The 54,389-nt window shown below is 72.6% G+C and carries 56 protein-coding genes, 1 tRNA gene and 1 other RNA gene (1 of these 58 running past the window's edge); 33 read left to right on the top strand and 25 right to left on the bottom strand.

The genetic code is table 11. From position 1 onward, the window contains the following. On the bottom strand, positions 1-413 hold the 5' portion of the coding sequence (locus C4T42_RS26170; RefSeq protein WP_103986140.1) for an NUDIX domain-containing protein. It extends 319 nt beyond the left edge of the window; the window shows 413 of its 732 coding nt (coding positions 1-413); it begins with the start codon at positions 411-413; its stop codon lies off the left edge, out of view. Positions 414-663: 250 nt separating this feature from the next. Here C4T42_RS26170 and C4T42_RS26165 point away from each other — a divergent pair, with 250 nt between their 5' ends. The 3 genes from C4T42_RS26165 to C4T42_RS26155 all read left to right on the top strand — a co-directional run bounded on the left by C4T42_RS26165 (position 664) and on the right by C4T42_RS26155 (position 4,285). Then, the gene (locus C4T42_RS26165; RefSeq protein WP_043712017.1) at positions 664-2,853 is read left to right on the top strand and encodes a marine proteobacterial sortase target protein; all 2,190 of its coding nucleotides are present in this window, start codon (positions 664-666) and stop codon (positions 2,851-2,853) included. Continuing rightward, positions 2,850-3,440, top strand: a complete 591-nt coding sequence (locus tag C4T42_RS26160) for a class GN sortase (protein WP_020090733.1) — start codon at positions 2,850-2,852, stop codon at positions 3,438-3,440. The genes C4T42_RS26165 and C4T42_RS26160 overlap by 4 nt, the downstream gene beginning before the upstream one ends. 92 nt (positions 3,441-3,532) lie before the next feature. Further along, complete coding sequence (locus tag C4T42_RS26155) at positions 3,533-4,285, top strand: helix-turn-helix transcriptional regulator (protein ID WP_020090732.1); 753 nt, start codon at positions 3,533-3,535, stop codon at positions 4,283-4,285. Positions 4,286-4,329: 44 nt separating this feature from the next. Here the strand turns inward: C4T42_RS26155 and C4T42_RS26150 are convergent. The 3 genes from C4T42_RS26150 to C4T42_RS26140 form a co-directional block, all read right to left on the bottom strand. Beyond that, a tRNA-Gly gene (locus C4T42_RS26150) sits at positions 4,330-4,403 on the bottom strand. Positions 4,404-4,501: 98 nt separating this feature from the next. After that, entirely contained in the window at positions 4,502-5,023 is a 522-nt protein-coding gene (locus tag C4T42_RS26145; RefSeq protein WP_020090731.1) for a hypothetical protein, read from the bottom strand. A gap of 49 nt (positions 5,024-5,072) precedes the next feature. Then, complete coding sequence (locus C4T42_RS26140; RefSeq protein ID WP_026604553.1) at positions 5,073-5,915, bottom strand: 3-keto-5-aminohexanoate cleavage protein; 843 nt, start codon at positions 5,913-5,915, stop codon at positions 5,073-5,075. Between the two features lie 175 nt (positions 5,916-6,090). Between C4T42_RS26140 and aroQ the strand changes: the two genes are divergently transcribed. From aroQ to C4T42_RS26085, 11 genes are all read left to right on the top strand, one after another. Beyond that, on the top strand, positions 6,091-6,540 hold the full coding sequence (gene aroQ / locus C4T42_RS26135; RefSeq protein WP_020090729.1) for a type II 3-dehydroquinate dehydratase: 450 nt from the start codon (positions 6,091-6,093) through the stop codon (positions 6,538-6,540). 143 nt (positions 6,541-6,683) lie between these two features. Continuing rightward, the gene (locus tag C4T42_RS26130) at positions 6,684-7,385 is read left to right on the top strand and encodes an orotate phosphoribosyltransferase (protein ID WP_020090728.1); all 702 of its coding nucleotides are present in this window, start codon (positions 6,684-6,686) and stop codon (positions 7,383-7,385) included. 13 nt (positions 7,386-7,398) lie between these two features. Continuing rightward, positions 7,399-8,478, top strand: a complete 1,080-nt coding sequence (gene pyrC, locus C4T42_RS26125) for a dihydroorotase (protein ID WP_103986139.1) — start codon at positions 7,399-7,401, stop codon at positions 8,476-8,478. Between the two features lie 207 nt (positions 8,479-8,685). After that, a complete protein-coding gene (locus tag C4T42_RS26120; RefSeq protein WP_103986138.1) occupies positions 8,686-10,131 on the top strand; it encodes an amidase in 1,446 nt (481 codons plus the stop codon). A gap of 435 nt (positions 10,132-10,566) precedes the next feature. Beyond that, complete coding sequence (locus C4T42_RS26115) at positions 10,567-12,342, top strand: acetolactate synthase 3 large subunit (RefSeq protein ID WP_103986137.1); 1,776 nt, start codon at positions 10,567-10,569, stop codon at positions 12,340-12,342. Between the two features lie 82 nt (positions 12,343-12,424). Beyond that, positions 12,425-12,967, top strand: a complete 543-nt coding sequence (gene ilvN, locus C4T42_RS26110) for an acetolactate synthase small subunit (protein ID WP_020090724.1) — start codon at positions 12,425-12,427, stop codon at positions 12,965-12,967. 124 nt (positions 12,968-13,091) lie between these two features. Then, entirely contained in the window at positions 13,092-13,736 is a 645-nt protein-coding gene (locus C4T42_RS26105; RefSeq protein ID WP_103986136.1) for a glutathione S-transferase N-terminal domain-containing protein, read from the top strand. Between the two features lie 83 nt (positions 13,737-13,819). Further along, positions 13,820-14,476: a TetR/AcrR family transcriptional regulator C-terminal domain-containing protein gene (locus C4T42_RS26100; RefSeq protein WP_103986135.1), complete on the top strand. Its 657-nt coding sequence runs from the start codon at positions 13,820-13,822 to the stop codon at positions 14,474-14,476. A 12-nt stretch (positions 14,477-14,488) separates the two neighbouring features. Further along, on the top strand, positions 14,489-15,508 hold the full coding sequence (ilvC, locus tag C4T42_RS26095) for a ketol-acid reductoisomerase (RefSeq protein WP_012322218.1): 1,020 nt from the start codon (positions 14,489-14,491) through the stop codon (positions 15,506-15,508). A 166-nt stretch (positions 15,509-15,674) separates the two neighbouring features. Beyond that, positions 15,675-16,328, top strand: coding sequence for a pyridoxamine 5'-phosphate oxidase family protein (locus C4T42_RS26090; protein ID WP_020090721.1), 654 nt, complete (start codon positions 15,675-15,677; stop codon positions 16,326-16,328). Between the two features lie 222 nt (positions 16,329-16,550). Then, positions 16,551-18,626, top strand: coding sequence for a methyl-accepting chemotaxis protein (locus C4T42_RS26085; protein ID WP_103986134.1), 2,076 nt, complete (start codon positions 16,551-16,553; stop codon positions 18,624-18,626). Positions 18,627-18,647: 21 nt separating this feature from the next. On the opposite strand, the gene tam is transcribed toward C4T42_RS26085, so the two are convergent. From tam to C4T42_RS26060, 5 genes are all read right to left on the bottom strand, one after another. Next, positions 18,648-19,430, bottom strand: a complete 783-nt coding sequence (tam, locus tag C4T42_RS26080) for a trans-aconitate 2-methyltransferase (protein ID WP_103986133.1) — start codon at positions 19,428-19,430, stop codon at positions 18,648-18,650. Between the two features lie 22 nt (positions 19,431-19,452). Next, positions 19,453-20,154 carry a haloacid dehalogenase type II gene (locus C4T42_RS26075; RefSeq protein ID WP_103986132.1) on the bottom strand — a complete coding sequence of 234 codons (702 nt, stop codon included), beginning with the start codon at positions 20,152-20,154 and terminating at the stop codon, positions 19,453-19,455. Next, a complete protein-coding gene (gene trpS / locus C4T42_RS26070) occupies positions 20,151-21,215 on the bottom strand; it encodes a tryptophan--tRNA ligase (protein ID WP_103986131.1) in 1,065 nt (354 codons plus the stop codon). The genes C4T42_RS26075 and trpS overlap by 4 nt, the downstream gene beginning before the upstream one ends. 93 nt (positions 21,216-21,308) lie before the next feature. Next, positions 21,309-22,070 (bottom strand): Fe-S cluster assembly protein HesB, encoded by a 762-nt coding sequence (locus C4T42_RS26065; protein ID WP_103986130.1) that lies wholly within the window; start codon positions 22,068-22,070, stop codon positions 21,309-21,311. A gap of 161 nt (positions 22,071-22,231) precedes the next feature. Continuing rightward, the gene (locus C4T42_RS26060; protein WP_091679256.1) at positions 22,232-22,999 is read right to left on the bottom strand and encodes a GyrI-like domain-containing protein; all 768 of its coding nucleotides are present in this window, start codon (positions 22,997-22,999) and stop codon (positions 22,232-22,234) included. 195 nt (positions 23,000-23,194) lie between these two features. Here C4T42_RS26060 and dapF point away from each other — a divergent pair, with 195 nt between their 5' ends. Beyond that, a complete protein-coding gene (gene dapF, locus C4T42_RS26055; protein ID WP_103986129.1) occupies positions 23,195-24,082 on the top strand; it encodes a diaminopimelate epimerase in 888 nt (295 codons plus the stop codon). Further along, complete coding sequence (mtaB, locus tag C4T42_RS26050; protein ID WP_103986128.1) at positions 24,082-25,308, top strand: tRNA (N(6)-L-threonylcarbamoyladenosine(37)-C(2))-methylthiotransferase MtaB; 1,227 nt, start codon at positions 24,082-24,084, stop codon at positions 25,306-25,308. Before dapF ends, mtaB begins: the two co-directional genes overlap by 1 nt. A 182-nt stretch (positions 25,309-25,490) precedes the next feature. Here mtaB and C4T42_RS26045 read toward each other — a convergent pair whose 3' ends face one another. Next, positions 25,491-26,165: an RluA family pseudouridine synthase gene (locus tag C4T42_RS26045; protein ID WP_091679246.1), complete on the bottom strand. Its 675-nt coding sequence runs from the start codon at positions 26,163-26,165 to the stop codon at positions 25,491-25,493. 57 nt (positions 26,166-26,222) lie between these two features. On the opposite strand from C4T42_RS26045, the gene ftsY reads away from it, so the two are divergent. Continuing rightward, the gene (gene ftsY / locus C4T42_RS26040) at positions 26,223-27,623 is read left to right on the top strand and encodes a signal recognition particle-docking protein FtsY (protein WP_103986127.1); all 1,401 of its coding nucleotides are present in this window, start codon (positions 26,223-26,225) and stop codon (positions 27,621-27,623) included. Here ftsY and C4T42_RS26035 read toward each other — a convergent pair. Further along, complete coding sequence (locus C4T42_RS26035) at positions 27,620-28,006, bottom strand: type II toxin-antitoxin system VapC family toxin (protein ID WP_042674894.1); 387 nt, start codon at positions 28,004-28,006, stop codon at positions 27,620-27,622. The two genes, ftsY and C4T42_RS26035, sit on opposite strands and share 4 nt — an antisense overlap. Next, entirely contained in the window at positions 28,003-28,263 is a 261-nt protein-coding gene (locus tag C4T42_RS26030) for a type II toxin-antitoxin system VapB family antitoxin (protein WP_042674895.1), read from the bottom strand. Before C4T42_RS26030 ends, C4T42_RS26035 begins: the two co-directional genes overlap by 4 nt. Before the next feature lie 87 nt (positions 28,264-28,350). Between C4T42_RS26030 and C4T42_RS26025 the strand changes: the two genes are divergently transcribed. After that, positions 28,351-28,965, top strand: coding sequence for a septation protein A (locus C4T42_RS26025; RefSeq protein WP_042674897.1), 615 nt, complete (start codon positions 28,351-28,353; stop codon positions 28,963-28,965). A gap of 3 nt (positions 28,966-28,968) precedes the next feature. Here the strand turns inward: C4T42_RS26025 and C4T42_RS26020 are convergent, their stop codons facing one another. Genes C4T42_RS26020 through C4T42_RS26010 form a run of 3 tightly spaced genes read right to left on the bottom strand, consistent with a single transcriptional unit; the run spans position 28,969 to position 30,531 of the window. Continuing rightward, entirely contained in the window at positions 28,969-29,583 is a 615-nt protein-coding gene (locus C4T42_RS26020) for a DsbE family thiol:disulfide interchange protein (RefSeq protein ID WP_042674898.1), read from the bottom strand. Next, the gene (gene ccmD, locus C4T42_RS26015; protein WP_020090708.1) at positions 29,580-29,723 is read right to left on the bottom strand and encodes a heme exporter protein CcmD; all 144 of its coding nucleotides are present in this window, start codon (positions 29,721-29,723) and stop codon (positions 29,580-29,582) included. The genes C4T42_RS26020 and ccmD overlap by 4 nt, the downstream gene beginning before the upstream one ends. 10 nt (positions 29,724-29,733) lie before the next feature. After that, the gene (locus C4T42_RS26010) at positions 29,734-30,531 is read right to left on the bottom strand and encodes a heme ABC transporter permease (RefSeq protein WP_026604551.1); all 798 of its coding nucleotides are present in this window, start codon (positions 30,529-30,531) and stop codon (positions 29,734-29,736) included. Positions 30,532-30,936: 405 nt separating this feature from the next. Between C4T42_RS26010 and C4T42_RS26005 the strand changes: the two genes are divergently transcribed. Together C4T42_RS26005 and C4T42_RS26000 are read left to right on the top strand one after the other, a co-directional pair. Continuing rightward, the gene (locus C4T42_RS26005; protein WP_020090706.1) at positions 30,937-31,611 is read left to right on the top strand and encodes a hypothetical protein; all 675 of its coding nucleotides are present in this window, start codon (positions 30,937-30,939) and stop codon (positions 31,609-31,611) included. Positions 31,612-31,643: 32 nt separating this feature from the next. After that, positions 31,644-31,955 carry a hypothetical protein gene (locus C4T42_RS26000; protein ID WP_020090705.1) on the top strand — a complete coding sequence of 104 codons (312 nt, stop codon included), beginning with the start codon at positions 31,644-31,646 and terminating at the stop codon, positions 31,953-31,955. A gap of 9 nt (positions 31,956-31,964) precedes the next feature. Here the strand turns inward: C4T42_RS26000 and C4T42_RS25995 are convergent, their stop codons facing one another. Together C4T42_RS25995 and C4T42_RS25990 are read right to left on the bottom strand one after the other, a co-directional pair. Next, positions 31,965-32,723, bottom strand: coding sequence for a methyltransferase (locus C4T42_RS25995; RefSeq protein WP_103986126.1), 759 nt, complete (start codon positions 32,721-32,723; stop codon positions 31,965-31,967). After that, positions 32,720-32,944, bottom strand: coding sequence for a DUF2007 domain-containing protein (locus C4T42_RS25990; RefSeq protein WP_103986125.1), 225 nt, complete (start codon positions 32,942-32,944; stop codon positions 32,720-32,722). The genes C4T42_RS25995 and C4T42_RS25990 overlap by 4 nt, the downstream gene beginning before the upstream one ends. Positions 32,945-33,112: 168 nt before the next feature. Between C4T42_RS25990 and C4T42_RS25985 the strand changes: the two genes are divergently transcribed. Continuing rightward, positions 33,113-34,132, top strand: coding sequence for a polyprenyl synthetase family protein (locus tag C4T42_RS25985; RefSeq protein ID WP_091679233.1), 1,020 nt, complete (start codon positions 33,113-33,115; stop codon positions 34,130-34,132). Positions 34,133-34,200: 68 nt separating this feature from the next. On the opposite strand, the gene C4T42_RS25980 is transcribed toward C4T42_RS25985, so the two are convergent. Beyond that, entirely contained in the window at positions 34,201-34,629 is a 429-nt protein-coding gene (locus C4T42_RS25980; RefSeq protein WP_020090701.1) for a helix-turn-helix domain-containing protein, read from the bottom strand. A 136-nt stretch (positions 34,630-34,765) separates the two neighbouring features. Between C4T42_RS25980 and C4T42_RS25975 the strand changes: the two genes are divergently transcribed. Both C4T42_RS25975 and C4T42_RS25970 read left to right on the top strand, forming a co-directional pair. Further along, entirely contained in the window at positions 34,766-36,583 is a 1,818-nt protein-coding gene (locus C4T42_RS25975; RefSeq protein WP_103986124.1) for a chloride channel protein, read from the top strand. Beyond that, positions 36,580-37,059 carry a hypothetical protein gene (locus C4T42_RS25970; RefSeq protein WP_103986123.1) on the top strand — a complete coding sequence of 160 codons (480 nt, stop codon included), beginning with the start codon at positions 36,580-36,582 and terminating at the stop codon, positions 37,057-37,059. Before C4T42_RS25975 ends, C4T42_RS25970 begins: the two co-directional genes overlap by 4 nt. A gap of 19 nt (positions 37,060-37,078) precedes the next feature. Here C4T42_RS25970 and C4T42_RS25965 read toward each other — a convergent pair whose 3' ends face one another. Continuing rightward, on the bottom strand, positions 37,079-37,951 hold the full coding sequence (locus C4T42_RS25965) for a 4-(cytidine 5'-diphospho)-2-C-methyl-D-erythritol kinase (RefSeq protein WP_103986122.1): 873 nt from the start codon (positions 37,949-37,951) through the stop codon (positions 37,079-37,081). Between the two features lie 66 nt (positions 37,952-38,017). Beyond that, positions 38,018-38,299: a hypothetical protein gene (locus C4T42_RS25960; protein ID WP_103986121.1), complete on the bottom strand. Its 282-nt coding sequence runs from the start codon at positions 38,297-38,299 to the stop codon at positions 38,018-38,020. Between C4T42_RS25960 and C4T42_RS25955 the strand changes: the two genes are divergently transcribed. Together C4T42_RS25955 and C4T42_RS25950 are read left to right on the top strand one after the other, a co-directional pair. After that, complete coding sequence (locus C4T42_RS25955; RefSeq protein ID WP_103986120.1) at positions 38,298-39,440, top strand: aminotransferase class V-fold PLP-dependent enzyme; 1,143 nt, start codon at positions 38,298-38,300, stop codon at positions 39,438-39,440. The genes C4T42_RS25960 and C4T42_RS25955 overlap by 2 nt on opposite strands. 132 nt (positions 39,441-39,572) lie before the next feature. Next, positions 39,573-40,910 carry a hypothetical protein gene (locus C4T42_RS25950; RefSeq protein WP_244603281.1) on the top strand — a complete coding sequence of 446 codons (1,338 nt, stop codon included), beginning with the start codon at positions 39,573-39,575 and terminating at the stop codon, positions 40,908-40,910. Between the two features lie 12 nt (positions 40,911-40,922). Here C4T42_RS25950 and C4T42_RS25945 read toward each other — a convergent pair whose 3' ends face one another. Beyond that, positions 40,923-41,921 (bottom strand): GNAT family N-acetyltransferase, encoded by a 999-nt coding sequence (locus tag C4T42_RS25945; protein ID WP_020090695.1) that lies wholly within the window; start codon positions 41,919-41,921, stop codon positions 40,923-40,925. A gap of 359 nt (positions 41,922-42,280) precedes the next feature. Further along, the gene (locus tag C4T42_RS25940; RefSeq protein ID WP_103986119.1) at positions 42,281-43,540 is read right to left on the bottom strand and encodes a glycosyltransferase family 4 protein; all 1,260 of its coding nucleotides are present in this window, start codon (positions 43,538-43,540) and stop codon (positions 42,281-42,283) included. Between the two features lie 106 nt (positions 43,541-43,646). On the opposite strand from C4T42_RS25940, the gene C4T42_RS25935 reads away from it, so the two are divergent. Together C4T42_RS25935 and C4T42_RS25930 are read left to right on the top strand one after the other, a co-directional pair. Further along, positions 43,647-44,831: a DUF1972 domain-containing protein gene (locus C4T42_RS25935; RefSeq protein ID WP_103986118.1), complete on the top strand. Its 1,185-nt coding sequence runs from the start codon at positions 43,647-43,649 to the stop codon at positions 44,829-44,831. Next, positions 44,825-46,069: a cellulase family glycosylhydrolase gene (locus C4T42_RS25930; protein WP_103986117.1), complete on the top strand. Its 1,245-nt coding sequence runs from the start codon at positions 44,825-44,827 to the stop codon at positions 46,067-46,069. Before C4T42_RS25935 ends, C4T42_RS25930 begins: the two co-directional genes overlap by 7 nt. 34 nt (positions 46,070-46,103) lie before the next feature. On the opposite strand, the gene C4T42_RS25925 is transcribed toward C4T42_RS25930, so the two are convergent. Both C4T42_RS25925 and C4T42_RS25920 read right to left on the bottom strand, forming a co-directional pair. Next, complete coding sequence (locus C4T42_RS25925; protein ID WP_103986116.1) at positions 46,104-47,402, bottom strand: VpsF family polysaccharide biosynthesis protein; 1,299 nt, start codon at positions 47,400-47,402, stop codon at positions 46,104-46,106. Then, on the bottom strand, positions 47,399-49,504 hold the full coding sequence (locus C4T42_RS25920) for an exopolysaccharide transport family protein (RefSeq protein WP_103986115.1): 2,106 nt from the start codon (positions 49,502-49,504) through the stop codon (positions 47,399-47,401). Before C4T42_RS25920 ends, C4T42_RS25925 begins: the two co-directional genes overlap by 4 nt. Before the next feature lie 434 nt (positions 49,505-49,938). Here C4T42_RS25920 and C4T42_RS25915 point away from each other — a divergent pair, with 434 nt between their 5' ends. The 6 genes from C4T42_RS25915 to C4T42_RS25890 all read left to right on the top strand — a co-directional run bounded on the left by C4T42_RS25915 (position 49,939) and on the right by C4T42_RS25890 (position 54,058). After that, a complete protein-coding gene (locus C4T42_RS25915) occupies positions 49,939-50,193 on the top strand; it encodes a hypothetical protein (protein WP_020090689.1) in 255 nt (84 codons plus the stop codon). A 69-nt stretch (positions 50,194-50,262) separates the two neighbouring features. After that, a non-coding RNA gene (gene ssrS / locus C4T42_RS25910) (6S RNA) lies at positions 50,263-50,419 on the top strand. Then, positions 50,409-51,026, top strand: coding sequence for a 5-formyltetrahydrofolate cyclo-ligase (locus C4T42_RS25905; protein WP_103986114.1), 618 nt, complete (start codon positions 50,409-50,411; stop codon positions 51,024-51,026). The genes ssrS and C4T42_RS25905 overlap by 11 nt, the downstream gene beginning before the upstream one ends. A 3-nt stretch (positions 51,027-51,029) precedes the next feature. Further along, positions 51,030-51,848 carry a TIGR00282 family metallophosphoesterase gene (locus tag C4T42_RS25900; RefSeq protein ID WP_103986113.1) on the top strand — a complete coding sequence of 273 codons (819 nt, stop codon included), beginning with the start codon at positions 51,030-51,032 and terminating at the stop codon, positions 51,846-51,848. 207 nt (positions 51,849-52,055) lie between these two features. Further along, positions 52,056-53,045 carry a MotA/TolQ/ExbB proton channel family protein gene (locus C4T42_RS25895; protein WP_020090687.1) on the top strand — a complete coding sequence of 330 codons (990 nt, stop codon included), beginning with the start codon at positions 52,056-52,058 and terminating at the stop codon, positions 53,043-53,045. Next, entirely contained in the window at positions 53,045-54,058 is a 1,014-nt protein-coding gene (locus tag C4T42_RS25890; RefSeq protein ID WP_042674920.1) for a peptidoglycan -binding protein, read from the top strand. The genes C4T42_RS25895 and C4T42_RS25890 overlap by 1 nt, the downstream gene beginning before the upstream one ends. Before the next feature lie 12 nt (positions 54,059-54,070). Here the strand turns inward: C4T42_RS25890 and C4T42_RS25885 are convergent. Next, positions 54,071-54,389, bottom strand: a 319-nt coding sequence (locus C4T42_RS25885; RefSeq protein ID WP_146074034.1) for a transposase, incomplete at its 5' end; no start/stop codon positions are given.

Genomic DNA, 54,389 nt, shown 5'->3' with positions numbered 1-54,389 from the left:
CCGCCGGACTCGCCCGCCCAGGGCACGACCAGCACCGCCGCCGCGAGCCCGGCACCGCCCACCAGGGCCTCGACGAAGGCCGCCTCCGGCAGCAGCGCGAGGTAGGCCACCGAGACGATCCGCATCCGCGGATCCCGATCAACGGCGCCGAAGGTGTAGAGCTGCTCGAGCCGCGCCCGCCCGATACCGGCCTTGTCGCGCAGGACGCGCTCCGCGGCGGCGTCGAGGGTCTCGGCGATGCCCACGAACCCGCCCGGCAGGGCCCAGAGGCCCGCCTGCGGCTGCTGGCTCCGCCGCAGCAGGAGGGCGGCGAGCCGGCCCGCCCGGATCCCCAGCAGGACGAGATCGACCGCCAGGGCGGGCCGCTCGTAGGCCGCAGGATCGTAGCCTGCCAGGAACTCGGACTCGGTCATCGGTCTTTTCTGCTCAAGTTGAGCATAACTAAGACGCAAATTGCGCATATGTCAAGCCGAGAGCGGATTCGCCGGGAAGCGCCGCGGAACGCACAGCTCCGCACCGGCTCCGCACAGATCCGCCCGGGCACGGCCGGCCGGTGCGGTCTGAGCCTGGAAAAGGGCGAAGCTTCTCGTGGCGACCGAGGGGCTGGCGCGGGAGCTTCAGCGGCGAGCCGGCATCGATCCGCCGGTGCAGGAGGTTTCCCCGATGCCGTTCTTCGCTCCACGATCCGCGGTCGAGCCCCCCCGCAACGCCGCGCTGTCACCGCTCTTCCTCGCGCTGCTGGCGCTGCTCATCATGCTCGCCTCGGCCCACGCGGCGCCGGGCCGAGACCGGGGTGGCCTCACCCTGCGCGGGCCGGCCGGCACCGCGCCGGTCGAGGCCGTCCAACTGGCGACCGACATCAGCGTCGACGTCAGCGGCCCGACCGCCCGGGCCACCGTCACCCAGGCCTTCCGCAACGTCACGGCGGACTGGGTCGAGGGCACCTACCTGTACCCCCTGCCGGAGGACGCGGCCGTCGACGGGATGAAGCTCGTCGTCGGCTCCCGCGTGATCGTCGCCGACATCCGCGAGCGGGCGGCGGCCAAGCGCGCCTACGAGGCCGCGAAGGCGGCCGGGCAGTCGGCGGCGCTGACCGCGCAGGAGCGGCCCAACGTCTTCACCAACGCGGTCGCCAATATCGGCCCCGGCGAGACGGTGGTGGTCCAGATCACCTATCAGCAGACGATCCCCGTCTCGGGCGAGACGCGGACGCTGCGCCTGCCCCTGGTGGTCGCGCCCCGCTACAATCCCGCCCCCGCCCCGGTGGACGCGGTCTCCCTCGACGGCGTGGCCGGAGCGGCCCGCGACCCGGTTCCGGATCGCGCCCGGATCAGCCCGCCGGTGCTCGACCCGGCCCTGTCGTCGCCGACCAACCCGGTCGCCGTCACCGTGCGGCTGAAGGCGGGCTTCCCCGTCGGTGACGTCCGCAGCGCGACCCACGCGATCCGCGTGACCGAGACCGGCCCGGAGGCGCGGACCGTCACGCTCGCCGACGGCGTCGTCCCGGCCGACCGCGACCTCGAGCTGACCTGGGCGCCGGTCCCGAGCCGGGTGCCCGGCCTCGGCCTGTTCCGCGAGACCGTGGCGGGCCGGACCTACCTGCTGGCCGCCGTGAGCCCGCCGGCGATCGAGACCGACACGGCCGCCCGGCCGGCGCGCGACGTCACCTTCGTCATCGACAATTCCGGCTCGATGTCGGGCGCCTCGATGCGGCAGGCCAAGGCCGGGCTGCTCGCCGGTCTCGCCCGCCTGACCCCGTCGGACCGCTTCAACGTCATCCGCTTCGACGACACCTGGGACGCGCTTCATCCCGCGCCCGTCCCGGCGACGCCGGAGGCCCTGGCGCAGGCCCAGGCCTTCGTCGCCGCTCTGGAAGCCCGCGGCGGCACCGAGATGCTGGCGCCGCTCAAGGCGGCCCTCGCCGACCCGCACCCCGAGGACGGGCGCGTCCGGCAGGTCGTGTTCCTCACCGACGGCGCCGTCGGCGACGAGGAGCGGATCTTCGCGGCGATCCACGCCAATCTCGGGCGCACGCGCCTGTTCATGGTCGGCATCGGCTCGGCGCCCAACGGCCACCTGATGCGCCACGCCGCCGAGATCGGACGCGGCAGCTTCACCGAGATCCGCGACCTCGCGCAGGTCGGCGAGCGGACCCGCGCGCTCTACGAGAAGCTGGAATCCCCCGCCGTCACCGACCTGACCGCGACCTTCTCGGTCTCGGGCGTCGAGGTCACGCCGGGCGCGCTGCCCGACCTGTATCGCGGCGAGCCGCTGGTCTTCGCCGCGCTTCTGCCGGGAGCGGCCGAGGAAACGGCCCGCGGGACCGTGACCGTCACGGGCCGGGTGGGCGGCCGGACATGGACCCGGACGCTCCCCCTCGCCGAGGCGGGTGCGGGCGCCGGCATCTCCAAGGTCTGGGCGCGCTCCCGGATCGGCGAGACCGAGACGGCGCGCATCACGGGGCGCCTCGGCGCGGACGCGGCCGACGCCGCGATCCTGGCGCTGGCCCTGGAGCACGGCCTGACGACGCGGCTGACCAGCCTCGTGGCCGTCGACGCCACGCCGCGCCGCGCGCCCGGCACGCCCCTCGTCGCCGCCGACCTGCCGCTGAACCTGCCGGCGGGCTGGGACTTCGCCAAGGTGTTCGGCACGGACCGGCCGGGCGCCACGCCCGCCGACGACGGGGCAGCGCGGATCGTGCCGATCCGGGCCGAGGGCGCGGCGGTCGACCTGCCGCGGACCGGGGCCGGCATCGTGGCGCAGCTCGGCCTGGGCCTGCTCCTCGCCCTGCTGGGTCTCCTGCTCGGCACCGGCCTGACGATCGGCGGCCGGCGGACCGGGGACGCGCGATGAGCCGGCGCACGGTGACCGGACTGGGGAGGGCCCTCGCGGCCCTCCTCACCCTCGCGGGGCTCGGGCTCGCGGCGCAGGCCGCCTGGATCCCCGCCAAGGCCGTCCTGGCCCAGCTGCTGCTGGAGCGCGCCTTCGCCCGCACCCTGGCCGAGGGTCGGCCCGCCCGGCCCTGGCCCTGGGCCGACACCGAGCCGGTCGCCCGGCTCACCGTCGCGGGCCGCAGCTTCGTGGTGCTGCGGGGCGGGAGCGGCCAGGCCCTGGCCTTCGGCCCCGGCCACCTGGACGGCACCCCGGAGGCCGGCGCGCCCGGCACCGCGGTCATCGCCGCCCACCGCGACACGCAGTTCGCGGTGCTGGGACAGCTCGGGCCCGGCGATCCCGTCACGGTGACCGGCCGCGACGGCCGGATTCTGCGCTTCCGCGTCACCGGCACGCGGGTGGCCCGCTGGGACGCCTCGGGCATCGACCCGGAGGCCCCGGGGCGGCATCTCGACCTCGTCACCTGCTGGCCCCTGGAGGCGCTGCAGGCCGGTCCGCTCAGGCTTATCGTCGAGACCGAGCTGGCCCCGGAGCCGGAGCGTTCCTGACGGCTCGGCGTGGACGGTCAGCTTGGCCGCGCTTGCGCGAATGTGCGGTTTCGTGCGGATCTGTGCGGGTCAAGCCCGTGCGAGCCGTGCCTGTGAGCGAGATTGAACTGTCCGAGGCGCAGAGCCGCGCCATTGCCCAGACCGTGCGCGAGGCGCTGGCCCGCCGGCGCATCTCGCGGCAGACGCTGGCCGAGGAGGCCCGGATCAGCATCTCGACCCTGGAGAAGGCGCTCGCCGGCCGCAGGCCCTTCACCCTGGCGACGACGATCCGGCTGGAGGAAGCCTTGGGCCAGTCCCTGCGCCAGGAGACGGCGCGCCCGGCCCCGGAGGCGGCCCGTCACGCGCCCGACGAGCTCGGCTCCTACTCGCGGGAGAGCGTCGCCTGGATCGAGGGGCGCTACCTCACCCTGCGGCCCTCGTTCGGGTCGGCGGACGCGATCTTCGCCTACCGCACCGAGATCGCCTGGGACGCGGACGCGGCCCGCCTCGTGTTCCGCGAGGCCGAGCGGCTCGACGCGCCCTTCGCGCAGTCCGGCAGCGTCGCCGTGCCGAGCCAGTCGGGCATGATCTACCTCGTGACCAACTGGCACGGACAGCACCGCCTCGCGGTGCTGTGCCGCCCCAACATCCAGGGCGAGATGTACGGGGTCCTGACGACGCTCCACGCCGGGCGCGGCACGCAGCTGACCCCGGCCGCGGCGCCCCTGGCGCTGTTGCCCGAGCAGGCGGGCGCGCACGGATACGGGCGGATCGGGCCGGAGGAGCCGGGCTACGGTCCGTACCGGGCCTATCTCGCCCGGGTGAACGACGACGGCTACGCCACCTTCTTCACGGGCGTCGCCTGACGGGATCTGACGGATGAGCCCGAAGGCGCGGCGCGCGGCGGGCTTGGAGCGGGTACCGGGAATCGAACCCGGGTATTCAGCTTGGAAGGCTGCTGCTCTACCATTGAGCTACACCCGCGCGGGCGGATCGTTAGCACGCCGGGTCGGCCGTGAGAAGGTGGGTCGGGATCGCCGCCGCGCGGGCGACGTCCCGAAACCGCGACGTCGCTGGCCGGCTCACAGACACGGATTCATGACCGGCTCGCGCGGGGTCGAGAGCAGGTCGTCGACCTGGGCGCGCAGGCCCGCGGCGCCGCCGGTCCGCAGGGCCTCGTACAGGGCCTCCGCGTCGCGGCCGCAGACCGCGCCGGGCCGCTGCTCCGGTTCCGTCGTCCCGTCGCGCGGCGGGCCGGCCCCGTCCGGGGCGTTGTCGGCGATGAAGCGATCGATGCGCGCGAGCGCGGCGCGCAATTCCTGCTGGAAGTCCGGGTCGGCGCCGGCGTGGCACGCCTGTCCGACGGCGCGCATCGCCTGCAGGATGCCGCGCATGCACAGCACCGCACCCTTGCCGGTCCGGTCGACCTTCGTGACGGTGTCGCCGCGCCGAATGGTCTGGATCCCGTTCACGAGCGCCTCCGCCGATCCCGGTCCGGCCTGACCGGGAGCCTCCGAGGACACGACCAGGAACGCGCAGGCCGCGGCGGCGCAGCCGACGATCAGGGATCGCGGTCGGGACGGCGTGCGTGTCGTGAGGCGCATGGATCCGGTGCCGTCTCCACCGCGCGACCGCGGCAACATCTGCGCCCGCTCAACCCAGGCCCAGGGCGGCGCGGGCCTCCGCGGGCGTGGCGACGCGGCGGCCGTGGCAGGCCACAGCCTCGGCGGCGAGGCCGACGAGCTCGGCGTTGCTCGCCGCCAAGCGGTCCTTCGTCACCCGGATGTTGTCCTCCAGGCCGGTGCGGACCGCGTCCGCCCCGCGGGCGAGTGCCCAGTCCATCACGATCGCCTGGTTGCGCCCGATCCCGGCCGCCGTCCAGGTCGCCTCCGGCAGGATCCGCCGGGTCTCGGCGAGCAGGATGTCGAGGAGGTGCTCCTCGGCCGGCATCGCGTTCTGGACGCCCATGACGAACTGCACGTGCGGGCGCGCGTCGATCAGGCCCGCCTCCACCAGCCGCTTGGCGCCGTGCAGGTGCGAGAGGTCGAAGATCTCGATCTCGGGCCGGACGCCGTACTGCTTCATCTGGCCGGCGAGGTCGGTCACGAGGCTCGCGGAATTCTCGTAGACGATCGTCGGGAAGTTCACCGAGCCGGTGGACAGGGAGGCCATGTCGGGCCGGTGCTTGAGCGAGAGGCCGCGGGCGGCCGGGTCGCGCCCGCGCCCGCCCGTCGAGAACTGCACGATCATCCCCGGGCAGTGCCGGCGCAGCCCCTCCTGCACGGCGGCGAACCTGTCCGGATCGGAGGAGGGCGACTCGTCGTCGTTGCGCACGTGGATGTGGCAGAGCGTGGCGCCGGCCTCGAAGGCCTGCTGCGTCGACTCGATCTGCTCGGGCACGGTGACCGGAACGGCCGGGTTGTCGGTCTTGCGCGGCACCGAGCCGGTGATCGCCACCGCGATCACCACGGGCGCGTCGCTCCGGGATCCTGCCATTCGCCTGTCCTCCCTGCCGCATCGGGCTTCCGCGACCGGGATAGCGCCGCGGGATCCGGATCTGAACCGCCCGGCGCGGGCGGCAGCTCCGTGTGCGGGACATCTCCGGCCGGATGACAGCCCGGACTTGAGTCTTGCGGGCGCTTGCCGCACCTCTCGACCCGCGAGGCACACGATGAACGACACCGTCCTGGTCCTGAACGGGCCGAACCTGAACCTGCTCGGCAAGCGCCAGCCGGAGATCTACGGCCGCGAGACGCTGGCCGACGTCGAGGCCCTGTGCCGCGAGACGGCCGCCGGCCTCGGCCTCGCGGTCGATTTCCGCCAGAGCAACGCCGAACATGTGCTGATCGACGCGATCCACGAGTACCGCGTCGGCTCGACCGGCATCGTCATCAATGCGGGCGCCTACACCCACACCTCGGTCGCCATCCTCGACGCGCTGAACACCTGCGAGGTGCCGGTGATCGAGTGCCACATCTCGAATGTCCACCGCCGCGAGGCGTTCCGCCACCATTCCTACCTCTCGCTCGCGGCCACGGCCGTGCTGGCGGGATTCGGCACGCACGGCTACGCGCTGGCGATCCGGCACCTCGCGCATCTGCGGGCCGGCAGACCTGCGTGAGGCGCGGATAGCGCCGCGATCAGGGTTGACGCTGGCGGAGACAGGGCGGAGGAGGGCGGTCAGGCCCTATTCCCACGCGATCTCTCTGGCCGGACCGGTTCTCAAGGCCCCGGAGAGCGCCCCAAGCGGAGCGCGCACGCCGCATGACCAGCCCCTTCCTGCCCCTCGACCGGAAAGTGATCGCCCGCGAGGCGGCCAAGATGTTCCTCGAGATCGAGGCGGTGCTCTTCTACAAGGACGAGCCGTTCAAGTTCACCTCGGGCTGGGCGAGCCCGGTCTACACCGACAGCCGGAAGATCATCTCGTTCCCGCGCCTGCGCTCGACGCTGATGGATTTCGCCACCGCCACCATCGTGCGCGAGATCGGCTACGAGAAGCTGACCCACATCGCCGGCGGCGAGACCGCCGGCATCCCCTTCGCGGCCTGGATCGCCGACCGGATGATGCTGCCGATGCAGTACATCCGGAAGAAGCCTAAGGGGTTCGGCCGCAACGCCCAGATCGAGGGTGAGATCGTCGAGGGCGCCCGGACGCTGCTCGTCGAGGACCTCGCCACCGACGGGCGCAGCAAGGTCAATTTCTGCAAGGCCCTCCGCGATTCGGGCGCCCAGGTCGAGCACTGCTTCGTGCTGTTCTACTACGACATCTTCCCTGACAGCGCCGCGCTGATGGAGGAGATCGGTATCAAGCTCCACTACCTCACCACGTGGTGGGACGTGCTGGCGGTGGCCAAGGAGATGGGCACCTTCGACCCGAAGACGCTGGCCGAGGTCGAGCGCTTCCTCAACGCGCCGGCGGAGTGGTCGGCGGCCCACGGCGGCATCTCCGCCTTCGGCCAGGCCTGAGGGGCATCCCGCGATGAGCGTCGCCGACCTGTTCCCCGCTGAGCGCCAGGACGCGAAGACCGTCGACCGGATCACGATCCGGCGGCCTGACGACTGGCACATCCACCTGCGCGACGGCGCGATGCTGAAGGCGGTGCTGCCCTACACGGCGGCGCAGTTCGCCCGGGGCATCATCATGCCGAACCTCGTGCCGCCGGTGACCACGGGGGCGGCCGCCAGCGCCTATCGCGAGCGTATCCTTGCCGCGCTGCCGGAAGGCCAGGACTTCACGCCGCTGATGACCTGCTACCTGCGGGACGACACCGACCCGGACGAGATCGAGCGCGGATTTCGGGAGAAGGTCTGGGTCGCTGCGAAGCTCTACCCGGCCGGCGCGACCACGAATTCGCACGCGGGCGTCACGGACCTCGTCGGCATTACCCCCGTCCTGGAGCGCATGGAGCGGATCGGCATGCCGCTCCTGATCCACGGCGAGGCGACCGACCCGGAGATCGACATCTTCGACCGGGAGGCCGCCTTCATGGAGGGCAGCCTGATCCCGCTGCTCGGCCGCCATCAAGGGCTGAAGGTCACCGTGGAGCACGCCACCACGGCGGAGATCCTCGACGTGGTCCGGGAACACCGGAGCCGGTGCGCGGCGACGATCACGCCGCACCACCTCGTGATCAACCGGACGCACATCTTCCAGGGGGGGCTGCGCCCGCACCTGTACTGCCTGCCGGTGGCCAAGCGCGAGCGGCACCGTTTGGCCCTGCGCGAGGCCGCGACCTCCGGCGAGGCCTGCTTCTATCTCGGCACCGACACCGCGCCGCATGTCCGCGGGGCCAAGGAGGCGTCCTGCGGCTGCGCCGGCGTGTTCTGCGGGCCTTCCGCGCTCCAGACCTACGTGCAGGTCTTCGACGAGGAGGGGGCGCTCGACAAGTTCGAGGCCTTCGCGTCGCTCAACGGAGCCCGCTTCCACGGGCTGGAGCCGAATGCCGGGACCGTGACCCTGGAGCGGCGGGAGAGCCGCATCGCCGAGGCCGTCGCGGTCGACGACACGGCAGTCGTCGTGTTCCGCGGCGAGGAGACGCTGCCCTGGTCGGTGGTATAGCGAATCAGGGCGATGGGTGCGCTCCGTCATCGCGAGCGCAGCGAAGCGACCCAGGGATGCGCGACATCGGTGATCGTCGCGCGACACTGGATTGCTTCGCTGCGCTCGCAACGACGATGATCGGCACTCCATCCAATCAGCCAGAGCCATCTTTGCCTGGATCCAACCTCCGGTTACCGATCTTCCGTCGATCCGGGGGAGGGCAAGATGCAGGACGCGCGACAGGATGGCATCACGGCGCTCGGCGCCGTGGACCTCGCCGCCGCCATCCATGGCCGAGTGATCTCCTGCGTGGAGGTGATGCGCGCCTATCTGGAGCGGATCCATCGGATCAACCCGCAGGTGAACGCCCTCGTGGGCCTCGCCGACGATGCCGCGCTCCTGCGGGAGGCCGAGGCCGCCGACGCCGCGCTGGCGCGGGGGGACGCCGTCGGGCCGCTGCACGGCTTCCCGCTGGCCGTGAAGGATCTCGACCCAGTCCGCGGCCTGCGGTTCACGCAGGGCTCCCCGATCTTCGCCGACCGGGTCGCCGACACCGACTCGATCATGGTGACGCGCCTGCGCGCCGCCGGGGCGATCTTCATCGGCAAGACCAACATCCCCGAGTTCGGCCTGGGCTCGCACAGCTTCAACCCGGTCTACGGCGCCACCGGCAACGCCTACGATCCGGCCAAGACCGGGGGCGGCTCGAGCGGCGGCGCCGCGGTCGCAGTCGCCTTGCGGATGCAGCCGGTCGCCGACGGCAGCGACCATGCCGGCTCCCTGCGCAACCCGCCGGCCTTCAACAACTGCTACGGCCTGCGCCCGAGCTGGGGCCGGATCCCCGCCGAGGCCAAGGACGTGTTCAGCCCGAACCTCGGCGTGCTCGGGGCGATCGGGCGCACGCCCGGCGATATCGGCCTGATGCTCTCGGTGCTGGCGGGCTACGACCCGCGCTGCCCGAACGCCATTCGGCAGGACCCGTCCGCCTTCGCGAGCCCGCTCGCCCGCGATTTCCGCGGGACCCGGATCGCGTGGCTCGGGGATTGCGGCGGCCAGATCCCGTTCGATCCCGGCGTGCTCGACGTCGGGCGTTCGGCGCTCGCCACCCTCGCGGAGATCGGCTGCACCGTCGAGGAGGCGATGCCGCGCTACGACATGGAGACCCTCTGGCAGGACTGGCTGGTGCTGCGGGCCTTCACCGTCGCGGCGAACCTCCGCCCGTTCTACGACGAGCTCCGCCACCGGGTCCTGCTGAAGCCGGAGGCGGCCTGGGAGGTCGAGCGGGGGCTGGCGCTCGGCGCCGACCGGATCATCGCGGCGCTGGAGGGCCGCACCCGCTGGTACGAGACCCTGCGCCGCTTCATGAAGACCTACGACTACGTGGTCATGCCCAGCGCCCAGGTCTTCCCGTTCGACAAGGGCCTGCGCTGGCCCGAGACGGTGGGCGGACGGGCGATGGACACCTACCACCGCTGGATGCAGATCACGATCCCCGCGACGATGTCGGGCCTCCCGTCGCTCGCCGTGCCGGCGGGCTTCGGCGAGGCCGGTCTGCCCACTGGCATCCAGATCGTCGGTCCGAACCACGGCGAGCTCGCCTGCCTGCAGCTCGGCGCCGCCTACGACGCGGCGAGCGGCTGGGTGCGCCGCTACCCGCCGCCGCTGCAGTGAGCCGCGGCTCCGGCACTCAACCGGCGCGGAACCAACGCGATTGCACGCACGGACGCGTTGACCGGCTCCGCGCTCTCCGCTAAGAGGCCCGACACTTCGCGCGCCGACTATGAGCCAGTTCCGGATCATGGGGCCGCCGCGGGGCAGTTTCGGGTTTCCGATGACGACGGTCCTTATTGTAGCGGTAGCGTCACCGACGGGGCGGCCCTGAAGGAGGGTCGCGATCCGAGCGGTGGCGCATGCAGGGTCCCTCGGGGCCCTTTTTTGTTGCCCGCTCCAGGGCGGCATGGGATCGGCGCAGACGGGTGACCGAGGCGAGAGGCACCTTCGGGCGAGGCGGAGACCGCCCCGCGTGACGGGGGTGCCGGGAGAGAGGACGGGGCAGGGCGGCGATCATGGGATCGCGGTGGCCTCGGAGAGCGCGAGGAGACGAGCATGGGCGGCGAGGTCATGACCGGGGCCGAGATGGTCATCCGGGCCTTCCAGGATCAGGGTGTCGACACGCTGTTCGGGTACCCGGGCGGCGCCGTACTTCCGATCTACGACGCGCTCTTCCACCAGAACGCCGTCAAGCACATCCTCGTCCGCCACGAGCAGGGCGCCGTCCACGCCGCGGAGGGCTACGCCCGCTCGTCCGGCAAGGTCGGCTGCGTCCTCGTCACCTCGGGCCCCGGCGCGACCAACATCGTCACCGGGCTCACCGACGCGATGCTGGATTCGATCCCGCTGGTCTGCATCACCGGCCAGGTTCCGACGCACCTGATCGGCACCGACGCGTTCCAGGAATGCGACACGGTCGGCATCACGCGCCACTGCACGAAGCACAATTACCTGGTCAAATCGATCGACGACCTGCCGCGCATCCTGCACGAGGCGTTCTACGTCGCGGCGAACGGCCGGCCGGGCCCGGTCGTCGTCGATCTGCCCAAGGACATCCAGTTCGCCTCCGGCCTCTACGAGCGTCCGGAGATCGCGAGCCACAAGACCTACCGCCCGGCAGTGAAGGGCGACGCCGACCGGATCCGCGCGGCCGTCGAGCTGATGGCGACCGCACGGCGGCCGGTCTTCTACACCGGCGGCGGCGTGATCAACTCGGGCCCGGAGGCCTCGCGGCTGCTGCGCGAGCTCGTCCGCGAGACCGGCTTCCCGATCACCTCGACCCTGATGGGGCTCGGCGCCTATCCGGGCACGGACGAGAAGTTCCTGGGCATGCTCGGCATGCACGGGACCTACGAGGCCAACCTCGCGATGCACGAGTGCGACGTGATGATCTGCGTCGGCGCGCGGTTCGATGACCGGATCACCGGCCGCCTCGACGCGTTCTCGCCCTTCTCCAAGAAGATCCACATCGACGTCGACGCCTCCTCGATCAACAAGGTCGTGAAGGTCGATGTCGGGATCGTCGGCGACTGCGCCTCGGTGCTCGCCGACATGCTGGAGGCGTGGCGCGCCCTGCCGTCGCGGCCCGACACGTCGAACCTCGATCCGTGGTTCCAGAAGATCAGCGCCTGGAAGGCGCGGGACTGCCTCGCCTACTGGCCGTCGGGCACGATCATCAAGCCGCAATACGCCGTGCAGCGCCTCTACGAGGCCTGCAAGGACCGCGAGACCTACATCACCACCGAGGTCGGTCAGCACCAGATGTGGGCCGCCCAGTACTTCAAGTACGACGAGCCGAACCGCTGGATGACGTCGGGCGGCCTCGGCACGATGGGCTACGGCCTGCCGGCGGCGATCGGCACCCAGCTCGCGCACCCGGACGGGCTCGTGATCGACATCGCGGGCGAGGCCTCGATCCTGATGAACATGCAGGAGATGTCGACGGCGGTGCAGTACCGCCTGCCGATCAAGGTGTTCATCCTGAACAACGAGTACATGGGCATGGTCCGCCAGTGGCAGGAGCTGCTGCACGGCTCGCGCTACTCGCAGAGCTACTCGGAGAGCCTGCCGGACTTCGTGAAGCTCGCGGAGGCCTACGGTGCCAAGGGCATGCGCTGCGAGAAGCCTGGCGACCTCGACGGCGCCATCGCGGAGATGCTCGCCCATGACGGCCCGGTGATCTTCGACTGCATCGTCGACAAGACCGAGAACTGCTTCCCGATGATCCCGTCGGGCAAGGCGCACAACGAGATGCTCCTGTCCGATTACCTCGGCGAGACCGGCGTCGAGCTCGGCGACGTGATCTCCGAGGAAGGCAAGATGCTGGTGTGAGGGCGGGCGGCCCGGCGTCACCGCCGGGCCGCGATCCGCCGCTGCGGCGGCGATGGGTCGAACGACGAGGACGAGGCCGGCGATGAACGCGATGAACACCCACTACCCCGATGCCGTCCGCGTCGAGCCGGTGAACCGGCACACGCTGGCGGTGATCGTCGACAACGAGCCCGGCGTGCTCGCCCGCATCTCGGGCCTGTTCTCCGGCCGCGGCTACAACATCGAGAGTCTGACCGTCTCCGAGACCGAGGAGGCGCGCCACATCTCGCGCATCACCATCGTGACCACCGGGACGAACGCCGTGATCGAGCAGATCAAGGCGCAACTCGACCGCCTCGTGCCGGTGCACCGGGTCGTGGACCTCACGCTCCAGGGCAACGCCATCGAGCGCGAGATCTGCCTCGTGAAGGTGAAGGGCGAGGGCGAGCACCGCAGCGAGGCCCTGCGGCTGGCCGCCGCCTTCGGCGCCAAGACGCTGGACGCCACGCTCAACTCCTTCGTGTTCGAGCTGACCGGCGCCACCGAGGATGTCGACCGGTTCGTGCGCCTGATGAGCGTGATCGGGCTGGTGGAGATCTGCCGGACGGGCATCTCCGCCATGGGGCGCGGGGCGGAGCCGCTCTGAGCTTCTGGCGCGCGGCCAGTCGGTGCTCGGGGAGCCGGAAGACGTTACCGGCTCTGAAGGCGACAGCCGGCTGGCCGTTGTCGCTGAAAACGCCGCGCCCGTGTTCGTCGATCAAGGACCCCCCATGACCGCCCGCACCCTCTACTACGCCCCCGGCGCCTGCTCGCTCGCCGCGCATATCATCCTGGAGGAATCCGGGCTGCCCTACGAGGGCTTCAAGCTCGATCTCGCCGCGGGCGACCAGCGCCGGCCGGAATACCTCGCGATCAACGATCGCGGCCGCGTGCCGGCGCTGACCGAGGACGGCTGGGTGCTCACCGAGTGCGCGGCCATCATGCGCCACGTCGCCCGTCAGGTGCCGGAGAAGGGGCTCTGGCCCACGGATCTCCGCGAGCAGGCCGCCGCCGACGAGTGGCTCGGCTGGCTCGCCTGCAACCACCACGTGACCTACGCCCATGTCCGCCGGCCCGAGCGCTACACCGAGGACGAGAGCGCCTTCGAGGGCATCAAGGCGAAGGCGGCCAACACCTACGCGGACCTCGCCACCATGACCGAGGTGCGCCTGTCGCACGGCGGCTGGGCGGTGGGCGACCGGTTCAGCGTCGTCGACGCCTACCTGACGGTCTTCTGGTTCTGGGCCAACGGCCCGGTGCTCCGGTTCGACATGGCCGGGCGCTTCCCGGCCTGGACCGCCCATGCGCGCCGGGTCGCCGAGCGCCCGGCTGTCCAGGCCGTCTTCGCCCGCGAAGGGCTGCCGCTCCCCCGCTAGCGAGGTGCGGGCACGGCACCCCCTTGCCGCGCCCTACGAATCGGCCTAAAGCGCGTACCGTACGGTACGGTACGCCATTCGAGATGATGCAGGCCAGCGCGACAGCAGAGCGGGAAGAGCCGTCGGCACGCCAGCAGGCGGTGCTGGACGCCGTGCTCGGCCTCATGGTGGAGGACGGCGAGCAGCTCACCATGGACGCCGTCGCGCGCCGGGCGAGCTGCTCGAAGGAGACGCTCTACAAGTGGTTCGGCGACCGGGACGGGTTGCTGACCGCGACGGTGCGCTGGCAGGCCTCCCGGGTCCATGCCGGGCACGACAGCGCTCAGGTGCTCGACGGCGCGACCCTGCGGGAGCGCCTGCAGGACTTCGCCGTGACGTGGCTTGAGGTCATCACCGGCCCGACCTCGGTGGCGCTGAACCGCATCGCCATCGCGCATGCGGGCTCGCGCAAGAGTAATCTCGGCGGCATCGTCCTGGCGAACGGGCGCTTCGCGATCGGCGAGCGGGTGAAGCCCGTGCTAGAGGCGGGGCGCGTCGCCGGCCTGCTGACCTTCGCCGACAGCGAGGCCGCCTTCCGCACCTTCTTCGGCCTCGTCGGCCGGGATATCCAGATCCGACTTCTGCTCGGCGAGACCCTCGACCTCGACGGGGCCGAGATCCGGCGCGATGCGGGCCGCGCCGTCGAGCAGTTCCTGGCCCTCTACGGCCGGGCCAGAACCGACCCGAAACACCAAGCTTAAGAGGAGACAGACATGCGGGTGTATTACGATCGCGACGCCGACCTGAACCTGATCAAGGGCAAGAAGGTCGCCATCGTCGGCTACGGCAGCCAGGGCCACGCCCACGCGCTCAACCTGCGCGATTCCGGCGTGAAGGACATCGTCATCGCGCTGCGCGAGGGCTCTGCCACCGCCAAGAAGGCCGAGCACGAGGGCTTCAAGGTTCTGTCGGTCGCCGAGGCCGCCAAGTGGGCCGACGTGGTGATGATGCTCACCCCCGACGAGCTGCAGGGCGACATCTACCGCGAGTCCCTCGAGGGCAACATGAAGCAGGGCGCCGCGCTCCTGTTCGCCCACGGCCTCAACGTCCACTTCAACCTGATCGAGCCGCGCAAGGATCTCGACGTTCTGATGGTCGCCCCGAAGGGCCCGGGCCACACCGTGCGCTCCGAGTACCTCCGCGGCGGCGGCGTGCCGACCCTGATCGCCATCGCGCAGGACGCCTCGGGCAATGCCCATGACCTCGGCCTGTCCTACGCCTCGGCCAACGGCGGCGGCCGCGCCGGCATCATCGAGACGACCTTCAAGGAGGAGTGCGAGACCGACTTGTTCGGCGAGCAGGCCGTGCTCTGCGGCGGCCTCGTCGAGCTGATCAAGGCCGGCTTCGAGACCCTGGTCGAGGCGGGCTACGCCCCCGAGATGGCCTATTTCGAGTGCCTCCACGAGGTGAAGCTGATCGTCGACCTCATCTACGAGGGCGGCATCGCCAACATGAACTACTCGATCTCCAACACGGCCGAGTACGGCGAGTACGTCACCGGCCCGCGCATCGTCACGCCCGAGACCAAGGCCGAGATGAAGCGCGTGCTGAACGATATCCAGTCGGGCACCTTCACCCGCAACTGGATGCTGGAGAACAAGGTCAACCAGACCTCGTTCAAGGCGACCCGCGCCAAGCTCGCCGCCCACCCGATCGAGGAGGTCGGCGCCAAGCTCCGCGGCATGATGCCGTGGATCTCCGAGAAGGCGCTGGTCGACAAGACCCGCAACTGATCCGCATCCGCGCGGTCGGGCCCGGCCCGGCCGCGCACGCGCGGGGCCGGTCACGCGGAGGCGTGGCCGGCCCTTGGCGTTCCGGGTTGCCCGACACAGGGTGTCCCGGCCATAAGCCCGCCAGCGGTCCCGCGCGTACGAGGACCGGCAAGCGGAGAGGACACGCATGGCATCGCTCTATTCCGACGCGCACCGGGCGCTGCAGGAGGAGTTCGGCACCACCAAGCTCGCCGTGCGTCTCGACGAGGACTGGGTCCACGAGACCGTCCAGCCGGACGAGGCCGCCTTCATCGGCTCCCGCGACATGTTCTTCCTCTCGACCGTCGACCCGGACGGGATGCCGACGGTCTCCTACAAGGGCGGTCCCACGGGCTTCGTGAAGGTGCTCGACGACAAGACGCTCGTCTTCCCGGGCTTCGACGGCAACGGCATGTTCTACTCGATGGGCAACATCGAGGGGCAGGCCAAGGTCGGCCTGCTGTTCATCGACTTCGAGACGCCCCACCGGATCCGCGTCCAGGGCCACGCGACGCTGCTGCGCGACGACGCTCTCTTGGCCGCGTACACCGAGGCCAAGTACCTGGTGAAGGTCGCGGTGACGAAGATCTGGATCAACTGCCCGCGCTACATCCACAAGTATCAGAAGCTCGAGCAGAACAAGTACGTGCCGCGTCCCGGCCGCGAGACCCCGCTCGCCGCCTGGAAGCGCCTCGACCTCGCGGGCGACGTGATCAGCGATGCCGACAAGGCCCGCGTCGCCCAGGAGGGCCGGCTGGAAGTCGCGGAGTACGAGGCGCTGATGGCCCGCGGCGAGGCCTGATCGTCCATTCCGGCCGCCCCGCAGTCCCGGGCGGCCGGTGCGGAACTCAATTTACGTCAAATTAGATTTTTCCGAGTATAAATCTGCCGTATCAAATATTAATTCAGCAAGAATTCTGTGCTATATAGTTTAGTGGTCAAAAAATTCTTGACGATGTGAGGGCCGAGCCATAAATTTCGTGCAGATTTTGCCGATCGCATCTATGCTTGGACCGTTAAGACCATGGTTTCGCTCCCGCTGCGCGTCGCATTGATCTGCAGCATCCTGATCGCTGCGGTGTTCGCGGGTGGGACGACTTTTCTCGCCCGCCGAATCGACGCTTCCTTCGATGATCAGGCCGCAGAGATACAGTCGGAGACGCTGTCGAACGAGGCGCGCGAGGTCCGCTTCCGCCTCGCGGTAGCGGCCAAGACTGCCGAGAGCATCGCGGCCTCCGCGTCGGCCCTGCGCGCCGGCCGCATCCAGGACCGGGACATCTACGACGCGCTGCTGCGCGAGCTTCTGCGCGCCAACCCCGAGCTGATCGCGACCTGGACGGGCTGGGAGCCGGACGCCCTGGACGGGCGCGACCGCGCGTTCGCCGGCACGGCCTCCTCGGACGCGAGCGGCCGCTTCATGCCTTACTGGAACCGCGGGAGCGGCACGATCAAGCGCGAGGTCCTCACGGGCTACGAGGCCGAGCCGGACGGCACCTATTACCTCCGGCCGAAGCAGCTGAACCGCTTGGTCGCCATCGAACCCTACATCTACCCGGTGGCCGGGAAGGACGTCGTCATGATGTCGTTCGGCGCACCGATCACCGTGGACGGCACGTATCGCGGCACCGCCGGCGTCGACATCGATCTCGGGTCCCTGAACGCCGCCCTCGGGGCGGTGAGTCCGTTCGGGACCGGCTACCTCGCCGTGGTCTCGGCGAACGGAACGACCGTCGCGCATCCGACCGGCGCGGCGGCCGGGAAGCCGATGCACGGCTTCGACGCGTCGGCGGCGGACGCGGCCCGGCAGGCGATCGCGGCGGGAGCCGTGGTGGTGACCGACGCGCCGGGCCCGGACGGGGCGCCGTGGCGCTACATGGCGCAGCATATCCAGGCGGGCGAGACGCCCGACCGCTGGGCGATCGTCGTCGCGGTGCCGGTGGCGACGCTCACGGCCGCCGCCGATCGGGCGCGCGCGACGCTGATCGGCATCTCGGTCCTCTGCGTGCTGATCGGGTGCGCGGCCGTCTTCGGCGCGCTGCACCATCTCGTCGGGGCGCCGATCCGCGGCCTCGGCCGGACCATCGGCGACATGGCCGCGGGCGATTACGGGGCGGATGTGCGCGAGGCGCGGCGCCGCGACGAGGTCGGACTGGTCGGGCGTGCCGTGCTGAAGCTGCGCGACGGCCTGCGGGCGCAGGCGGAGGCCGACGCGCGAACGCGGGCAGAGGCTCAGGCGGCGGCCGACCGGGACCGCAAGCGGGTGACCGCGGACTTGGCGAACAGCTTCGAGCAGGCCATCGGCGGCATCGTCGCGACGGTCACGGACGCGGCCACCGCGCTGCAGGCCACGGCCGGGGCGCTGGCCGCCACGGCGTCGGAGACCGCCGGCCAGTCGACCACCGTCGCGGCCGGGGCCGAGGAGGCCGCCTCCAACGTCCGGGCCGCAGCCTCGGCGGCCGAGGAGCTCGGCAGCTCGGTGCAGGAGATCGGGCGTCAGGTCCAGGGATCCGCGCAACTCGCGCGGGCCGCGGCCGACGAGGCCGGGCGCACGGTGCGGCTGGTGGAGGATCTGAGCGCGGCGGTGATGAAGATCGGTGATGTTGTGGCGCTGATCAGCGGCATCGCCGGCCAGACCAACCTGCTGGCCCTGAACGCCACCATCGAGGCGGCCCGCGCCGGCGAGGCCGGCCGGGGCTTCGCGGTCGTGGCCGCCGAGGTGAAGGCGCTGGCCGAGCAGACCGCACGGGCCACCGAGGAGATCGCGGGCCAGATCGCCCGCGTCCAGGCCTCGACCGAGCAGGCGGCCTCGGCGATCGGCAGCATCACGACGCGCGTCGACGAGATCAGCGGGGCGGCCACGACGATCGCGGCCGCGGTCGAGCAGCAGGGCACGGCAACCCAGGAAATCGTCCGCAACGTGACCCAGGCCGCCGCCGGCACGGGCGAGGTGACGACGAACATCGCCCGCGTGGCCGAAGCCGCCGACATGACCGGCTCTGCCGCCGGTCAGGTGCTGGAATCGTCCGCGGACCTGTCGCGGCAATCCGCGCATCTCCGGGCGGAGGTCGGCCGCTTCCTCGGAACGGTGCGCGCGGCCTGATGGTCGCCGTGCCGGCCCGCGCTACGGCGCCTTGCGGGCGACGATGAACACGCGCGGGAAGGCGAGCAGGCGCCGCCCGTCGCTGCGCGGCGGGTAGGCGGCGTCGATCGCGCGGGTGTAGGCCGCCAGGAAGCCGGCCCGCTCCTCCGGATCCAGCGGGTCGAGGAACGGCCGGAGCCCGGTCGCGCTGACCCAGTCCACGATGGCGGCCGCGTCCGCCATGCGGTGGTGGTAGGCGGTGCGCCAGACATCGACCTCGGCGGCGCGCGGCGCCAGCAGGTCGTAGTAGGCGGCGGGTTCCAGCATCCGTCCGAGGCGGCCGGCCACGGCCGGATCGCCGATCGCGGCTGCCCAGGGACCGTCCGCCGCGACCGCGCGCATCAGGCGATGGGTCGGCTCGGCGAGGTTGTCGGGCATCTGCACGGCGAGCACGCCGCCCGGGGCGAGCAGACCGAACAGCCGCGGCAGCAGGCTCGCGTGGTCCGGCAGCCATTGCAGGACGGCGTTGGTGTAGATCAGGTCCGGCGCCCGGTCCGGTATCCAGGTCGCGGCGTCGGCCAGCGCGAAGGCAAGGTCCGGGAGCCGGGCGCGGGCGCTCTCCAGCATGGCCGGCGAGGTGTCGAGGCCGATCACCTCCGCGTCGGGGAAGCGCGCCGCGATCAGCGCGGTCGAGTTGCCGGGCCCGCAGCCGAGATCGACGGCGAGCCGCGGTGCGTCGATGGGCACGCGGGCGAGAAGTTCGGCGGCGGGGCGGGTCCGCTCGTCCTCGAAGCGGGTGTAGAGGGCGGGGTTCCAGTCGGCCATCACACCCTCCCGTATCGATCCGTCAACAGCCGAGCCGGTCGGCGAGATCCGCGAGATCCCGCGCCGCGTGGGTGACCGGCACCGTCGGCGCGGTCTCGCCGCCGGCCGGGCCGTGCTCGTGCGGGCGGGCGATGTGGGCGGTGGCGAGACCGTGGCTGGCGGCCGCCGCGAGATCGTTCGAGTGGGCGGCGACCATCATGGTCTCGCCGGCCGCGAAGCCGAAGGCCGCGACCGCGTCGCGGTAGAGCGCCGGCTTCGGCTTGTAGTCGTGGGAATAGCCGGCGCCGAGCACCGCGTCGAAGATCAGGCCGTTGCGGCGGGCGAGGTCGGCCATCAGCCGGACATGCCCGTTGGAGTTCGGTGCCAGGAGGTGCTTCTCGCGCAGGCGTCGCAGCGCGTCCGGCACCTCGGGCCACGCGTCGAGCCGGTGCCATGCCTGGACAAGCTCGCCCCGCACGGCCTCGGAGACGCCCGCGATGCCGAACTGCGCCAGCACGCCGGGCAGCGACTCGGCCTGGAGCGTGTCGAGGTCGACGTAGGGTCGGGCGCCGGAGCGCACCGTCTCCATCGATGGGTTGTAGCGGGCCCGCCACGCGTCCGCGAAGGCGCCGGCATCGAGGTCCGGCGCGACGGGCGCGAGCAGCCGCGCCGCCTCGCGGGCGACGCCGGAGCGCCAGTCGACCAGCGTCCCGAAGACGTCGAAGACCAGCGCCCGGACGGTCACCGCACCGCCTGCAGGCTGGGACCGCGCCGGACGAAGCCGACGATGTCCTTGACCGCGTCGAGGGTCTGCGCCGCGATGGTCTCGGCCCGGGCGCCGCCGTCGGCCAGCACGGCGTCGATATGGCCCGGATCGGCGGTGAGGCGGCGCATCTCCTCGGCGATCGGCGCGAGGCTCGTCACCGCGAGGTCGGCCAGAGCCGGCTTGAAGGTCGAGAACTGCGCCCCGCCGAAATCGCGCAGCACGTCCTCGCGGGTGATCCCGGCGAGCGCCGCGTAGATCCCCACGAGGTTGTCGGCCTCGGGCCGCTCCTTCAGGCCCGCCACCTCGGAGGGCAGGGGCTCGGGGTCGGTCTTCGCTCTCCGGATCTTCTGCGCGATGGCGTCCGCGTCGTCCGTGAGGTTGATGCGGGCGTTGTCCGACGGATCCGACTTCGACATCTTCTTGGTGCCGTCGCGCAGCGACATGACCCGGGCGGCCGGGCCGCCGATCAGCGGCTCCGTGATCGGGAAGAACGCGTCGCCGTGGCCGTGCGCCGTGATCGACCCCGAGAAATCGGTGTTGAACTTCTGTGCGATGTCCCGAGTCAGCTCCAGGTGCTGCTTCTGGTCCTCGCCGACCGGCACGTGCGTGGCCCGGTAGGCCAGGATGTCGGCCGCCATCAGCACGGGATAGTCGTAGAGGCCGATCGAGGCGTTCTCCCGATCCTTGCCGGCCTTCTCCTTGAACTGGGTCATGCGGTTCAGCCAGCCGAGGCGGGCGACGCAGTTGAACACCCAGGCGAGCTCGGCGTGCTGCGGCACCTGGCTCTGGTTGAACACGATCGAGCGCTTGGGATCGATGCCGGCGGCGAGGAACGCGGCCGTGACCTCGCGGATCTGGCCGCGCAGGGCCTCCGGGTCCTGCCAGACGGTGATCGCGTGCAGGTCGACCACGCAGTACAGGCACTGCGCGTCGCGGTCCTGCATCTCCACGAAGCGCTTCACCGCCCCGAGATAGTTGCCGAGGTGCAGGTTGCCGGTGGGCTGGACGCCCGAGAAGACCAATTCGGTGAACGCGGCCATCGGCGCCGATCCTGAGCAAGATAAGACCGGGGCTCCGCGCCGTCCGGGCGCGCGGTTACTCGCACCCGTAGGCCGGAACGGTCAAGGACGCGCTCACGGCTCCCGCGTCGGCAGCTTCGCGCTCGGGCAGAGGTCGACCAGGACGCAGCGCCCGCAGGCCGGACGGTGATGGTGGCAGACCTTCTGACCGTGCAGCATCAGGATCTCGTGATTGTCGTAGAGATCCTGCGCGCTCCAGTCGGCGGGGAGCTGCGCTCGCAGGATCGGGTGCGACGGGCCGACATCGACCCGCCTGCCGATCAGCCCGAGGCGTTGGGCGACCCGGTGATGGTGGCTGTCGACCGGCAGGGCCGGCATCCGCAGGGTGGAGAAGGACAGGACCGCCGCGCTGGTCTTCGGCCCGATGCCCGGGATCGCCTGCAGCCATTCCCGCGCCGCCTCGACCTCCATGTCGGCCAGGAAGGCGAGGTCGAGGCTGCCGTGCCGGTCGCGCAGGGCGCGGAGCACGTCGCGGATACGCGGCGCCTTCAGCTCCGGCCAAGTCACGCCCGCGATGGCGGCCTCGATCTCCGGCACGTCCGCGTCGAGCATCGCGTCCCAGTCGGGGAAGCGCGCCCGCAGCGCCTTGAAGGCCCGGCCGGATTCGGCATTGCGGGTCCGGTGCGACAGGAGCGACGAGACGAGCTCGCTGACCGGATCGAGGCTGTGGAAGTACGGGATCGGGCAGCCGTAGACCGGGCAGAGCCGCGCGTGGACGGCGAGCGCCTTCTCGGCCAGCGCCGGATCCGCGACGGCGGGGACCGCCTTGCGGCGTGAACGCGGGACGGTCGCGGATCTGAGGTCGGCGGCGGGCATGTCGGGCGAATCCGCCAGCCGCCGCCCCTGTTCCTGCCGGTACGGGGCAGCGGCGATCTGTCCGCATCGTCGGGTCCGCGCGCTTCCAGCGGAGAGCAGGGCGCGCTCGATTCCGAGGCGGTCGTCGCGACCGAAGGGCGCCGCCGCCGGCCCGCGCTCGCCTACTTCACCAGCGCGTAGATGTTCACGTCGAGACTGTCGTCGGTGCTGTCCTTGAGGTCGGTGGCGTACTCCTCCACGAACCGGTCCTGCACGACGATGTCCTTGGCATCGAGGTAGGCGGTCAGCGTCTCGTAGGTGCTGTCGATCGACTCGTAGGAGCCCTTGTGGGCGAAGCGCAGCGCCTTGCCGGAGGGCGTCGTGCCGAAGCGCAGGCCGTCGGTCTCGGCCGGTGCCGGGCTCGGCGCGGCCGCCACCGGGACCATCGCCTCGAACTCGAAGCCGTCGTCGTCCGTGCGGGTGAAGACCGCGAGCGGCCGGCCGGCCGGCGCGACGCCGAGCTTGGCGAGGTCGGCCTCGATCCGCGCGAAGGCCTGCTTCAGGTTCGGCACGGCCTCCTCCCACTTGGTCTTGCCGGACAGGATCGCGGCGGGCTTGGCCGGGAGGGTGACCTCGTCGACGTCGCCGGGCTCGCCGGCCTTCTCGATGAGCGTGGGCCGGCCGGGTGTCCCCGTGCTCGTGGCCGGGGGCGTTCCCGCCGCAGACTGGCCCGCGGGCGGGGGCGCCACCGATTGCTGCGGGGCCGGGGCCGCGCTCTTGTCCGGGTCGGCGACCGGGTTCGGCGCGGTCGTGGTCGGCAGCGGGTTCGTCTGGGCCGGCGCGGGCGCCGTGGAGGGCGGTGGCGCGGGCTGCTGCTGGGCGGCGATCGGGCCGGCCGACGCGAGCACGAGGGCGGCCGAGAGGGCGACGAGCGGACGAAGGCGGATCACGTAGGGCGCTCCGGTCGAGGCCCGCGGATGATCGCGCGGGCTCCCGCGGCGTAACCTAGTGGCGAACGGGACGGCCCGCGAGGGCGCCGCGGACGAGAGCCGCGGGTGCGGCGCATCTGCCACGCCGTGGCACCCCTCGCGCCGGGCGGCGGCTTTTGCGATATAGCCCGCGCCTTCCTCCAACCGCGGGACCGCATGAGCGCACTCGCCCACAGACGCTTCCTGAAGATGCACGGCGCCGGCAACGCGATCGTGGTGCTGGACCTGCGCGGCTCCGCGGCGAAAGTCCGGCCCGAGGAGGCGCGGGCGATCGCCCAGGATCCCGGCTCGACCTTCGATCAGCTGATGGTCCTGCACGATCCCGTGAGCCCGGGCACCGACGCGTTCATGCGCATCTACAACACCGACGGTTCGGAATCGGGCGCCTGCGGCAACGGCACGCGCTGCGTCGCCTACGCGATGCTCGACGACCCGGCCATGGCGCGGCCGGCCGAGGGCGGCCGGCTCACCCTGGAGACCAAGGCCGGCCTGCTCGGAGTGCGCCGCGTCTCGGAACGCGCCTTCACGGTCGATATGGGCCGGCCGCGGCTCGCCTGGGACGAGATCCCCCTGTCCGAGCCGTTCCCCGACACCCGCCGGATCGAGCTGCAGATCGGCCCGATCGACGACCCGATCCTGCACTCGCCGGGCGCCGTGAACATGGGCAACCCGCACGCGGTGTTCTTCGTGGAGCAGGATCCGGACAGCTTCGACCTCGCCCGGATCGGCCCGATGCTGGAGAACCACCCGGTGTTCCCGGAGCGCGCCAACATCTCGGTGGCGCAGGTGACGGGCCGCGAGACGATCAAGCTCCGCGTCTGGGAGCGGGGGGCCGGGCTGACGCTCGCCTGCGGCACCGCCGCCTGCGCCACCGTGGTGGCCGCCTCGCGCCTGCGGATGATCGGCCGGCAGGCCAGCGTCGCGCTGCCGGGCGGCGAGCTGTTCGTCGAGTGGCGCGCCGACGACCATGTCCTGATGACCGGTCCGGTCGCGCTCGTCGCCGAGGGGACCCTGGCGCCGGAGCTGTTCGACAGCGCGGCCTGATGGCGGTCGAGACCCTCACCTTCGGCTGCCGCCTCAACACCGTCGAGTCCGAGGCCCTGCGGGCCCACGCGGCTGCGGACGGGCGCGACCGGGTGGTGGTGAACACCTGCGCGGTGACCGCCGAGGCCGGGCGGCAGGCCCGCAAGGCGATCCGGCGCATCGCCCGGGAGCGGCCCGGCGCCGAGATCGTCGTCACCGGCTGCGGCGCCGAGGTCGAGACGGAGGCCTACGCGGCCATGCCGGAGGTGGCGCGCCTCGTCGGCAACGCCGAGAAGCTGCGGCCGGAGGGCTGGTCTGCGGCCGCGACCGGTCCGGGCGCCGTCATGGCGGCGCGGGTGGCCGAGCCGACGCGGGTCGAGGCGGTCGCCGGGCACACCCGCGCCTTCGTGCCCGTGCAGAACGGCTGCGACCATCGCTGCACCTTCTGCGTGATCCCGTTCGGGCGGGGCGTCTCCCGCTCGGTGCCGGAGGCGGACGTGATCGCGCAGGTCGAGACCCTCGTGGCCCGGGGCGGGCGCGAGGTGGTGCTGACCGGCGTCGACCTCACCGCCTACGGCCGCGACCTCGCCGGCCCGGCCCCGACCCTCGGCGGTCTCGTGCGGGCGATCCTCCGGGCGGTGCCCGACCTCGCGCGCCTGCGCCTCTCCTCGATCGATTCCGTCGAGGCCGACGACGCCCTGCTGGCGGCGATCGCCGAGGAGGAGCGGCTCATGCCGCACCTCCACCTGTCGCTGCAGGCCGGCGACGACCTGATCCTCAAGCGCATGAAGCGCCGGCACCTGCGCGCCGACGCGATCCGATTCTGCGAGACCGTGCGGCGGCTGCGGCCCGACATCGTACTCGGCGCCGACCTGATCGCGGGCTTCCCGACCGAGACGGAGGCGCAGTTCGCCCGCTCCCTCGACCTCGTGGCGGAATGCGGCCTGACGCACCTGCACGTCTTCCCCTATTCCCCACGTCCCGGCACGCCGGCCGCGCGCATGCCGCCGGTTGCGCCGGACGTGATCCGTGCGCGGGCGACGCGGCTGCGCGAGGCGGGTGCGGGTGCCCTGCGGCGGCACCTCGACGCGCAGGTCGGGCGCCGCCTGACGGTCCTGGCCGAGCGAGGCGGCGTCGGGCGGAGTGTGGATTTCACGGCCGTGCGGCTGGCGGCCGATGAGGCGCCCGGGACGTTCCTCAGCATCGCCATCGCGGGGCACGACGGGGCGCGGCTGATCGGCGCCTAGCGCCCGGTCTTCCTGGCCTGTGACGCTCCGTGCCGGCCCCGAAAGGACGGATGCGGTCCAGGCGCATGTTCAATCGTGCCCGCCGCCGTCTTTGCGAGCGGAGCGAAGCAATCCAGCGGCGCCAGGTCTCCCGATGTCGCGCTGCCCTGGGTCGCTTCGCTGCGCTCGCGATGATGCGAGGCTCACGCGCCCATCGTCGCCACGGCTTCGGCGATGTGCGGTGGGGGCGGCGCCGTCACAGTGATGGCCTCCCGTTTAGGATAAAGCGGGATCGATAGCGCCCGCGCGTGGAGGTGCAGCGCGCTCCCGCGGGGCGCGCCGCCGTAGACCGCGTCGCCCAGGATCGGCCAGCCGGAGGCGGCGCAGTGGACCCGGAGCTGGTGTGTCCGGCCGGTGACCGGCTTCAGCTCCAGCCAGGTCCGCCCGCCGGCGCGGCCGAGCACCCGCCAGTGCGTCAGCGACGGGTCCCCCGCGGGGTCGGCCTTCATCCACCACGAGCGCGGATCGTCCGAGCGGCGGGCCAGCGCCAGGTCGATGCTGCCTTCCTCCTCGGCGGGACCGCCGGCCACGATCGCCCAGTAGGTCTTGTCGACGGCGCTGCCGGAGAAGAGCTTCCCGAGCCGCGCCAGAGCCTTGGCGTGGCGGCCCAGCGCGAGGCAGCCGGAGGTGTCGCGGTCGAGCCGGTGCGCGGCCTCCGGCCGGCGGGGCAGGCCGAACCGGAGCGCGTCGAGGTGGTCGGTGAGCGTCTCGCCGCCGCGGGGGCCCGGATGGACCGGCAAACCCGCCGGCTTGTCGATGACGAGCAGCAGGGCATCGCGGTAGAGGAGGCGCGCGCCTATGTCGAAGGCGTTGGACATCCGGATCGGCTAGAGGGTCGGTGTCGGCGGGGCAAGGTGGGGCGAGGACGCGATTTCATGGCGAGCGAGGAGAAGCCCGGCTGGTTCGGACGCCTGTTCGGGCGCAAAGGCCAGCCCGCGCCCGAGGACAGAGCCGAGGATCAGGCCGAGGACAAGCCCGAGGCCGAGCTTCCGGCCGGGGCGGCCTCGCCCTCCGAGGGGGAGCCGGACTTCGCCACCGCCGCGGAAGATGTCACCCACGTCCCGCTGCCGCCCGAGGAGACCGGGGAGCCGGTCCCGGACGCGGTCGAGGGTGCGGATCTGCTGCCTGTGGAGGGCGAGCCGGAGCGTCCGCCGGCCGGCACCGCCGGTGACGATCCCGCGCACGGCGCCGACCCGGTCGATACGGGTGATATGAACCGCGAGCCGGTGGTGGAGCCGGCTGCCGACGTGCAGCCCGAGATTAAACCCGATTCCCAGCCCGACATCCAGCCGGTCGACAGCGCCGCGGCCCTCGCGCACGACGCCGGCGCCGGGCCGGACCGCGAGCCGGAGGCCAAGGGCTGGTGGAGCCGCCTCACCTCCGGGATGAAGCGGACCTCGTCGGCGCTGTCCGACCGGGTCACGGGCCTGTTCACCAAGCGCAAGCTCGACGCCACGACCCTTGAGGACCTGGAGGACGCCCTGATTCAGGCCGATTTCGGCCTGGAGACCGCGATGCGGGTCTCGGAGGCCGTCGGCAAGGGCCGCTACGAGAAGGGCATCTCGCCCGACGAGGTCCGGGCGATCCTGGCCGCGGAGGTCGAGCGCGCGCTGGAGCCCGTGGCGGTGCCGCTGACGATCGACGACGCCCGGAAGCCCTTCGTGATCCTGACGGTCGGCGTGAACGGCGCCGGCAAGACCACGACGCTCGGAAAGCTCGCCTCGAAGCTGCGGGCGGAGGGGCGCACCGTGATGCTCGCGGCCGGCGACACCTTCCGCGCGGCGGCGATCGACCAGCTCAAGGTCTGGGGTGCGCGCACCGGCACGCCGGTGGTGAGCGGCGCGCAGGGGGCGGATGCGGCGGGCCTCGCCTTCGACGCCCTGAAGCAGGCGGGCGCCGCCGGCACCGACGTGCTGCTGATCGACACCGCCGGCCGGCTCCAGAACAAGGCCGGCTTGATGGCCGAGCTGGAGAAGATCGTCCGCGTCCTGCGCAAGCAGGACCCGGAGGCGCCGCACGCCACGCTCCTCGTCCTCGACGCCACGGTCGGCCAGAACGCGCTCAGCCAGGTGGAGCTGTTCTCGCAGGCCGCGCCGGTCTCGGGCCTGGTGATGACCAAGCTCGACGGCACCGCCCGGGGCGGCATCCTGGTGGCACTGGCGGCGAAGTTCGGCCTGCCGGTGCACTTCATCGGCGTCGGCGAGGGCGTGGAGGATCTGGAGCCCTTCGCAGCCCGCGACTTCGCCCGGGCGATTGCCGGGCTGGAGAAGGATTAGGCGGCGCGCAGCACGTCGGTGCGGGCGAAGTCTTCGCCCTTGAACAGGAGCGGCGCGTTAAGCGACCGGGCGAGCGCGTAGGCGAAGCAGTCGCCGAAGTTCAGCCCGGCCGGGTGCCGACCCTTGCCGCAGCGGGCGAAAGCGTCGGCGGCCATCTGCGCGAGCGCGTAATTGACCGGCACGACCGATATGCGTCGCGCCCCGATCCACGCGTCGAGCGCCGCACGACCGTCCGCCGCGCGCATCGCCACGATCGCACACTCGAGGTAGGTCGCTGCCGCCATCGCGATCCCGTCTGCGCGGGCAATGGCACGGGAGAAATCGTCGGCTTCCGGCTCATCGAAACGTATCGCCAAGAAGGCCGAAGAATCGACGACGATCACACTGGCAGACCGTGTTCGTCGTAGGCGAGGATCTCGTCGATCGGACGCGCGTCCACGAGCGGGCTCGCGTTGAGGCGACGGCGCATCGCCTCATCGGCGGCCAGCCCTTCGGCGATGCGCCGCGCCGCCTCGTCGTTGATCCGCTCCCGCTCCCGCCGCAGCAGGTCCAGCAGCAGATCCGGCGCCGGCCGCCGGGTGGTTTCCGCGAGGTCGGCCAGGAGCGCCTCGATCTCGGCATTCTCGATCGTGATGGACATCGCCCGCTCCGCGTTACACACACCCCGGCGAATCCCGTCCGACGCTCTCAGCCGACCGTGAGCGCCGCAGCCGAGCCAACCGAGCGTATGCAGATCGAATCCGTCCCCCCGCACCGCCACCTGCCGCCGCTCGTGAAGCTGGCCCTGGAACTCGGGCCGCTGGTGCTGTTCTTCCTCGGCAACGCCTATTCCGAGAAGTTCGGCATCGCCCCGGACCAGAAGCTGTTCGTGGCCACGGGCGTGTTCATCGCGGCGACCGTGGTGGCTCTGGCGATCCACTACGTGATGGTGCGCCGCCTGCCGATCATGCCGCTCGTGTCCGGCGTGGTGGTGGTGGTGTTCGGCGGCCTGACCCTGGCGCTGCAGGACAAGACCTTCATCATGGTCAAGCCGACCATCGTGAACGCCCTGTTCGGCACCGTGCTGCTCGGCGGCCTCGTGTTCGGGCGCTCGCTGCTGTCGGTGGTGCTCGACTCGATGTTCAGCCTCACCGACGAGGGCTGGCGGAAGCTCACCTTCCGCTGGGGCGTGTTCTTCTTCGTGCTGGCGGCGCTCAACGAGCTGGTCTGGCGGACCCAGACGGAGGATTTCTGGGTCAACTTCAAGGTGTTCGGCATCATGCCGATCACCGTGCTGTTCGCCCTCGCGCAGACGCCGCTGCTCACCCGCTACGAGCGCAAGAAGGCGCAGCCGGAGGCGTGATGCCTACTGCGCCGCCGCCACCTTCCCGGCGGCGCGGATGCGGGCGAGCACGCTGGAAAAATTCTCCGGCGTGAGGATGCCGACCAGCTTGTCGCGGATCACGCCGTCGGGCCCGATGATGAAGGTCTCGGGCACGCCGTAGACGCCGAAATCGATCGCCGCGCGGCCGCCGGCATCGGCCCCGACCGCGCTGAACGGCACGCCGTGCCGGGTCAGGAAGCGCTGGCCGGCCTCGGGGTTCGGCTCCTTGTAGTCGATCCCCACGAGCCGGATGCCGGGCTCCTTCGCCAGCCGCATCAGCATCGGATGCTCCACCTGGCAGGGCGCGCACCACGAGGCGAAGACGTTGAGCACCGTGATCTGGCCCTTGAGGTCCGCGCTCGACAGGCCGGGCACGGGTGCGCCGTTGGCGGTCAGCCCCGGCACGGCGGGCAGGTCGAAGCGCGGGACCGGCTTGCCGATCATCGCGGAGGGGAGGGCGGCCGGGTCGGCGCCGGAGCGCAGGCGCAGGAACAGCACGGCGGCGAGCGCCGCGAAGACGAGCGCCGGCAGGATCAGCAGCAGCGAGCGGCGGACCGGCGGTGTCCGGCCGGCGGTGTCGTCGAGGGGCACGCTCATCGCCGGTCCTCGCCGAAGCCCCTGAGGGCGCGCCGCTGCGCCCGTCGGTCGCGCAGGGCGTTGCCCACGAGGGCGACCATCACCACCGCCGTGAACGCGTAGGCGGCCAGGATGAAGCCGCCGTGAGACCCGAGATCCATCGCGGTCCTCCTAGACCGGCTGCCCGACCGGCATCGCGGCCGGTGTCGGGGTGAGGCGCGGCTGGGCGCGGTCGAGGCGCTCGGCCTCGCGGATCGTCAGCGTCCGCACCCGGCGGCGCATGATCTCGGTGCGCATCGCGTAGAGGTGCAGGGTCGTCCCGCCGAGGGTCGCGGCGGCGATCATGACCAGCAGCGGGTGGAGCATCGAGGGATCGATGGTGGAGCCGCCCATGCGCAGGATCGAGGCCGGCTGGTGAAGGGTCGACCACCAGTTCACCGAGAACTTGATGATCGGCAGGTTCACGGCACCGACCAGCGTCAGGATCGCGACCGCGCGGGCGGCGCGGTTCGGATCCTCCAGGGTCCGCCACAGGGCGATGATGCCGCAGTAGATCAGCAGCAGGATCAGCATGGAGGTCAGGCGCGCGTCCCAGACCCAGTAGGTACCCCACATGGGCTTGCCCCACAGCGAGCCGGTCACGAGGCAGATCAGCGTGAAGGCGGCCCCGATCGGCGCGGCCGCCCGCTGGGCGACGTCGGCCAGCGGGTGGCGCCAGACCAGGGTTCCGATCGCCGACACGCTCATCGCGCCGTAGAAGAACACGCCGAGCCACGCCGCCGGGACGTGGATGTACATGATCCGCACCGTCTCGCCCTGCTGGTAGTCGGGCGGCACCACGAAGAAGGTCTGGTACAGGCCCAGGGCCAGCACGCCGAGGGACAGGGCCGTCAGCCACGGCACGAGCGCCCCCGACCACCGCATGAAGTGGCTGGGGTTCGACAGGCGGGTCCAGAGGGAAGGCGTCATCGCGGCAGCTGTCTCGGACATCGTGGAAGCGGTCTAGCCTAGGGTGCGGTGCAGCAACAATGCGGGTCGGCGGCGCAGGCGGCGGGGGTGCCGCAATGGCATCGTGCGCCGGGCCGGAACCTGTTGGGCCTTCGGATCCGAAAAGCTGCTGTACGACTGCGCCGACAACGAGCCGTCTTCCTGAGACATCCGCGACGCACGCGCTCTCCCGCACGGGAGCGGGGACCCGCGCCACGCCCGCACGTGTCCGACGATGACGCACGTCCGCGGCCGCAGATTTTCGCGTCCGAGCCTTGCGCATCGCGGGCGGATTGCGCATATAGATGTGAACAAAAAGAGAACGGAAGAGCGTCCCCGATAAAAGCTGTGGACGACGCGACCTCACCCTGACGGACCGAGCGCCCCATGCGAACCGCCGACAAGCAGATCGCCGACATCCTCGTCCGCTACGGCGAGCCCTTCGGGGGCAACGTCTGGCGCGTCCAGGGAACCGCCGTCATCTATCACAAGACCCTGGAGCGCATCGCCGCCCAGGCCGGCATCGTGTTCGGGCCGCCGACCGTCATCCGGGCCGAGCGCGACGAGGCCGTGATCCTGGTGACCGGCCGGCTGCCCGGCGCGAAGCCCGGGACCGAGCGGGTCGAGTGGTCCATGGGCGAGGCGCTGGTCAACGTGAACTACCGCGTCTCGGGCAAGCAGGCGGCCTACGTCTACGCCATGGCCGAGAAGCGCGGGAAGGACCGCGTCATCCTCAAGCTCATCGAGCTGCACGGCCTCGTCTACTCCGAGGAGGAGGCCGACGAGTTCCGGGCCCATCAGGTCCCGGTCCGGGCCGTCGACGAGGATTTCGAGGAGGCGCCCGCCTTCGACGAGGTGACCGAGGCCGAGGGCGACCTCAAGCGCCGCATCGACGAGGCCGAGACCATCAACGCCGTCACCGACCTGATGCTGGACGGCGCCACCCAGGCCGTCCTGGCGACGATGCCGCTCGGCACCCGCGACGAGGTGCGCGACTACGCCAAGGCCCGCCTCGTGGCGCTGGGCTGGCCGAAGCGCGCCGGACGCCGCAGCGCCGCCTGATCCCGCTTCCACCCCCACCGAAGGAGACCGCCATGCATCGCGCGACGAGCCGCCGCACCATGAAGGCCCGCCGGGATTCCCACCACGGCTGGAGCATCGAGACGCTGTCGTACAGCCCGACGCGGATCGTCCGCCTCGGCGCCGAGAAGGTCGCGATCCTGTTCCCCCCGGTCGAGCCCGGCGCGGCCTGGCAGCTCTACCCGCATCCCGACACGTTCCCGGGCCTGAACTTCGAGGGCCTGCCCGAGCCGCTGCGCCCGGAATTTCTCGCCTTCCCGGACCTTCCGGAGGTCGAGCGGTTCCTCGGCATCCGCGACGCCGAGCCCGCCGCCCTCGCGGCGTGACGCGGGCGATCAGGGCGCCGGCCGCGGTGCGCCGCGATGGAGCGCCTCGGCCTCGTCGGTGAAGGTGCCGTCGGGGCTGTGCAGGACGAGGGGCGGCAGCAGGCTAAGCAAGGCGCGGCTGCCGCGGGTCGCCGCGATCAGCACGCGGATCGCGGGCACGTCGCCGCGGGGATGGACCGGGCGGATCGCCAGCCCGCCGTAGCGGCCCCGGAGCGCGTCGAGGCAGGCCGGGAGGGCGTCCGCCCGGTGGATGAGGCCCAGGCGCCCGCCGGGCCGCAGGATCGCCGTGCAGGCGCGGATCCAGGCGTCGAGATCGCCGCCCGCGAAGGTGTGGGCGGCGGCGCGGCCCGGATGCGGCGAGGCGCGGTGATCGCCGGCCGCGAAGAACGGCGGGTTGGTGAGCACGACGTCGAAACTGTCCGGCAGCAGACCGGCGGCGCGGCGTTCCGCCGCGGGGGCCAGCACGTCGGCGACCACGATCCGCGCGTCGATGCCGTTGAGGGCCGCGTTGGCGCGGGACAGATCGGCGAGTGCCGGGTCGCGCTCGACCAGGGTCGGCCGGAGCCCCGGCGCCAGGGCCGCGCAGGCGAGGCCGACGGCGCCGGTCCCGGCGCCGACGTCGCAGAGCCGGTCCCCGGCCCGCGGCGCGAGCAGCCGGGCGAGCAGCACCGCGTCGGTCCCGGCGCGGTGCGCGCCCCGCAGCGGCTGGTGCAGGCGCAGGCGGCCGCCGAGGAAGGGATCGGCGCCGCTGTCGGCCTCGGCGGTCACGGCTGGCGCAGCTCGTGGGCGATGCCGGCATCGGTCAGCAGGCGGCGGGCCCGGGCCTCGTGGTCGCGCGGCACGGGGAGGCGCTGACCGAAGACGCCGATCGACCCCTCCATCAGGCTCATGTGACTGTCGGCCACGAGGACCGGGATCTCGGCCGCCTCGAGGACCGAGCGGGCGAACCCGATCAGCACGACGTCGTTGGCCCGGATCAGCTCGATCATCGCGGCGCGGCTCCGGAACGGGCGGGGATCGGCGGTTTCGTCGCGTGAGATCCGCGCTGGTGACACCCCATATCCGGCCGGCGACGATGTTGCGGCGCCGCGGGGCGCGTGCGAAGGGATCGCCCGCCCCCTGCGGGGCGACCGGTCTGGAGGTCACGGATCTTGGGTATGGCCCTCTCCATCGAGAATCCGAAGCCCGAGGCGGAGGCGGGGCTCAACGACCTCGTCGCGCTGGTGGCCGACGGCATGGCGCGGGTCAACACCACGATCCTGTCGCGGACGGGATCGGACGTGGCGATGATCCCCGAGGTCGCCAACCACCTGATCGCCTCCGGCGGCAAGCGCCTGCGCCCGATCCTGACGCTGGCCTGCGCCCGGCTCTGCGGCTACGCGGGCGCCGCCGACGGCGACGTGAAGCTCGCCGCCAGCGTCGAGTTCATGCACACCGCCACGCTCCTCCACGACGACGTGGTCGACGAGAGCGACATGCGGCGCGGCCGCGTCGCCGCCCGGATCAAGTGGGGCAACGAGGCCTCCGTGCTGGTCGGCGACTTCCTGCTCGGCCAGGCCTTCCGGATGATGGTGGAGGTCGGCTCGCTCAAGGCGCTCGACATCCTCTCGGCCGCCGCCACGGTGATCGCCGAGGGCGAGGTGATGCAGCTCACCAACGCCAAGAACCTGGAGACCGACGAGGCCGCCTACCTCGCGGTGATCCGCGGCAAGACCGCCGAGCTGTTCGCCGCCGCCTGCGAGGTCGGGCCGGTGCTCGCCGGCCGGCCCGAGGCCGAGCAGGCGGCCGCCCGGTCCTACGGGATGAATCTCGGCATCGCCTTCCAGCTGATCGACGACGTGCTCGACTACGGCGGCACCTCCGCGGAGCTCGGCAAGAACGTCGGCGACGATTTCCGCGAGGGCAAGATCACCCTGCCGATCGTGCTGGCCTATCGCCGGGCCAGCGAGGGCGAGCGCGGCTTCTGGCGGCGCACCCTGCAGCAGGGCGAGATCGGCGAGACCGACCTGGAGACCGCCCTCGACCTCCTGCAGCGCCACGGCGCCCTGGAGGAGACCGTGGCCCGCGCCCACCATTACGGCGCCGAGGCCCGGGCCGCCCTCGACATCTTCCCGGACGGGCCCGTCAAGGCGGCGCTCCTCGGGGCCGTCGAGTTCTGCGTGGCGCGGGCGCGCTGAGGGCGGGCGCCCTCGGCTCCCGCGTCGACGGCCATCGACCTCCGCCAGCTTGACGGCGCGCGTCGGCCTCACCGCGTCACGGGCCCGAGGGCCTCGGTGAGGGCGGGGGCGAGGTCGCGCAGCTCCGCGAGATGCGCGTCCGTGAGGGTCCGCAGCAGGGCCTCGGCGCGCGGCGTCAGCGACAGCTCGCTGCGACGCCTGTCCTCGACGGCGCGGGTCTTGGTCAGCAGGCCGGCCTCGACCATGCGGGACACCAGCTCGGCCGCGCTGTGGGGGGCGATGAGCAGCTGCTCGGCCAGCAGGCCGACCGTGGCGGGCGCGCGCCCGACGTGGCCCGCGAGCGTCAGCAGCGCCTGATGCTGCTGCGGCGGCAGCCCCGCCCGGGCCGCGGCGGCCTCGCTGAACGCCAGGAAGCGGCGGAGACGGAATCGGAAATCCGCCAGCGCCGCGTACTGCTCCCGCGACAGTGCCGCCGTTCCGGGGGCATCGGCCTCCATGATCGCCTCCGTGGTGAATCGTCCGAGCCGCCGATGCTGCGTCGTATCGGCAGTCCTGTCCCGGCTGCAACGGTCGAGTCATTGTCGAATATATCGGATCACGACATAAGTGCCGCCGCGACGAAAGGAGGCCCTGATGATCGGCGGGACTGGGAGCGGGAGCGGGGACGGCAGGCCGTCGCGGCGGGCGCTGGGAGATTTCAGCGCGGACCGGCGGGTCCTGACGCTGGCCGGCATGGCGGTCGTCACCGGGACCGCCGCCAGCGGCACCGCCTGGATCCTGCTCACGCTGATCGGCCTCGTGACCAACCTCGCTTGGTACGGCCGGCTCGACGCCGACCTGACCTCCCTGGCAGGCGCGGCGCCAGGGCCCTGGATGGTGGCGATCCCGGTGATCGGGGCGCTGATCGTCGGCGCCATGGCGCGCTACGGCTCGGAGAAGATCCGCGGCCACGGGATCCCGGAGGCGATGGAGGCGATCCTGATCGGCAGCAGCCGGATGTCGCCCAAGGTCGCCGTGCTCAAGCCGCTCTCCTCGGCGGTGGCGATCGGCACCGGCGGCCCGTTCGGCGCCGAGGGGCCGATCATCGTGACGGGCGGCGCGGTCGGCTCGCTCTTCGCCCAGTTTTTCCATCTCAGCGCCGCCGAGCGGAAGACCCTGCTGGTGGCGGGCGCGGCGGCCGGCATGACCGCCATCTTCGGGACGCCCGTGGCGGCCGTGCTGCTCGCCGTGGAGGTCCTGCTGTTCGAGTGGCGGCCGCGCAGCCTCGTCCCGGTGACCGTCGGGGCGGTCACCGCGGCCTGCTGGCGGCCGGCCCTGTTCGGCGCCGGCCCGCTCTTCCCCTTCGCCGACAATCCGGCCCTGCCCTGGTGGGGGCTGCCCGCCTGCGCGCTGCTCGGGGTCGCCTGCGGCCTGATGTCGGGGGCGCTGACCCGGGCGCTCTACGCGCTGGAGGACGGTTTCGGGCGGCTTCCCCTCCACTGGATGTGGTGGCCCGCCCTCGGCGCCGTCGTGGTCGGGCTGGGCGGCCTCGTGGAGCCCCGGGCGCTCGGCGTCGGCTACGACGTCATCCACGACCTGCTATCCGGCCACATGCTGGCGAGCGCCGTCGTGCTGATCCTCGTGGTGAAGGCGGTGATCTGGCTCGCCGCCCTGTCGTCGGGCACGTCCGGAGGCGTGCTCGCGCCGCTGCTGATCCTCGGCGGCGCCGTCGGCTGGCTGATCGGCCTCCTCTTGCCGGGCGCCCACGGCTTCTGGGCGCTCATCGGCATGGCGGCGATGCTTGGCGGCACCCTGCCGGCGCCGCTGACCGGCGTCGTCTTCGCCGTCGAGGTGACCGGCGACGTCGCCGCCCTGGCGCCGCTGCTCGCCGCCACCATGGCGGCCTACGCGGTGACCGTGCTCCTCCTCAAGCGCTCGATCCTGACCGAGAAGATCGCCCGGCGCGGGCAGCACGTGACCCGGGAATACGGGATCGATCCCTACGAACTCGCCCGGGTCGAGGCGGTGATGACCCGCACGGTCGAGACCCTCGACGCGGACCTGCCCCTGGCCGACGCCCTCGCGGCGATCGAGACCGGTGCCCACCACGCCTATCCGGTGGTCGACGGCGCGGGCCGGCCCGTGGGCCTCGTCTCGCGCAGCGACGCCCTGCGCTGGACCCTGGAGGAGCGCGACGGCGGGGACGAGGCGGGCACCCTCGGCGAGCGCGTCTCGGACGCCGATCTCGCCGTCGTCCATCCGGGCGACGTGGTCTCGCACGCCCTCGACGTGATGCTGTCGGCCGGGCAGGGGCGCCTGCCGGTCACCGATCCGCGCACCGGCGGCCTCGTCGGGCTCCTGACCCGAAAGGACCTGCTCCAGGTGCGCGCCACCGTAGTTCGGGCCGAAGCCGAGCGTCGCGCGTTCTACCGGAAGGGGCGGGGTGAGCGGCGCGCGCGGATGGAAGCATGACCCTGGACCTGCACCGTCCCGGCCGGACCACCCGCCTCGATCGGCTCGCGCCGGGCAGCGTCTACCTGATCGCCGGCCGGGACGGGCCGGATCTCGCCCTCGTCGTGCAGCGTGAGGGACGTCGGGAGGCCCTGCTGCTGAACCGCCGTCACGCGGTCGATGGCCACCTGCGGGTCGCGTCCGAGATCGCTCCCGAGGCCGACGTGCTGGCGCTGCCGGGGGCCGTCCTGGCGCCGAGCGGCGCCCTCGCGGACGTCGCCTACGGCGTCACCGCCGCTCCGGCCGCGCTCCACCTCGGCGACGGCCGGGCGTATCTGCGCGGACGCATCTCGGACGGCCGACTCGCGACCTTCGATGTCGGGACCGGTCGGGCCAGCGCGATCGATCCCGGCGACCTGCCGCGGGCACGCGGCTGGCGCGTGATGGTGCCCGAGGGCCGCGGCGTCGTGACGGTGTACGAGGCGGAGCCCGGCTGAACGCCGCCCGCGGGCCGGGTCAGCGCAGGAAGGTCGGCGCCACCCACCATCCCGGATGGGCGGCGCGCAGGGCGGCGGCGGCCCGGACGGCCGCGCGCCGGTCGGCGAACAGCGCGAAAACGGTCGCGCCGGAGCCCGACATCCGCGCGAGGCGGCAGCCCTGGGCGCGGAGGGCCGCCAGCGCGTCGCCGATCACCGGCGCCACGGTCAGGGCCGGCGCCTCCAGATCGTTGCGGGCCCCGGCCAGGGCCCGGAGCAGCGGGTCGCTCGCCATGGCCCGCGGGATCGTCGGGTGCGGCGCGCCCGCGAGATCCTGGCCGACGCTCAGGTCCAGCGCCTTGAAGACCGGGGCGGTGGGCACCGGAACGCCGGGATTGATCAGCACCGCGGGCAGCGGTGCGAGGCCGAGGACCGGCCCGATCGCCTCGCCCGCGCCGCGCATCATCCGGGCCCGCGGGTCGAGGCAGACCGGCACGTCGGCGCCGGTCTCCCGCGCCACCGCGCCGACGGCCTCGTGGTCGAGGGGCAGCCCGTTGAGGCGCGCCAGCAGGCGCAGGGCCGCGGCGGCGTCGGAGGAGCCGCCGCCGATCCCCGCCGCGACCGGCAGGCGCTTCACCAAGTGGAAGGCGCCCACGCGCAGGTTCGGCACCCGCGCGGCGAGCCCCCGGGCGGCCCGGAGGACGAGGTTGTCGTCCGTCGGGCCGGCGGGGTCGGCGGTGGGGCCGCTGACGGTCAGGCTGAGCGGTGCCGCGGGATCCAGCGTCAGGCGGTCGGCCGTGCCCGCGAAGGCGACGAGGCTCTCGAGCACGTGGTAGCCGTCACCGACGCGGCGGCCGAGGACGTGGAGCGTCAGGTTGACCTTGGCGGGGGCGCGATCGGCGAGCAGGGTCACGGAGTCTCGGTCGGGTCGTGGCGATGTGTCCCGAGGCTCTACAGGCTCGCGGCCCGGAACAACAGCTCAGCTGCCGCCCCCGCCGAACACCCGGTGCGGCCGGTCGGGCCGGGCGTCGTTCGGGCGGATCACGGTCAGATCCTCGGCGAGGTCGACCAGCCCGTCGCGTCCCGCGAGGCTCGACAGGGCGCCGGAGCGTTGGAGCCCCAGGATGCGGTGGTCCGCCAGGGGGCACGCCGCCGCCGATCCGCGCGGACCGCGACGCGCCGGCCTGCGGCCTGGGCGCCGCGCGATGGAGTCCGGGCCGTGGTGCCGGCGGATCCGACCCTCTAGGCTGTCGCGCATCATGGCGTTCACCGAATCCGTCGCCGCGGCGCTCCCGTGCCAGCGCCATCTCTTCGAGATGCCCGCCGACGTCAGCTACCTCGACGCCGCCGCCTGGTCGCCGCTGCCGCGGGCCGTGCGCGCGGCGGGCGAGGCGGGGATCCTGGTCAAGAGCCGTCCCTGGGACCATCCCCGCACGGCGGTCCCGCCCTGGGCCGAGCGGGCGCGCGCTGCGGCCGCCCGGCTGATCGGCGCCGGCGCGGACGAGATCGCGATCGTCGGCGCGGTCAGCCACGCCATGGCGGTGGCCGCCCGCAACCTGACCCTGAGGCCGGGCGGGCGCCTGCTCCGCGTGGCCGACGAGTTTCCGTCCCTGCGCTTCGCCTTCGATCGGCTGGCCGACCGGCAAGGTCTGGTGGTGGAGGAGGTGCCGCGCCCCCCGGACGGCGGCTGGACCGCGGCGGTCGCGGCCGCGATCGACCGGCCGGGCGCCCCGCCGCTCGCCCTCGCCACCCTGACCCCGCTGCACTGGACCGACGGCAGCCTGATCGACCTCGACCGGCTCGCTCCCGCGGTCCACGCCGCCGGCGCGGCCCTGGTGATCGACGCCACGCAGGCCGTGGGCGCCGTGCCGGTCGACGTCGCCCGGTGGCGCCCGGACTTCCTGGCCTTCCCGACCTACAAGTGGGCTCTCGGACCGTACGGTCTCGCCTTCCTGTACGCAGCGCCGCACCGGCAGGACGGGGCGGCCATCGAGGAGCATATCGGGAACCGCCCGCCGGCCGCCGGTGCCCGCCGCTACGACCGGGGCGAGCTCAACGATCCGGTCGCGCTGTTCATGGCCGTGACCGGGCTGGAGCAGATCGCCGAATGGGGCGTGCCCGCCGTCGCTGCCCGGCTGCGCGGGCTGACGGACCGCTTGGCGGACGGGGCCGCCGGGCTCGGCCTGGCGCCGTTGCCGGCTTCCCTGCGGGCGCCGCACATCCTCGGTCTGCGGCCGCCCGCGGGTCTGCCGACGGGCCTCGTCGATCGCCTGCAGCGGGACCGGGTCTACGTGAGCGAGCGCTCCGGCGCGCTGCGCATCAGCCCGCACGTCTGGGCGGACGAGGACGATCTCGCGCGCTGCCTTGCCGCACTGTCCGGGGCCTTCCGGGGGATCACCTGAGACGGTCCGGAAACGGACGCTCCGGCATGAGCGCCGGGCCGGGAGAGAGTCGCGAGACGATTGCGTGCCGCCGACCGCTTCCCGGCGCCGGCGCCCGGCCCGCGCGCCCACACGGAGACCGTCCACCCCCACATGACCGATTCGATGCCGCGTCCCGGTGATCGGCTCCGGCTCCCGGGCGCCGGCCGCCTCCGCCTGCCCGGACCGATGCGTGCCGTCCTCTCGGGGCGGTTCGCCGTGATCCTGTCGGGCGAGCTGACCCAGAGCCTGTTCCACTTCCTCCTCAACATCCTGCTGGTGCGCGCGCTCGGCGCGCACGATTACGGCCTGTTCGCCATCGTCTTCGCGGTCGGAGCGGTCGGCATCACCTACATCCGGGCCCTGGTGGCGGTCCCGGCGACGATCCACGTCGCCCGGAGCCTGGGGCGTCCGGCGGCGCTCGGCTACGACGTGATGTTCGGCTCGGGCGCGGTGCTGGTCTCCGGCCTCATGGCGGCCGCCGTCGGCCTCGTGCTGATCCCGGTGATCGGCCTCGGCGCACTCGCGGCCGGGGCCTTCGTGGGCCTCTACGCCTTCCGCAGCTACCTGCGGATCGTGCTCCTCGCCCGCGGCCGGCCCCGGATCGCCGGCCTGAGCGACCTGGTCTACGCACTCTGCGGCGGTCTCCTCGTCGCGCGCTGGCTGAACGGGGAGGGCACAGCCCTTCTCGATCGGGCCTTCGCGGCGATCGCGCTCGCGCACGCGGTCGCGATCGCGGTGGCCTACGCGGCGCTGCGCGAGCGGATCCGCTTCTCGCTGCACGCGCGGGCGCGCGCCCGCTACCGGGCCATCTGGCGGACCCTCGCGTGGTCGCTCGCCGGCGTCACCAGCCTGACGGTCCAGGGTCAGGGGCTGACCCTGCTGCTGGCGCTCCTGGCCGGGCCCGCCGCCTACGCGCCGATCGCCGCCACGATCGTGCTCTACGCGCCGCTGCGCATCCCCGCGAGCGCGCTGCTGAACATGATCCTGCCCGAGATCAGCCGGTTGCTCGCGGCCGGGCAGGTCGACGCCGCCCGCCGGCTCGTCGTCCGCAACGGAATCCTGCTCGGCAGCACCTGTCTCGCCTACGGGGCGGTGATGGCGGCCGCCTTGCCGCTGGTCGAGGACATCCTGTTCAAGGGCCGGTTCGCCGCGCAGCCGATGGGCTGGATCGGGCTCGGTGTCTGGGCGGTGGTGACCGTGTCGCTGCTCTACGCGATCCCGCGGGCCTATCTCGAGGCCTCGGCGGCGTTCCGGACCATCACGGCGGGCGCGGTGGCGAGCGCCGCCCTCGGGATGGCCGTGATGGTGCCGGCGCTGCTGCTGCTGCCGCCCGCCACCGCGCTCGCCGGCCTGCTGGCCTCCGAGGTTGCGACGCTGGTCTGGTCGGTCTCGGCCTTCCGGACCCTGGCGCGGCGCCCGGGGCCGGCGCGGCCCCTCGGTGCCCCGTGACGGGCCCGCCGCTCAGCGCAGCGCGAGCAGGGCCGGCGCCAGTCTCCGCAGCGCCGGCGTCCGGCTGTAGACCCAGAGCGGATTGTGCTGGACCACGTCGGTGCACAGGCCGCGCTTGAACTCGAAGACGGGCCGGTTCGCCGCCGGATCGATGCCGCCGAAATCGAAGACCCGGCAGCCCTCTTCCTTCGCTCGCTCCACGAAGCGCCAGACCGCGAGGGTCGCGGCGCCCGTCGCGCGGGCCCGCTCGTTCGAGGCCGTGTAGAAATCCGTGCAGCGGCTGTCCGACAGGTGCGCGATCCGCACGAGGACGCGCCGTCCGTTCTCGCGGACGTCGAGGAACAGCAGGTGCTCGTCCTCGGCCGCGATGTCGCGGTAGGCCTGCGGCTGCAGCGTCGTGGCGAAGCCCTTGCGCTCGCGCAGGGCCGCGAACATCGCGGTGAAGTCGTCGAAGGCTTCGAGGCGCTCGGCCCTGTCCTCGAGGAAATGCGTCGTCACCTCGGCGTTCCGCTCGGCCTTGCGCAGGGCCTTGCGCCAGCGCGGCTCCATGCCGGCCTGGATGGCGTCGAGATCCTGGGTCAGGTCGAGCTCGAGGGTGTGGTCGGGCGCGCCGATCACCGGGGCGAAGCCGTGCATCAGCAGCGCCAGCGTCGCGTCGCGGGTCTCGAACTGCTCGTAGTCGACGGCGAGGACGTCGAGCCGGCCGAGCGCGAGGTGGTCGATGAACGCGGCGAACACCGCCTCCGCGCGGTGCGCGCCCGCGGCGGTCAGCAGCGGGCCGCCCTGGACGTGGATGAACCGCGCCGGCCCCTTCCGGCGCGTCTGCCACTGGACGAAGGCGAGGTCCGCGCCGTCGCCGGACACGACCGCCCGCCGCACCTCCAGGCCGCGCCGCGCCTTGTAGGTGCCCCAGGGGCTGCCGCAATAGATGTTGGCGCCCGGGCAGGCCCAGACCCGCCGGTCCCAGTCCAGGGCATCCGCGGTCTCCTGAACCGCGAGCTTGGCCGCCATGTCGCTCCTCGTCCTCGCGCCCCGTCCCGGCCGGGCAGGGTTTCCCGCGCCGCACGCCTCATCGGTCAGGCGCCACCGCAATGCATCCTCGCGCGGCCGATCGTCCACAGGGTGACGGTGGCCGCGCGGGTCGGTTTCCGCTGCGTCGCGAGCGGGGCTCCGGTACCCGGGCGGCCGGGGCCGGTGAGGGGACGAGCCCGGGCCGGTCGTTGCGCGGCGCCGGCAGCAGGGCCGGCCGCGGCGCTTGGCCACGGACCGCGGGCGAGCAGGAGGTCGTCCCGGTAACCCCGAGGGCGCCCGCGCTCAGGGCGGACGCCTGTTCCGGACCGACGCCGGTCCTGCGGGGACGCGCGGGGATCCTAGGCGGCCGGTCGCGCCGGCGCGTCCGCGGCGCGGGACGGATCCGTCGCCGTCGGGCGGCGCAGCGTCGTCCGGACCATGGCCTCGATGCCCTCCGCCGCCGAGGCCTCCGAGAACAGGCTCAGGTAGCGCGCCCGGGCCGCCCGGCCGAAGTCGCGCCAGCGCGCCGGGTCGGCGACCAGATCCGCCAGCACGGCGGCGATCGGCTCCGGGCCGCCCGGCGGGACGATCCAGCCGGTCTTCCCGTCCTCCACCACCTCGGGCAGGCCACCGATCGCCGTGACGAGCGGCGGCACGCCGTAGGACATCGCCTCGATTGCCACGCGGCCGAGGGATTCGGGCCGCTGCGACGGCATCGTGACCACGTCGGCCCAGCGGTAGAGGGCGGCGGGATCGGCCACGAACGGCTCGAGCGTGACCTGCGCGGCGAGCCCCGCCTCGGCGATCCGCCCGACCAGGGCCCGCTCGCGGGCCTCGTCCTCGAAGGCGCTGCCGACGATGCGCAGCGCGATCCGCCGACGCACGGGCTCCGGCAGGGAGGCCAGCGCCTCCACGAGGACGTCCTGGCCCTTGATCCGGCTGATCCGGCCGAGCATCAGCACGCGGAGCGGGCGGGAGTCGTCGTAGGCGCTCCGATTCGGCTCGGCGGGACCCGCGATCCCGTTGTAGACGACCCGGGCAATCGCCCCGCGGGGCAGGGCGTAGGCCCGCTCTGTGGCGCGCGAGTTGAACACCACGTTGGCGCCGCTCCAGCGGATCAGCCCGCGCAGGACCTTCAGCACGGCGCCTTCGGGGATCTCGTGGACGTGGACGATGCTCCGGCCGGGGACCAGCCGGGCGGCCAGCAGGTAGTCGGCCACCACGGTGGTGTTGATGTAGACGAGGTCGCTCGCGCGGATGCGGCGCCACGCACGGATCATCGCGATGGGCAGAGCCATCAGACCCAGGGTTACGAGGCGCGCCAGGTTCTTGCGTCGCAGGATCCAGAGCGGGGCGATCACGATCTCGCTGGCGAAGGGCTCCAGCGCGGCCACGATCGGCCCGCGTCGCGGCAGCACCACGTCGATCCGCGCACCCGGATGGGCGGCCCGGATCGTGCGGACGGTCTCGATGAAGCAGCGATCCGAGCCGTACAGCTCGAATCCCTGGTGGACGCACGTGATCCGAAGCTCCGCCGCGGCGTTGGCGACGGCCCGCAGCGCGGGGGCGGCAGCACGATCGCTGTCGCGCGCCGCCCTCAGTCCGAAATTATCTACCATAAGATGATTTCTGTATTGAATAAACAACTAGCAGTTGTAGAAGCCGGTCGTCGGGATTGTATCCTTCGGATCTACAATAGGGCCGACACATTGGAAAGGAAGTTTCATGCCTGACCGCGCACCGAAACTACTTATTCTCGGCACGCGCGGTATCCCGGCCGCCCACGGTGGTTTCGAGACTTTCGCGGAACGTCTCGCGCTCTACTTGGTCGAACGCGGCTGGCAGGTCGGCGTGTACTGCCAGAGGGATGTCGAGACGGTGCGGGAGCGCATCGCGTGCAGCACCTGGAACGGCGTCGAGCTGATCACCGTGGAGATCGGCCTGCGCGGTCCCGTCGCGACGCTCGCCTTCGACGCCATCTGCGCCCACGACGCCGCGACCCGCGGCGGCGTCTGCCTCGTGCTCGGCTACAACGGCGCCGCGTTCCTGCCCTACCTGCGGGCGCGGGGCGGGCGTATCCTGACCAACATGGACGGGATCGAGTGGCGCCGTCCGAAATGGTCGCTGCCCGTGCGCGCCTTCTTCTACGTCAGCGAGTGGATCGCCGCGTGGTCCTCGCAGCGGCTGGTGGCCGACCATCCCGTCATCGCCGACCACCTCGCCCGTCGCAGGCCGCGCGGCGCCATCGCGACCATCCCGTACGGCGGCGATCCCCCGGCGGCCGATGTCGGGCCGCCGCCCCTCGGCCTCGAGCCCGACCGCTACCTCGTCTCGATCGCCCGCATCGAGCCGGACAACAACATCCTGACGCTCGTCGAGGCCTTCTCGCGCCGTGCCCGCGGCGTGCGGCTGGTGGTGCTCGGCACGCTGCGGGTCGGCAACCCGTACCATCGCGCCGTGGAGGCGGCCGCCTCGCCGGAGGTGCTGTTCCCCGGGGCCATCTACGAGCCCGAGCAGGTCCAGGCCCTGCGGGTCCACGCGCGGGCCTACCTCCACGGCCACACCGTCGGCGGCACCAACCCGTCGCTGGTCGAGGCGCTCTGGGCGGGCAACGCCGTGGTCGCCCACGACAATCCGTTCAACCGGGGCACGGCTGGCGACGGTCAGTTCTACTTCTCGGATCCGGACAGCTGTGCCGCGGCGATCGAGCGTGTGCTCTCCGACGGGGCCGCGGTCGCGGCGGCCCGCGCGGCGGCGCGGGCGCGCGCCGAGCAGTTCCGCTGGGATGCCGTGCTGGCCTCGTACGAAGATGCGCTGCGCCGTGTCGGCGGCTACCCGCCGGCCCCGGACCGCGCGGCGCGCGCCACCGCGGCCGAGCCCGTCGCCGCTCCGGCCGGTCCGAGATGGTAGGCCCCAGCCGGCGGTCGGTGCTCGCCGGCGCCCTCGCGGCGGGTGCGGGTGTCCGGCCCGTCCAGGGTAGTCCCGCGCCGGTCGCCCTGCGCCGGGGCATCGCCCTCTGGCCCTGGTTCTCGCTGACCACCGAGTACCCGCCCCCGCGGACCGACTACGCGTGGCCGCCCTTCCAGGCCGGCCGGCCGGTGCCGACCCGCGACGACCTCGCCCGGATCGCCGGGTTCGGCTTCGACTTCGTGCGCCTGCCCCTCGATCCCGGGCCGTTCGTGGCCTTCACGGGGCCGCGGCGCGCCGAACTCCTCGGCATTTTGTCGGAGGCCGTCGACGCGGCGCTGGCGGCCGGGCTGCGCGTCCTGGTCAATGTCCAGGCGAACGCCGCGACCCACCACTACACGCCCGACGCGTTCTACGGCTCGGACCGGGCGCCGCTCTTCGCGGCCTATCGCGACCTCGTCGGAGACCTCGCGCGCCTGTGCGCACGGAAGGGCACGGACCGCGTGGCCCTGGAGCCGGTGAACGAGCCGCCGCAGGCCTGCGGCGCCGGCGCCTGGAACCGGGTGCAGGACGGGCTCCTGGCCGCGGCCCGCGCGGCCGCGCCGGCGCTCACCCTGGTGGCGACCGGCTCCTGCGGCAGCCTCGTCGCCGGCCTGACGGCTCTGGATCCGGCCGCGCTCGCGCGGTTCGCGCCGCTCCTCTACACCTTCCATTTCTACGAGCCGTACCTGTTCTCGCACCAGGGGGCGACCTGGCTCACCGAGGAGCCGTTCTACCGCTGGCTCACCGCCGTGCCCTGGCCCGGGAGCCGCGGCACGCTGCGCGAGACCCTCGCGGCGGTGCGGGCGCGCATGGAGACGGACCGCACGGTGCCGCAGGCCGAGAAGGCGCGCGACCGCGCGGTGATCGAGGCGAAACTGCACGCGTATTTCGAGGCCGCGCCCGGCCCGGCCTACATCGCCGACGCGATGGCGCCGGTCGCGACCTGGGCGGACCTCTACGGGATCCCGCGCGGGCAGGTGCTGATGGGCGAGTTCGGCGCCCTGCGCACCGACGCCCGTTTCACGGCGTCCCGGGCGCCGGACCGGGCCGCCTACATCCGGGACGTCCGGCTGGCGGCGGAGGCGAACGGGTTCGCGTGGTCGTTCTGGAACCTGTTCGACGGCCTCGGCCTCATGGACGACGCGCACGTCGCCGATCCCGCCCTGATCGCGGCGCTCGGGCTGCGGGCCCGGCCCTGAGGCGGTCCCCGACCGATCCGCGGCTCGGGCCCTCTCAGCCGCGGCGCGGAAGGGGCGGGAACAGGACGATCAGCATCAGGGCGAACTTGGCGAGCAGGGTCGTCTTGCCGGCGAGTCCCTCAAACGTGTTCACGAGGATCACGAAGGCCAGGATCGGGAGCCAGACGCCGCGCCGGCAATCCCGCGCGATCTCCGCGAGGTAGAGCCCCACCGCGATCACCAGCACCCCCGTGACCAGGATGCCGTGGTAGAGCACGGCCGAGATGATCGAGTTCTCGATGCCCCATTCCAGGCCGTAGATCCGGCGCAGCGTGTTCACCTGCAGGAAGTCGGGGGCGAGCAGGAGCTGCCGGAACGGGATCGCGTCGAACACCGTGAGCATGTCGACCCGGGCCTGCGCGCTGCCGCCGTCCGAGACGAACCGGTCCAGCAGGGTGTCGAAGAACCCGGCCGAGGCGAGGACCGCGACCAGCACGGGCAGCAGCGTCAGGGCGAAGCACGCGCAGGCCGCCGCCGCCAGCGGGACGCGGCCGGTGCGCAGGGTGCGGTTCAGGGACACGAGCCCGACAGCGCCGCCGAGGATCAGCGTCGTGACGGTGGCCGAGCGGCCCCCGAACGTGACCAGGGCGACGAGCTGGAGGACGATCATGGCGGCGCGCGGCATCGGCGCCAGGCGGCCGCCGCCCTTGGCCAGCGCCAGGATGTAGCACGCCGTCATGGTCGCGTTGGCCAGCGGGTGGCCCTGGAGGGCCGCCGAGCGGGTGTCGGACTCGAACGCCACGCCGTCGAACCGGTAGGGGAAGAAGCGCTGGCCGCTCGCGAGCTCGAACAGGCCGAGCAGGGCGTTGGCGAGCATCACGAGGTGGAAGATCGTCTCCAGCCGCCCGAGCGTTTCGGCGTCCCTGTCCATCAGGAGGATCGGGGCGAGGCCGGCGAGCACGAAGGTGTCGATGGAGCCGGCGAGGCCCGCGCCGCCCCGGGCCGCGATCAGCGCGAGGAGCAGCACGCCGCAGGCGGCCAGGAGCACGCTGGCCGGCCGCCGGTTCAGCGCCCCGGCCACCGGGATCACCGGATTGCCCGCGCGCATCAGGGTCCAGCCGATCAGGACGACCGCCAGGTAGGTGGCGGGGTGGATCTTCGAGGCGGCCGAGCCGGTGATCCCCTCGTAATTGAGGCCGAGCACCCACAGGAGGCCGCCCGAGACCCCGACGAGGAGCAGGGCCCAGACCGACAGGGCCACCGATTCCGCCCGCAGCAGGGCGCGCAAAACCGGGCCCGTGCGCGCCGCCGGATCGTGGCGGCGCGCGAAGCCGGTCTGCCGGAGGGTCCTCACGCCTTGCGCCGGGTCAGGAGCAGGGAGCCGGAGATCGGCCGGCCCAGCGCCTCCGACGTGTCGACGAGGTCGATCAGGTCGCGCTGGCGCGTCGCGCCGTTGCAGGCGACGAGGAGCAGCCGGTCGGCGGCCGCCGCCAGGGGACCGAGCCGCAGGTTCTCGGTCAGCACGCCGCCGTCGACGAGCACGAGGTCGAAGCGTCCCTTCACGCCCGCGATGAAGCGCTCGACATTGGCGGGGGTCAGGGCATCGCGCAGGGGCTTCTCGGTGTCGCCGAGCCCGACCCGGCGGGCGCCGGAGGCCGGGTCCGTCCGGGTCACGGCGTTGAGGCTCTGCTCGCCGCGGAGCACGTCGAGGAGGCCGCCGGTGCCGGAGCCGTCCGCCCGCAGGTCGGCGTCGACGCGCAGGACGCGGTCACCGCGCGCGACGGCGACCGCGGCGAGCAGCCCGATCACCGCCTGGCGCTCGGCCTCGTCGGATTCGCCCGAGGTGACGAGCAGCGCCAGCGCGTGGCCGCTCGCGCCGGAGGTCGCGGCCAGGTGGTCGAGGGTGAGGCTCGCGGCGCTCGCGCTCGCGCCCCGCGGCCGCAGGCCGGGCAGCACGGCCACCACCGGGGCGTTCGACAGCCGCTCCAGCTGCCGCGGTGAGAGCACGGTCGGCGCCAGATATTCCCGCGTCAGCGCGAGGCCGGCGCCGAGGCCGAGGCCGCCCGCGAGGGCGGCGGCGACCAGGATCAGCCGCGGCGGCCAGCTCGGATCCTGCGGCGGTCGCGCCGCGGTGATGATCCGGGCGTTCGAGCTGTCGATGCTGGTCTGCTCCTTGATCTCCCGGGCGCGCACCAGGAAGGCGTTGTAGACCGAGCGCGCAGCGTCGACCTCGCGCTCGAGCTCGCGCTGCTGCACCGACGACTGGGCGTTCACTGCCGACTGCCGCTGCAGGCGCTCCAGCTCCGCCGCGAGGGTCCGCTCGTTGGCCTGGGCGCGCTGGGCCTCGGTCTCCGCGGCGCCCGCGATGCGGTTCAGCTCGGCGTCGATCAGCCGGCGGACGTCCTGCATCTGGGCGCGCACCGCGGCGATGAACGGGTGGCGCTCGCCGAGATTGGTGCGCAGGTCCGCCTCCTTGGCGGCGAGCTCCGCGTACTGCCCGCGCAGGCGCTCGATCACCGAGGACTGGACCGCCTCCGGCATCGCTCCGGACCCGATCGCCTGCCCGCGCGCCTCCCGGATCCCCTGGAGCCGCGCCCTGGCGTCGGCGGTCCGCGCACGCGCGGCGACCAGCCGCGCGTTCAGGTCGGTGAGCTGCTGCTCGTTCACGAGCCGGCCGCTCGACGCGATCAGGCCGTTGCGCGCCTTGTAATCCTCGAGCTTCTTGTCGGCGACGTTGACCGCGTTGCGCAGCTCGTCGAGGCGGCCGCGCAGCTCGCCCGCGGCGCGCTTGGCGGCGTCCGAGCGGGCGTCGGTCTGGTCCGTCAGGTAGGCGCTCGCGATGGCGTTGACGATCCGCGCCGAGAGGTCGGGATCCGTCGTGGTGACCACGAGATCGATGACGAAGACCTTGTCGGCGCGCTTGACCGCGAGCCGCCGCCGCAGCTGGTCCAGCGCCCGGCCGCGGGCGTCGACCGGCCGCTCCGCCCTCGGCCCGGCCACCAGCGCGCGGAGCTCGCCGAGGACCCGCGTGACGACGCCGTCCTGCGGCGCGCCGAAGCCCGGCGCGGTCGCGAGCCCGACCTGATCGACCGCCCGGCCCAGCACGGCGTCCGACTCGATCACCTTCACCTGGCTCTCGACCTGCGCGATGCCGCCGTCCGGCGACAGCCCGGCGGGGTTGACGTCGTTCGAGACGACCTGGCGGTCGCGGGGATCGATCAGGATCTGCGCCGTGGCGGTGTAGAGGGAGGGCGTGATCAGCGCGTAGGCGAGGGCGAGCAGGCCGAGGAGCAGCGCCGTCCCGAGGACCAGCCGCTTGCGCCGCCACAGGATCCGCCACAGGTCGCCCAGCTCGGCGGTGGTGTCGGGGCGGTTCGGGCCCGGACGCTCGGGATGGGCCGGCTGCACGGGGGTGAGCCACGTCGCGACAGCGATGTTATGGTCGATCTGTGCCACGATCGGTCACCGTCGTCTCAAACCTGGTCGGTCCCTCGCGGGTGCCTTCCCCACTGCAAGAGTCGCGCAGCCTCCTGACAATGGATCGGGACCGCGATCCGCGCCCGAGCGGCCCGGATGACTGGGAGCGTGGTAAATCAAATCCGCGCGGCGCGCTCCCGCGCCCGCCTCGTTCATCGCGGTCCCGGTGTTGCTGCAGCGTGTCGGCAGCGCGGACGCGGCGTCGCATCGCGGCGGGCCGCCGAGGGCGCGATCGGATGTCCCGCACGCCGCGCTGCCGCAGCGCCCGCCGACCCAGACCCATGCGTTCAGACATCGGCGTGGATAACGCCTTCGGGCTGCTCTATTCCCCGATCGGATAAATTGTATTGGCTCTTCCAAGACGCAACAATCGCTTCAAGCTGCGATCTGTACTCTGATTCAGGTGCTCTGCCATGGAAGCGATCGGCGTCGAGGACCGGGGCGGCGGCCGGCGCGACGCCAGCGCCCGCCTGCGTCGGATCGCGGCCGCGACCGGCGTCCCGCTCGCCGCGTTCTTCGGGGCGCCGGCGCCGCGCCCGCTGGCCGAGCTCAGCGAGCTGATCGGCCTGTGGCAGTCGATCGCCGACCAGGAGGGCCGCAACGCGATCCTGGCGGTGGCCCGGGCGCGGGCCGCCGGGACGAAGGACGGGCCGGGCGGGCCGGCCTGACGGATCGGCCCGCGGATTTTGCGGTGCCCGGCCCTGGCGGGAACGCGCCGGGACCGCTACATGATGGGAGCGGGGCTGCAGAGTTCGTCAGGAGCACTATCCCCGGGGCCTTATCGACTCCCTCGGGAGCTGTCCCTGGCCTCGTCCCTGGACTTGGCCAACACGGCGCCCACCTACGCTGTAGGTTTCCCGGGATCGATCCTCCAACGGCTCACGTGGCTCCGCACCCGACCTCTCCCAGAACCGGCACCGAGGCTCCGGACGCCGCCCGCAAGGCGGAACTCCGCGCCGCGGCCCTCGCCGCCCGCGACGCCCTCGATCCCGCGGCCCGGCAGGCGGCCTCGACGGCGATCGGGACCGCGCTCCTCGCGCTGCCCGAGCTCGCCCAGGCCCGTCTCGTGGGCGCCTTCTGGCCGATCCGCAGCGAGGTCGATCCCCGGCCCGCCGCCGAGGGCCTGCGCGCCCGCGGGCAGGCCGTGGCCCTGCCGCACGTCACGCCGGACGGCCTGGTGTTCCGGGAATGGCGCGCCGGCGACGCCCTCGTCGCCGGCCGGTTCGGCCTCAGCGAGCCCGACCCGTCGCTGCCGCCGGTGGAGCCCGACGCGCTGATCGTGCCGCTCGCGGCCTTCGACCGGACCGGGCAGCGCATCGGGTACGGCCGCGGCTACTACGACGGTGCGATCGCGCGCCTGTCCCGGACGAACCCCGTCCTGACCGTCGGCATCGGCTTCGCCGCCCAGGAGGTGGAGCGGGTGCCGGCCGAGCCGCACGACCGCCCCCTCCAGTACGTGATCACCGAAGCCGGCGTGATCCGCTGCGACAGGACCGCCTGACCCATGCGCCTGCTCTTCCTCGGCGACGTCGTCGGGCGTTCGGGCCGCACCGTGGTGTGCGAGCACCTGCCGCGGCTCCGGGAGCGCTGGCGCCTCGACTGCGTGGTGGTCAACGGCGAGAACGCGGCCGGCGGCTTCGGCATCTCCGAGACGATCTGCGACGAGTTGATCCAGGCGGGCGCCGACGCGGTCACCCTCGGCAACCACAGTTTCGACCAGCGCGAGGCGATGGTGTTCATCGCCCGCCAGCCGCGCCTGGTGCGGCCGGCGAACTATCCGCCCGGCACCCCGGGCCGCGGCGCCACGGTCGTGGAGACCCAGGGCGGCGCCCGCGTCCTCGTGGTCAACGTGATGGGCCGGGTCTTCCTCGACGCGATGGACGACCCCTTCGCGGCGGTGGAGCGCGAGCTCACCGCCTGCCCCCTCGGCGCGGCGGCGGACGCGGTGATCGTCGACGTCCACGCCGAGGCGACGAGCGAGAAGCAGGCCTTCGGCCACTACCTCGACGGCCGGGCGAGCCTCGTCGTCGGGACGCACACGCACACGCCCACGGCGGATCACCGGATCCTGCCCGGCGGCACGGCCTACATGTCGGATGCGGGCATGTGCGGCGATTACGATTCGGTGATCGGCATGCAGAAGGACGAGCCGATCCGCCGCATGATCCAGAAGACGCCCGGCTCCCGCTGGGAGGTCGCCGTCGGCGAGGGCACCCTGTGCGGCATCGCGGTGGAGACGGACGCGCGCGGCCTCGCCACGCGGGTCGCGGCCCTCCGCCTGGGGCCGAATCTCGAGGAGACCGCGCCGCAGTTCTGGGATTAGCGCCCTGTCCGGCCCGGTGGATGCCGGTTTGGCGTAAGGCGGTCGCAGGCCGCTAAGCCTTTTGTGCGGGACTGGTCTCGATCGGCCTGGGCATAGCTCCGCGATGACCTTCCCGAGACTTGATCGCGTGCGGGCCTACCCCCACAGTGCCCCCCGAGGGGCGCCGATGGCCGGCTGCCGCGTGGTGAGATCAGGCTAGAACGATCGATGGCCGCCCGAGAAACCGGCGACGACAAGAATGGGCCGCTGGCACAGCCCGGGATCTATCTCGGGCGGATGGTCATCTTCCTGATCCTTGTAGGCTTCCTGGCCTTCATTCTGTTCCGGCAGATCACACCGGCCTTCCTGGCCAATCCCGGGCTCAACGGGCTCATCCTCGGTGTGCTGCTGATCGCCGTCCTGATCGCCTTCGGGCAGGTCGTCCGGCTGTTCCGCGAGACCGCCTACGTCAACGCCGTCGCGGGCGGCGCGCAGGTGAAGAAGCCGCCCGCCCTGCTGGCGCCGATGGCGCCGATGATCGCCGCGCGGGCCGGCGGAGCCACCCTGCCGGGGACGACCGGCTACCTCGACACGATCGCGGTGCGCCTCGACGAGGGCCGCGAGATCCTGCGCTACATCTCCGGCATCCTGATCCTGCTCGGCCTGCTCGGCACGTTCTGGGGCCTCATCGACACGCTGTCGGCGGTCGGCGGCGTCATCAAGGGCATGCGCGGCGGCGGCGATGCCGGCGTGATGTTCGACGAGCTGAAATCGGGCCTCGCGGTGCCGCTCTCCGGCATCGGTCTGGCCTTCTCGGCCTCGCTGTTCGGCCTCGCCTCGTCGCTGATCACCGGCTTCCTGGAACTGCAGGCGGGCCAGGCCCATGCCCGGTTCCACAACGAGTTGCAGGACTGGTTGATGTCCGGCGCGGCAGCTCCGGAGACGGCGCCGGTCGCGGCGGCGGCGACCGCGGCGCGGCCGGCCGCCGGCACGCAGGAGCTGAAGGAGGCGGTCGACCGCCTGAGCGCCCTGGTGGCCGAGGGTGGCGGCAGCCGCGCGGCGACCCAGGCGATGACCAACCTCGCCGAGGGCATCCAGGGGCTCGTCCAGCACATGCGCGCGGAGCAGCAGATGATCCGCGACTGGGTCGAGGCGCAGGCGAGCCGCGAGCGCGAGCTGAAGCAGGTGCTGGACCGGCTGGGCCGGGAGCGCGTCTAGTGGCCTCCACGGCGACCCGGACCCGGCGGACGCTCAACGTCTGGCCCGGCTACGTCGACGCGCTGGCCACGCTGCTGCTGTCGGTGGTCTTCCTGCTCACGGTCTTCGTGGTCGGGCAGTTCTTCCTGTCGCAGGAGCTGACCGGACGGGACGAGACCCTGGCCAGGCTCAACCGCCAGATCGCCGATCTCACCGACCTCCTCGCCCTGGAGCGGACGAACCGCCGCAACCAGGAAGAGGAGGCCCGCAATCTTCGCATGACGCTCGCCGGCGTCGAGGCCGAGCGCGACCGGGCCAAGGTGCAGGCCGAGGCCGCGACGGTCAGCCAGGGCGCGGCGGGCACCCTCGACATGCAGCTGGAGACCGAGCGCGGCGCGACCCGGCGGGCGCAGTCCCAGATCGACCTGCTCAACGAGCAGATCAGCGCCATGCGCCGCCAGCTCGCCGCCCTGGAGGACGCCCTCGCGGCCTCCGAGAGCCGCGACAAGGAATCCCAGGCCCGGATCGCCGAGCTGGGCAGCCGGCTGAACGTCGCCCTCGCGCAGAAGGTCCAGGAGTTGGCCCGCTACCGGTCCGACTTCTTCGGCCGCCTGCGGCAGATCCTCGGCAACCGGCCCGACATCCGCGTGGTCGGCGACCGCTTCGTGCTGCAATCCGAGGTGCTGTTCCCGGCCGGCTCCGCGACCCTCAAGCCCGAGGCCGGGCCGGAGCTCGACCGCATCGCCGGCGCGGTCTCGGAGCTCGCCAAGCAGATCCCGGCGGATCTGCCCTGGGTGCTGCGCGTCGACGGACACACCGACGCGCGCCCGATCAGCACGTCGCAGTTCCCGTCGAACTGGTCGCTCTCGGCGGCGCGCGCCATCGCGGTGGTGCAGTTCCTCGCCGGCAAGGGGATCCCGCCGCAGCACCTCCTGGCGGGCGCCTTCGGCGAGTTCCAGCCCCTGGAAGCCGGGGCGACCGAGGAAGCCTACGCCCGCAACCGCCGGATCGAGATGAAGCTCACCGAGCGCTAGAGCGGTTTCGGTTTAATCGGGGTCGTATCCTGCCGCGACGAAGAAGTTTGCGGCCTCGTCGGGCGTAACGGCATCGACGAGCCGCCCGATTGTGGTCCAGAGCCCTTCGCGCGTGCGCGCCGCGGCCTTGCGCAGCCCCGCCTTCAACTTCGAGAACGCCATCTCGATCGGATTGAAGTCCGGCGAGTAGGGCGGGAGGAACAGGAGCCGCGCGCCCGCCGCCTCGATCGCCGCGCGCACGGCCGGGCCTTTGTGGCTGCCGAGATTGTCCATGATCACGATGTCCCCGGGTGCGAGTTCGGGCACCAGGACCTGATCGACGTAGACTTGG

The organism is Methylobacterium sp. 190mf (assembly GCF_900107945.1).
GTDB lineage: Bacteria > Pseudomonadota > Alphaproteobacteria > Rhizobiales > Beijerinckiaceae > Methylobacterium.
Note: the sequence above shows the minus strand (reverse complement) of the source record. Positions and strands in the feature narration are given on the sequence as shown.

What these genes read in the sequence shown, in the direction of transcription:
- C4T42_RS26165 (WP_043712017.1), top strand. Translation starts at nt 664, where the DNA reads ATGCCGTTCTTCGCTCCACGATCCGCGGTCGAGCCCCCCCGCAACGCC.
- C4T42_RS26160 (WP_020090733.1), top strand. Translation starts at nt 2,850, where the DNA reads ATGAGCCGGCGCACGGTGACCGGACTGGGGAGGGCCCTCGCGGCCCTC.
- C4T42_RS26145 (WP_020090731.1), bottom strand. Translation starts at nt 5,023, where the DNA reads ATGCGCCTCACGACACGCACGCCGTCCCGACCGCGATCCCTGATCGTC.
- C4T42_RS26140 (WP_026604553.1), bottom strand. Translation starts at nt 5,915, where the DNA reads ATGGCAGGATCCCGGAGCGACGCGCCCGTGGTGATCGCGGTGGCGATC.
- aroQ (WP_020090729.1), top strand. Translation starts at nt 6,091, where the DNA reads ATGAACGACACCGTCCTGGTCCTGAACGGGCCGAACCTGAACCTGCTC.
- C4T42_RS26130 (WP_020090728.1), top strand. Translation starts at nt 6,684, where the DNA reads ATGACCAGCCCCTTCCTGCCCCTCGACCGGAAAGTGATCGCCCGCGAG.
- pyrC (WP_103986139.1), top strand. Translation starts at nt 7,399, where the DNA reads ATGAGCGTCGCCGACCTGTTCCCCGCTGAGCGCCAGGACGCGAAGACC.
- C4T42_RS26120 (WP_103986138.1), top strand. Translation starts at nt 8,686, where the DNA reads ATGCAGGACGCGCGACAGGATGGCATCACGGCGCTCGGCGCCGTGGAC.
- C4T42_RS26115 (WP_103986137.1), top strand. Translation starts at nt 10,567, where the DNA reads ATGGGCGGCGAGGTCATGACCGGGGCCGAGATGGTCATCCGGGCCTTC.
- ilvN (WP_020090724.1), top strand. Translation starts at nt 12,425, where the DNA reads ATGAACGCGATGAACACCCACTACCCCGATGCCGTCCGCGTCGAGCCG.
- C4T42_RS26105 (WP_103986136.1), top strand. Translation starts at nt 13,092, where the DNA reads ATGACCGCCCGCACCCTCTACTACGCCCCCGGCGCCTGCTCGCTCGCC.
- C4T42_RS26100 (WP_103986135.1), top strand. Translation starts at nt 13,820, where the DNA reads ATGATGCAGGCCAGCGCGACAGCAGAGCGGGAAGAGCCGTCGGCACGC.
- ilvC (WP_012322218.1), top strand. Translation starts at nt 14,489, where the DNA reads ATGCGGGTGTATTACGATCGCGACGCCGACCTGAACCTGATCAAGGGC.
- C4T42_RS26090 (WP_020090721.1), top strand. Translation starts at nt 15,675, where the DNA reads ATGGCATCGCTCTATTCCGACGCGCACCGGGCGCTGCAGGAGGAGTTC.
- C4T42_RS26085 (WP_103986134.1), top strand. Translation starts at nt 16,551, where the DNA reads ATGGTTTCGCTCCCGCTGCGCGTCGCATTGATCTGCAGCATCCTGATC.
- tam (WP_103986133.1), bottom strand. Translation starts at nt 19,430, where the DNA reads ATGGCCGACTGGAACCCCGCCCTCTACACCCGCTTCGAGGACGAGCGG.
- trpS (WP_103986131.1), bottom strand. Translation starts at nt 21,215, where the DNA reads ATGGCCGCGTTCACCGAATTGGTCTTCTCGGGCGTCCAGCCCACCGGC.
- C4T42_RS26065 (WP_103986130.1), bottom strand. Translation starts at nt 22,070, where the DNA reads ATGCCCGCCGCCGACCTCAGATCCGCGACCGTCCCGCGTTCACGCCGC.
- dapF (WP_103986129.1), top strand. Translation starts at nt 23,195, where the DNA reads ATGAGCGCACTCGCCCACAGACGCTTCCTGAAGATGCACGGCGCCGGC.
- mtaB (WP_103986128.1), top strand. Translation starts at nt 24,082, where the DNA reads ATGGCGGTCGAGACCCTCACCTTCGGCTGCCGCCTCAACACCGTCGAG.
- C4T42_RS26045 (WP_091679246.1), bottom strand. Translation starts at nt 26,165, where the DNA reads ATGTCCAACGCCTTCGACATAGGCGCGCGCCTCCTCTACCGCGATGCC.
- ftsY (WP_103986127.1), top strand. Translation starts at nt 26,223, where the DNA reads ATGGCGAGCGAGGAGAAGCCCGGCTGGTTCGGACGCCTGTTCGGGCGC.
- C4T42_RS26030 (WP_042674895.1), bottom strand. Translation starts at nt 28,263, where the DNA reads ATGTCCATCACGATCGAGAATGCCGAGATCGAGGCGCTCCTGGCCGAC.
- C4T42_RS26025 (WP_042674897.1), top strand. Translation starts at nt 28,351, where the DNA reads ATGCAGATCGAATCCGTCCCCCCGCACCGCCACCTGCCGCCGCTCGTG.
- C4T42_RS26020 (WP_042674898.1), bottom strand. Translation starts at nt 29,583, where the DNA reads ATGAGCGTGCCCCTCGACGACACCGCCGGCCGGACACCGCCGGTCCGC.
- ccmD (WP_020090708.1), bottom strand. Translation starts at nt 29,723, where the DNA reads ATGGATCTCGGGTCTCACGGCGGCTTCATCCTGGCCGCCTACGCGTTC.
- C4T42_RS26010 (WP_026604551.1), bottom strand. Translation starts at nt 30,531, where the DNA reads ATGACGCCTTCCCTCTGGACCCGCCTGTCGAACCCCAGCCACTTCATG.
- C4T42_RS26005 (WP_020090706.1), top strand. Translation starts at nt 30,937, where the DNA reads ATGCGAACCGCCGACAAGCAGATCGCCGACATCCTCGTCCGCTACGGC.
- C4T42_RS26000 (WP_020090705.1), top strand. Translation starts at nt 31,644, where the DNA reads ATGCATCGCGCGACGAGCCGCCGCACCATGAAGGCCCGCCGGGATTCC.
- C4T42_RS25990 (WP_103986125.1), bottom strand. Translation starts at nt 32,944, where the DNA reads ATGATCGAGCTGATCCGGGCCAACGACGTCGTGCTGATCGGGTTCGCC.
- C4T42_RS25985 (WP_091679233.1), top strand. Translation starts at nt 33,113, where the DNA reads ATGGCCCTCTCCATCGAGAATCCGAAGCCCGAGGCGGAGGCGGGGCTC.
- C4T42_RS25980 (WP_020090701.1), bottom strand. Translation starts at nt 34,629, where the DNA reads ATGGAGGCCGATGCCCCCGGAACGGCGGCACTGTCGCGGGAGCAGTAC.
- C4T42_RS25975 (WP_103986124.1), top strand. Translation starts at nt 34,766, where the DNA reads ATGATCGGCGGGACTGGGAGCGGGAGCGGGGACGGCAGGCCGTCGCGG.
- C4T42_RS25970 (WP_103986123.1), top strand. Translation starts at nt 36,580, where the DNA reads ATGACCCTGGACCTGCACCGTCCCGGCCGGACCACCCGCCTCGATCGG.
- C4T42_RS25955 (WP_103986120.1), top strand. Translation starts at nt 38,298, where the DNA reads ATGGCGTTCACCGAATCCGTCGCCGCGGCGCTCCCGTGCCAGCGCCAT.
- C4T42_RS25960 (WP_103986121.1), bottom strand. Translation starts at nt 38,299, where the DNA reads ATGATGCGCGACAGCCTAGAGGGTCGGATCCGCCGGCACCACGGCCCG.
- C4T42_RS25950 (WP_244603281.1), top strand. Translation starts at nt 39,573, where the DNA reads ATGACCGATTCGATGCCGCGTCCCGGTGATCGGCTCCGGCTCCCGGGC.
- C4T42_RS25945 (WP_020090695.1), bottom strand. Translation starts at nt 41,921, where the DNA reads ATGGCGGCCAAGCTCGCGGTTCAGGAGACCGCGGATGCCCTGGACTGG.
- C4T42_RS25940 (WP_103986119.1), bottom strand. Translation starts at nt 43,540, where the DNA reads ATGGTAGATAATTTCGGACTGAGGGCGGCGCGCGACAGCGATCGTGCT.
- C4T42_RS25935 (WP_103986118.1), top strand. Translation starts at nt 43,647, where the DNA reads ATGCCTGACCGCGCACCGAAACTACTTATTCTCGGCACGCGCGGTATC.
- C4T42_RS25930 (WP_103986117.1), top strand. Translation starts at nt 44,825, where the DNA reads ATGGTAGGCCCCAGCCGGCGGTCGGTGCTCGCCGGCGCCCTCGCGGCG.
- C4T42_RS25915 (WP_020090689.1), top strand. Translation starts at nt 49,939, where the DNA reads ATGGAAGCGATCGGCGTCGAGGACCGGGGCGGCGGCCGGCGCGACGCC.
- C4T42_RS25900 (WP_103986113.1), top strand. Translation starts at nt 51,030, where the DNA reads ATGCGCCTGCTCTTCCTCGGCGACGTCGTCGGGCGTTCGGGCCGCACC.
- C4T42_RS25895 (WP_020090687.1), top strand. Translation starts at nt 52,056, where the DNA reads ATGGCCGCCCGAGAAACCGGCGACGACAAGAATGGGCCGCTGGCACAG.